Here is a 54910-nt window from a genome sequence, read left to right on the forward strand (position 1 = left end):
AAAATAATTTTGCTAAATTATATTTCTGTCTCACTCCCATTTTTTGTCTTCTAATTTCTCTTAAATTGTGTGTTGCTTTGGTATTGATTACTTGAAACCTCTAGTATTAATGGTATCCTTTGTTTTAATTCACTAACGTGAGAGATAATTCCTACCATTCTCCCCGACGATCTTAAATTGATGAGTGTATCAAGTGCTGTTTCCAACGTTTCTTGATCTAATGTGCCGAACCCTTCATCAATAAACATTGATTCTAAAGTAATACCTCCTGATTCTTGTTGCACGATTTCGCTTAATCCTAAAGCTAAAGCAAGAGAAGCTTGAAATGTTTCTCCGCCGGATAAAGAACTGATATGTCTAGATTTGTTAGAATGAAAATCAAATACATCAATCTCTAAACCGCTAAACCCTTGAGAAACTGCTTCTCTCCTAACTAATTGGTATCTATTACCACTCATTTGTAATAGTCTTTGATTAGCTTGGAAGATAATTTTCTCTAAATAATAAATCAGTACATAGTTCTCTAAAGTTAATTTGCGGCTATTTTTACCAGAAAGTATTTCAGTTAACAGAAATATCTCTTGTTGTTCTTTTAATTCATCATTGAGAATCGAAATAAGTTCTTTGATTTGTTTGATATTCTTAAGATTAGTTTCATTTTTATAATCTATCGTTGCAATTTCTGAATTAATCTCATCTAGTTCTTGTTTTTTATTAATCAATTGAGCTTCAATATCTTCTATATTTGACAATTCTTTGCCGTTAACAAGTTTTTCCAAGCGTTTTATTTCAAATTCATAGTTTTGATATTCAATATTATACTTATTTATCTTTTCTTCAATCGTTTGCTTTTGATTACTTAACTCAATTGTCTCTTCTATTTGTTCATAAGTTTCAAAGCCAATACGCTTCATTTCTTTTTCAATATTATTTTCAAGTTCTGTTTTTTCATTGTTTCTTTTTTCTAAATTATTATTAAAGTTCTCCACATTATTTAATTCAATGGTTAAATTACTTTTATTTTCAGTCAATTGATTTTTAATGTCTTCTAAATGAGTATTGAACGAATGTAATTCTTCTTTTCTCTTTTCATAGTAGTCTTTAAATGTACTAACCTTTTCAAATTCTGTACTAGCTTCAAAATCATTGAGTCTAATATTAATTTGTTCAAGTTGAGCTTTCTTATTATTTATCTCTAAATCTAATTCGTGACGACTTTTATCAAGATCTTTTTCTTTCTCATTAATCGATTCTAAAAATTTATTTTCTTCTTGTTGTTTACTTTTAACATCTTCTATGTGTGCTAACTTAGTTTTGAGTGTCTCTATATCTTGTGTTTCTTGAACCTGAAAATCTAACTCACTTTCTCTATTTTTTAATTCTTCTCTTCTACTTTCTAATCGAATTAATGTTTCTTTTAGTGTGGTTTTATTATTTTCAAGTTTTTCTATCTGTTCTTTCTTTTTAGCAATTGACTCAAAATCAATATGTTCACCTAAAGATTGAATTTCATTACCACAAATTGGACAAGTGTCACCTATAGAAAGAGCTGATTTGATTTCTTTAATAAATGTTTGTTTATCATTAAGATCAACATTTGTAGCATCCACTTTAGCGATTAAAGACTTAATATTACTATATTTCTCATTCACTTCTTTAATTTTTTCATTGTTTTCCTGTCTGTCTTGTTGAATTTTCTTAAATTGGTTTTCTTTTTCTATATATTTATCTATATCCTCTATTGATTTTTTAAGTTCAACTATTTGTTGAGAATATTGATCTATTATTTCATAGTCTCTCGTCTTCCCATTAGATTGATTTAATAAATTTTCTTTTTCAGCTTTAAAATGTTTATGCTTTTCTTCAAGTTTGCCTATTTCTTCAATTAATTCCGGTTTTCGGTTATAACTTTTTATGAAGGTATCGGCATTATTATAAAAATTAGCATTCAATTTAAGATAATCATTAATTTTTTCAAATTCTTTTTCTTTAGGCTGTAGAGTATTAAATTCATTTTCTAGATTTCTAATCTTCTTTTTAAAATTTTCCGCCTTAATCTCAGCTTTTTCTATCGCTAATTTTAATTCTTCGATTTCACTATTCACTACTTGTTCTCTCTTAAAAGAAGTGATTAGAATATTTGATTCATTTATTTTATTTAGTTCAACCTTTAGTTCTTTTATTTTGTCTTGTTCTTTCTTTAAATTTTCAAATTGTTCTTTTTGTTGGTTTAAAGCTTCAATATTTTGCTTCAACTCTTTATTTAAATTATATTTATTAGATATTTCTTCTACTTCTTTATTAACTGATGTCTTCTTATCTTTATAATCTGATAATAACTGTTTACCATATTCAATAAAATCTGATGTCTTTTGAATAATTTTATCAGTTTGAGAGCTATCTATTTCTTTTAACTTTGATAAATTATCATTTTCATACGTAGCGAGACTGTTCCATAAATGATTGATTTGATTATATCTGTTTTCTATTTGAAGTTTTTCATTTTTAACACTATCCATTAAATAACTTCTTATTTCCTCAAAACGTTCACTATTAAATAACGTTCTAAGAATAGATTGCTTATCTTTACTATTTGATTGAAGAAATTTTTTAAATTCACCTTGAGGTAATATAAAGAGTTGACGGAATTGCTCAGCATTCACTCCCATTAATTGAACAATAAATTGATTTCCAGCATTCACTCTACTTTCTTTTAATTCATATTGATGATCAATTTGTTCATAAATATCAAGTTTTGCGTGCGTCTTTGTGGTGTTTCCTTCCTTTATAAAAGGTGCTTCTCTATGAACTTTAAAAATCTGATTATGAAGTTTAAACTCATAAGTCACGCTCATAGGTGATTTACCATCAGCAAAATGACTTCTTAAGTCATCTTCTTTTCTATTTTCAGTAGAAGCTTTACCGAATAAAGCATATACAATGGCATCAAAAATCATAGTTTTACCAGAGCCTGTTTTACCACTAATTAAAAATAGCTGATTATTTTCAATTTGGCTAAAGTCTATTGTCTCATTAAGGAAAGGACCAAAGTTATTTAATTGGAGTTTGATTGGTTTCATAATTTAGACTTCCTTTCCCATAATTTGATTTAAAATATCTGCAACTTTTTTTGACTGGTTTTCACTCATAGTCTCATTCGTCATCGTTTCATAAAAATTTTTAATAATCGATTGGTCGTCTTGTTTTTTTATCTCTATATTTCTATATTCTTCATTAATTTCAAAAGTTTGATTAGTTAGCGCTAATGTATTTGGATATATTTGCTTTAATTTCATCATAGGATCATTGATGTGAGACATATTCGAGAGTTTAAAATGTATATAATTATCTTTATTTTTGATTGGTAAACGCTCTTGAATGATATCATCATAATCTCCTTCTATGACTTCTAACTCACGTAAAGGTTTTATTGGTACAAATGTATCTTCAATATCCTGCTTCTCTTTAATACGAACAATTCGGTAACCTTTCGCTTGATTAATTTCAGAAAATGAATATTGTAACAATGAACCACTATACTTAATCGTATTATCATTAATACTAAAAGGATGATGTAGATGACCAAGCATAACGTAATCAAATTGTTTAAAAGATTGTTTCTCTACCGATTCAACAGTTCCTATAGTTAGAGGTCTTTCGGATTCAGAAGTTTTACCACCTTGAATAGTTAAATGACCAATAAGAATGTTAACTTTGTTACGATCTATACTTTGAGTCATATATTCTAAACAGCTATTCAAAGCTTCTTGATGCGTTGATATGTCCTTATCTTTGAAAAAGTCTTGTACTTCACTCACAGTAGCAAATGGTAATGTGAAAAATTGAATACCATTAATCTCAATAGGCTTATGAATATCTTCTAATTTCGTCCTTATGTATAAATGATTGCTTTCAAACCACGATGCACCATAATTCAATCTTTCTTTTCCATCATGGTTTCCACTAATAATTATGATAGGTAAGTGAAGTTTGATATTCAATTCCGCAATTGTATCTTCAAGTAAACCCATTGTCTCCTTACTAGGATAAGATGTATCGTACAAGTCACCTGCAATAACTATAACGTCAGGTTTCTCCACTTTCATTTGATTTACAAACTGAGTTAACACGTATTTTTGATCTTCTAACAGTTGTTTACCATTTAATATTTTCCCAAGATGCCAATCAGCCGTATGTATGATTTTCATATTCATCCTCCTAATAAGAACGTTTGTTCGTATTTTTATTGTATAATCTTTTTATCATACTTTCAAGTAAAAAAAGCCACTTATCAAATCTGATGACAAGTGGCTTTTCCTCATTATTTAACTAATGATTTTTTTAATTTTTTATACTTATAAAACATTGCTAATCTCCAAGGTACAATCATACAAAATGCTAATAAGAAAAACATACCAGCAATTTCTCCAGGATCAATTTCATTACTAATAAAAATTTTGATGACTGTTCTTATGATTAATAAAGAAATTAAGATAACAGGAAAAGCTTTAGAGCGTTTCATATAGATTTCGCTACCTTTTACTTCAAATCTAGATGTCCAAATTAAAACCGTAGAGAAGAGTACGCCTAAAATTAGCGATTCCAACATTTCCATTCCAGTTAGTCTGAAATATGGAATTATATACATTAAAGCTCCTGTCGCCATAAAAAATGGAGGTAAAATGATTTTCTTTTCATTAACAGGAAACTTTTGAGCTTTCATTCTGATTACAATTACTACTGCACCCATTAAAAACGCGACTACAATAGAAAATATTAGATAAGCCAATTTGACACCTTCTTATGACATAAACTTAATACTCTTAATTCGTCACATGATAGTATATCACTATCACTATATCAATGACTACTTTAAACTTTCTAAAAAATTAAAAAGTTGAATAATTTAATTTGTAAAAATTGCTTATGGAAACGCTAGTATTGAGAGAAGCTTGTATAAGTGCTCTTTCAATTCTGACATCTACCACCATGCGTTAAATGCGACTGAAAAATTAAATGATGTCCCCAACTTCTTAGAAAAAGTAAAAAATCGGACGTCACAATGCTATATACACTGCAACGTCCGTCATAGTAAATTTTATTTACCTTTCATGTTTTGATCCATGTTTTTATTCATCATTGTCATCATCTGATTAATTTTCTTTTGTGATGGTTTTTGACCCATTTGCATCATCATCATACGTAGCATTTCTTCATTGATAGGTGGGTTTTTTTTGAGGTAATCCATCATATATTTTCTTGCTAGGAAGAAACCACCGATTAATCCTATGATAAGTGCTAAAATGATTAAAATTATTGCTAACCAAGTTGCCATTGTTTCACCCACTTTCTTTATCCTACTGAATTTTACTAAATTCACTTAGTTATTTCAAGAGCTTCTTTAAGACTCGTATATTCTATTCCAAAAGTTATGATAACAAATTACAGTTTTACAACACAATACAATCATCAATAATAAAATAAAAAGGTTACTAACTAATAAACTTTAGCTAGTAACCCAAATATAATATTGTTTATTTTACAATTCTAAGTATTTATTTACTTAAAATGTACGAATTTGATTTAAAATATTTTCTTTAGTGAAGCCATATTTTTCAACGACTAAATCTCCTGGAGCACTTGCGCCAAAGCCATCAATACCGATAACTTTACCTTCAGTACCTACATATTTATGCCAACCAAGTGGAGAAGCCATTTCTATAGCCACACGTTTAGTAATAGAAGCTGGTATAACTGATTCTTTATATTCATCAGATTGTTGTTCAAATGCAAACCAGTTTGGCATAGATACGACTCTAACACCTTTCCCTTGTTTGTCTAAGTCTTTGGCAGCTTCTACTGCTAAACTTACTTCTGAACCAGATGCTAATAATAAGTATTCAGGTTCTTTTTCAGTTTCAAATACTACATATGCACCTTTACGAACTCCTGCTTCAACAGTTTCTTCTGCAATATCTAATGTAGGAAGATTTTGACGAGTTAATACTAAAGAAGTTGGCGTATTTTCAGATTCAAGTGCAACTTCCCATGCAACACGTGTTTCATTACCATCAGCAGGACGAATAACGTTCATATTAGGAATTGCGCGTAAACCAGCTAATTGTTCAATAGGTTCATGAGTTGGGCCATCTTCACCTACTGCAATTGAATCATGAGTGAATATAAATGTTGAATTAAGTCCCATGATAGCTGACAATCTTAAGGCAGGTTTCAGATAGTCACTGAATACAAAGAACGTTGCTCCATATGGATGTAAACCACCATGAGCAGCCATACCATTTACTGCTGCACCCATGGCAAATTCACGCACACCAAACCATATGTTTTTACCTTCAGGTGTTTCTTTGTCATAATCTTTGGCTTCTTTAACATTTGATTTATTTGAACCTGCTAAATCCGCAGAGCCACCGAAGAATGATGGTACAGTTTGACTAAGTTTTTGAATAATCTCTCCAGAATCTGCTCTAGAAGCTCCTTTATGATCTAAATCATATTTTGGTAATTCTTTTTCGTAATTTTGAGGTAATTTACCACTAATAGCTAACTTAAATTCTTCAGCTAATTCAGGGTATTCTTTACTGTAGTCCTCTAATTTAGCTTTCCAAGCATCTTCATTTTCATTTGCACGTTTTAGCATTGTAGTTTGGAAAATTTCATATACTTCATCTGGCACGTTGAAACGTTTTTCAGGATCTAAACCATACGCTTCAAAAGTAAGTTTTCTTTCATCTTCTCCTAATGGTGCACCGTGAACACCATTTGAACCAGCTTTATTAGGTGAACCAAAGCCAATTACAGTTTTCACTTCGATAATTGTTGGACCTTGTTGTGATTTAGCTTTATTAATAGCATTATCTATTTCTTCCAAGTCATTGCCATCTTTCACTAAGATGTAATTCCAACCATATGCTTCAAATCTAGATTTTGTGTTTTCAGAGAAAGATTTATTTAAATCTCCGTCTAAAGAAATATCATTAGAATCATATAACACAATTAACTTATCTAACTGATTATGACCAGCAAATGACGCTGCTTCATGTGAAATTCCTTCCATTAAATCTCCATCTGAAGCTAACACATAAGTATAATGATTAACCATATCATAATTGTCTTTGTTGAATTTACCAGCCAAGTGATTTTCAGCTAGAGCCATTCCGACTGACATTGCAAAACCTTGTCCAAGAGGGCCAGTTGTAACTTCTACGCCATCTGTATGTCTGAATTCTGGGTGACCTGGCGTCTTAGAACCCCATTGTCTAAATTGTTTAAGTTCTTCTAATTCTAGACTGCCAGATACGTGTAATAAACTATATAGTAAAGCAGACCCGTGACCTGCTGATAAGATAAATCTATCTCTATTAAAATAATCTTTAGATTGAGGATTAAAATTCAGATGACGTGTCCATAATGTATATGCCATAGGAGCTGCTCCCATAGGTAAACCAGGGTGTCCTGAATTTGCTTTCTCGATAGCATCTATACTAAGCGCTCGTATCGTATCGATAGCTAATTGGTCTTTTTCATTAAACATCGTTGTGTCTTCCCTTCTTCAAATAATATCTATATTTAATTATAACTTATTTTAAATTAAAATGATAAAGAAAAATCAGATAAATTCACTCACATCATATGATGAATAAACAATATCAATTCATTTAATCTTTCCCTTTATTTTCTCTTTCGGCCTGAATTTTCTTAAGTTTTTCAGGTGTTACATCATTACCTTCAGGGTCTATTACTTTAGTATTTTCGATTTGTTGTTTGAATCCCTTTCTAAATGAATCTAAATATTGTTTTCTTAGCTTTGATTGTTCTTTAGCCTCTGCTTCAGTTAAACCTTCTTCCTTCTTTTTCTTAGCTAATTCATTAATTCTGTCTATATTCAAATCTTCCTTAGACATATATTGCAACTCCTTTTTAATCAAATTACTTATTAAAGATGCTTATTTAATATTTTACGATGAGTTTCTATAAATATTATAGAAGTAAATTCTTGAATCGAATATATCAAAAAAATGAGCATAACCAAATCGTTACGCTCATTTCATCCATCTTAATTCATTCTTTTATAATAGCTTTAATTAACTAATGCGAACACTGAAGTATCATTTTGTTCGCTATTTTGTTTATATTCAACTTTATCATTAGTTTTATTATTATCTTTTTGATGAATTTCATGATCCGTCATTTCGTACGTTTGTTCTGAATGGGCACTTTGATTCACACTTAAAAAGAATGTTAGAAATACCATGCAAGAGACGAGTACTACAGCTATATATATTAAAAACTTTTGTTTTGTATTAGTTAACATCAATCTCACTCCTAGAACGTTTGTTTGTATATTTAATTTACCAGAACGAATGTTCTCTGTCAACAACAAAACGAACAAACGTTTGTTTTTATTGTAGATTAATGCTATAATCAAATTAAATAAAATTAGGGAGTGCCTATATATGAGAGAACTAACTAAACGACAAAGTGAGATTTATGATTACATTAAACATATTGTTCAAACAAAGGGTTATCCACCTAGTGTTAGAGAAATTGGTGAAGCAGTTGGCTTGGCATCTAGTTCCACAGTACATGGACATTTATCAAGACTAGAAGAAAAGGGCTATATTAGAAGAGACCCTACAAAACCAAGAGCCATTGAGATAGTTAGCGAACAATTAGATGAAGTAAATGTAGAAGAAACCATTCACGTTCCGGTAATTGGTAAAGTTACAGCGGGTGTGCCAATCACAGCAGTAGAAAATATTGAAGAATATTTCCCATTACCAGAACATTTAACGTCAACGCATAACAGTGATATCTTTATTTTAAATGTAGTCGGCGACAGTATGATTGAAGCTGGAATTCTAGATGGCGATAAAGTGATTGTACGAAGCCAAACGATTGCTGAGAATGGTGATATCATTGTTGCAATGACAGAAGATGAAGAAGCTACAGTAAAACGTTTTTATAAAGAAAAGAATCGTTATCGTTTACAACCTGAAAATAGTACTATGGAACCTATTTATTTAGATAATGTCATAGTAATTGGAAAAGTTATTGGATTATACAGAGAAATGTAGTGATTAATTACTATTCTCTCTAATAAGACCTCCTTTATCATATATAACTCATATAACATGTAAAAAGACTAGGTAGTTCATTTATCGAACTACCTAGTCTTTTGTTTAGAATCTTTTTTTAAAATATCTTTGACTTTATCCAATACGTCGGGTTGTTTTTCATTTTTAGTTGTCATATATATCTACATCCTTACAACATACAAATACCCCTATATCTTTTAGATAAACGTTTATCCGGTATAATCTTCGGTCCAAAATGGTTGTTTATCTTCATTAAAGTCAACACCTAAACCTAAATTCTTATAATGCGTATTGAGTATATTCTTTCTATGACCTAAGGAATTCATGAGTCCCTCGTGAGCATATATACTACTTACTTGCCCGTAGGCAAGGTTTTCTCCAGCCGAATTAAATTCTATATGGTCCCTTTTCAATCTATCAAATGGAGAGTTCCCTTGTTTGTCAGTATGATCGAAAAAGTGATCTTCAGACATATTGACACTGTGCTTTCTAGCAGTATTAGAAATTGCGTTTGAATATTTCAAAGTATTTAATCCATGTTGTTTACGTTCTGAATTAACTAAATCAAAATCTTGTAATTCAAAACTCTTTTCAAGTGATTTAGAAGGAGCTCCATACTGATTCCGTAAACGATTCTCCATATTTTCACTTACTTGCAACAATGAGGTTACCCCATTACTTTCATGTTTATCATAGAACACCGTCGTGTATACATGATCTTTGTGGAACACATCGTACTCTTTATTTTTAACTTCGAAACGATATCTCCCTTTATTAATATATTGAATGGGATTTCCTAACCGAGATCTAACAGTTTCTTTAGGTGTTGCATATTTTATCTTTGATTTTGAAGAAATTAAGTTCTGATTTGTATACATCGCATTAACTCGATTTTTAATATAGCTAATCATAATAAAGTTATTATAATCTTTGTCGTAATACGTATACCAATTTGTTCCATACTCATTGGAAGTCACACGCTTTTGATGACCTAATTTATTTTCAACATCTTTTTTAGTCATATTCATTTGAATATTGTTAATTGCAAATTCTTGTTTATTTGGTATAGCTAAAGCATTTTCACTACTGTTTGTATCATCATTTAACCAAATGTCTACTTGGTGTCGAACCTCATTTTGAAAATGAACCAAAGGCGCTATTTCTTTAATCGGAGTGAATATAACAACACATAATAAAACTACAAAAAATAATAGAAACCTTTTAATTATTTCCATCTACTACTTCATATTAGTCTCTATCACCATTAAAAATAGAGTTTCTCACAATGACATAGTCAACAGTTCTTAGTGATTTCAAGTCTTTACCACCTGCATATGAAATTGAACTTTGTAAATCTTGTTGCATCTCAGTTAAAGTATCTTTAAGTGAACCTTTATGTTCTACAAACATCTTTTTACCTTCAACATTTTTATGTTCACCTTTTTGGAATTCTGAAGCACTACCAAAATACTCTTTATATTTTTTACCTTCAAGTTCAACTGTTTCACCTGGAGACTCTTCGTGTGCCGCAAATAGTGAACCAATCATTACCATTGATGCTCCAAATCGAATGGATTTGGCAATATCACCATGTGTTCTTAATCCACCGTCAGCTATAATAGGTTTTCGCGCTGCTTTACTGCAAATATTAAGTGCAGCTAATTGCCAACCACCTGTACCAAATCCTGTTTTAATTTTAGTGATACAAACACGTCCTGGCCCAATACCTACTTTCGTGGCATCAGCACCAGCATTCTCAAGCTCTCTAACGCCTTCAGGTGTGCCAACATTACCAGCAATCACAAAGCTTTCTGGTAAATATGTTTTGATATGTTTAATCATATTAATTACAGAGTCTGAGTGACCATGTGCAATATCAATTGTAATATATTCAGGAACTAGAGATTCTGAAGCGAGTTCTTCTACAAATTTAAATTCATTATCTTTCACGCCAACAGAAATTGAAGCAAATAGCCCTTCATTTTGCATCTTTTTAATGAAAGGAATACGTGCTTTCTCATCGAAACGATGCATAATGTAGAAATAGTCATTTTTAGCAAACCATTGAGCTAATTCTTCATTCATTACAGTTTGCATATTTGCAGGTACCACAGGTAATTTAAAAGAACGTGGTCCGAACTTTATAGAAGTATCACATTCTGAACGACTATTAACGATACATTTATTTGGTATTAATTGTATATCTTCATAATCAAAAATCTTCATTTTTTCTTTTTCCCCTTACAATAGAAAATTTTAAATAGGATTAATTTATTAAAACCGAATAATCTCATTAAAAATACTTATATTATTCAGTTATTTATATCCTTATTAACTGTACATTGTTTTTCGACTATTGTAAATGGACTAAAGACTTATATTAAAATTACCAGCTTGATTTTTTAACGCCAGGAATTTGACCTTTATGTGCATGTTCTCTAAAAGCAATTCTAGACATTTCAAATTTACGTAAAACGCCTCTTGGTCTACCAGTGACTTTACATCTTCTAGTAAGTCTTGTAGGAGAAGAATCTCTTGGGAGTTTTCTTAAAGCTTCGTAATCACCTTTTGCTTTTAATTCTTTACGCAACTCATAATATTTTTCTACAAGTTCTTGTCTTTTTTGTTCTTTTACTACTTTAGATTTCTTAGCCATTAAAATAACCTCTTTTCTATAAATCGTAATTATTACGTTTTATAGAATAACATAAATTCTCATTTATACAAGTAAAAAATTTCTTTTAACAATCATCATACATGTCTACTAATTTACCCGTCTGTCATTAAAAACTATTTAAGCAACAAAAAAAGTCTCTTCCATAAATTACAGAAGAGACTATCAATTTCAAATTGTCGTATTTGAAAGATAAGAAAATTATTTAGTTTCACGATGTAACGTATATTTATTTAATCTAGGGCAGTATTTTTTCATTTCAATACGTTCTGGATTATTACGTTTATTTTTAGTAGTAATATAGTTACGATCGCCACATTCAGTGCAAGCTAATGTAATATTTACGCGCACGTTAAACACCCTTTCTAATGTTGTTAGGAATTCTTACGATTTAAAATTCTACCATATTATATGAAGGTGTGCAATCTAATCATTTCAAATTAATTATTTAAAATTTTCATAAGTTTCGTCTTTTTCAGTTTCTAAATCAATTTGGTTGATATCGATGTCTAATGCTTTAGCTACACCTTTACCATATTCTGGATCAGCTTTATAACAATGACGTATATGACGAATTTTCACATCTTCAGTCACCCCGTCCATCGCATTTGCAGTATTAGTAAAGATACGTTCTTTCGCATCATCTGATTGTAAACGGAATAACTTACCTGGTTGTTCAAAATAATTATCATCATCTTGACGGAAGTTATATTCATAACCATCGCCATCAGTTGGGAATGGCGGTTTCTTGAATTCAGGTTGTGAATCATAAACACCTTGGTTATTAGGATAATAGTGCGGCCCTCCACCTTGGTTATCATCTAAGAAACGCATTTGACCATCACGACTAAATGGGCATAAGTTCTCTACGCCAACAGCTTTAGGTTGATTAACAGGAATTTGCCAGTGGTTAACTCCTAATCTATAACGTTGTGCGTCACCGTATGAGAATAATCGACCTTGTAACACTTTATCAGGTGAAAAGTCTAATCCAGGTACAATATTTGTAGGTGCAAATGCGGCTTGTTCTACATCCATAAAATAGTTCTCAGGATTGCGGTTTAATTCAAACTCTCCGACTTCTATTAATGGATAATCACCTTTGTACCATACTTTAGTTAAATCAAATGGATTGTCTGGATGATTTTTAGCTTGTTCTTCTGTCATAACTTGGATATACATTTTCCATTTAGGATAATCCCCTTTTTCAATGGCATTGTATAAATCTCTTTGAGAAGAATCTCTATCCATTCCCACGATTTCAGCCGCTTCTTCATCAGTATAGTTTTCAATACCTTGTTGCGTTCTAAAATGGTATTTTACCCAAACGCGTTCACCTTCGTCATTATACATTGAATACGTATGGGAACCGAATCCATGCATATTACGGAACCCTTTAGGCATACCACGATCTGACATTAAGATTGTAACTTGGTGTAATGATTCAGGGACCCCTGTCCAGAAATCCCAGTTGTTTTGAGGACTTCTCATATTTGTTCGAGGATCACGCTTCACAGCACGGTTTAAACTAATAAATAATTTTGGGTCTCTAAAGAAGAATACAGGTGTATTATTTCCTACTAAATCCCAGTTACCATCTTCAGTGTAGAATTTTAAAGCAAATCCTCTAATATCACGTTCTAAATCTGCAGCCCCTCTTTCACCAGATACTGTTGAGAAACGTGCAAACATTTCAGTTTGTTTTCCAACTTCAGAAAAGATTTTAGCGTTCGTATATTTTGTTATATCATTTGTCACTGTGAAAGTACCGAAAGCCCCAGAACCTTTTGCATGCATACGACGTTCTGGAATAACCTCGCGATCAAAATGTGACATTTGTTCTAAATAATAAATGTCTTGCATCAATAAAGGACCACGCGGACCAGCTGTCATACTATTTTCTCTATCTGATACTGGTGCACCAAATAAGCCCGTTAATTTCCCATCTTGTTTTGACATTATAAGTTCCCCCTCTTATTACTTTTTATAATAATTACAATGTAATATACATTGTAATTAAACCCGTTTTAATAAGCAATTAAACACAAATTCACTACGTATTAGAATTTTCACAGAAATTTTAAATATTTTTTCACTTTAAAGTGCTAAAAAGTTATTGAATACTCTAACTAAAAAGATTAAAATGGTGGATATATTTAATTAGATGGGAGACACCATATGGAAGATAACAATATGAAACGAAGTCTCAATTCGAGACATATATCTATGATTGCAATTGGTGGCGCTATCGGTACAGGTCTATTTGTAGCAACCGGCAGTGTAATTTCACAAGCTGGGCCTGGCGGTGCAATATTAGCCTACATACTTATTGGAGTTATGCTTTACTTTTTAATGTCATCTATTGGTGAATTAGCGACATTTCACCCAGTTTCAGGTTCTTTTAGTTCCTATTCTACCCGTTTCGTTGACCCTTCTTTAGGTTTTACTATGGGTTGGCTTTATTGGGGAATGTGGTCGCTTGTAACAAGCGTGGACGTCATTGTAGCTTCAAATGTTTTACAATTCTGGGATGTATTTAAAGTATTAAGTCCTTTAACTTGGAGTTTGATATTCCTAACATTCATTTTCTTAATCAATATATTTTCAGTAAAAGCCTTTGGTGAAACTGAATTCTGGCTATCACTTATTAAAGTCATTACGATTATTGTTTTTATAATATTTGGTATATTAATGATTTTCGGTATATTAGGTGGCCATTCTTATGGTTTTGAAAATTATACTAAAGGACAAGCACCATTTGTTGGAGGTATATCAGGAATATTGAGTGTGTTACTTGTAGCCGGATTCTCTGTTGGAGGTACCGAAGTTGTTGCAGTAACTGCTGGAGAGTCTAATAATCCTCAGAAATCTATGCCTAAAGCGATTAAACAAGTTTTCTGGAGAATTCTCTTATTCTATGTTTTATCTATCGCAGTTATCGCGGCAATTATTCCATATACAGATCCTTTGTTACTTAATAAACACGAATCTGTTTCTCAAAGTCCGTTTACAATCGTATTTGATAGAATTGGTATTGCGTTTGCGGCATCAGTAATTAATGCGGTCATTTTAACTTCACTATTATCAGCGGCGAACTCTGGTATCTATACAACGAGTAGAATGCTATTTTCATTAAGTGCAAATGGTCAAGCTCCTAAATTTTTCGGTAAGTTAAACGACAAAACTAAATTACCAATGCGTGCGTTAGTTACAACTTATGTATTAATTGTGCTTGTCATTATATACGCAAATTTTAATGCTAACGCAGTGTTTAATCTTCTTAATATCATTGGTTCAATGGTTATAGTTGTATGGGGATCAAGTATATGGTCTCAAATTAGATTACGTAGAGCTATTAAGCGCCAAGGTAAGAATCCAAATGAATTACTGCCTTATAAAGCACCATTTTATCCAGTTGGTCCAATTATAGTGATTATTACATTGTTATTTTTACTATTAGGTAACTCGTTCGGAAGTATTATTTCAGGCGATTTCTTAAGCGTATTAAGAAACTTTACGCCGATCATCATACTTGCAATTATTTATTTTGTTCATAAAGTTATTAAACGTACACACTTTGTTAAATTAGAGGCGATGGACTTAACACCACACAATTATAAAGATTAATTTTTAAAAGCGATGATTCATTTTTGAATCATCGTTTTTTTATTACAATATTCAAATTTTCTTATTCAAATTTTTGAAAACAAACTTTTCTAGCGCTAACTTTCAATATTTTATGTTTATAAGTAATCATGTATAATATAAGTAATAAAACGGTTTAGAGGTGGATAACATGGTTGGACAAACTAACTTATTTGATGATGTTATGAAACAGGATGAACGCTTTGTTATCGTCGTACAAGCACTAGAAGAAAAAAACGGTAAGTTATTGAAACGTACATTAAGAGAATATCCTAGTTTAGAACATAATCAAATGAACGATTTATTTACGCATCTAAAAGAAGTATTCTTAGATGAACCTTTTGAAGAAAACCAATCAGCCTTTAGCATTACTGTATATACAAACCTAGATTATGCTGCTGATCAAGTTTATGCTCATGTGAAACGATATAAAGGTAAACATGATTGGACGCACACAGCTAAATAAAAATAAAAAAACAGACTTAGGTTATTTGATAAAAGTGTACCCTTTGGGTTAGAATTTCAGTCTAACTTTTAAGGTTCAGAGCACTTCTTTTCAAACTTTACCTAAGTCTTATTTATATTTTAAAGCAATGTCTTTAATAAATGTGGAATTCCATTCGAATTATTATCTAATGTAACTTCATCAGCTAGAGCTTTCAGTTCATCACTTGCATTACCCATAGCAACTGAATAACCAGCAACTTCAAACATAGATTGGTCATTCAAACTATCACCAAATGCAATCACTTCTTCTAAACCTATATTCATTTTATTACAGAGCGCTTTGATTGCATTCCCTTTCGACACATCTTTCGCCATGAACTCTAAGAAGAATGGCTTACTAGTTGTAACATCAATGTCTTCGTTGAAGAAACCATTTAAATCAATACGTGCTTCAGTGATATTACCTACATAATCGACACCCATAACTTTTGGGACATCATGTTTAATGTAAGTCTTAATGTCATCAACGCGTTTCATTGGCAAGCCAGTTAATTCAGATTCAATATTCATATACTCATGATCACTATCATGAATAATATAGCCATTATCATAGGTTAAAACTAAAAATCCTCTATCTCTACAGTAATCAACAATTAAATCAAAGTTTTCCTTAGAAACTGTTTTGCTCACTTCAACTTCTTCGTCAAACATTCTGATCGTTTTCCCACCATTATAACTAATAATAAAACTTTCATTGTGGTTTAACTTTAAATCTTTAGCTACTGGAATCATACCTTCTGTAGGACGGCCAGAAGCTAAAACGACACTGTATCCTTTTTCTTGAATATCAATTAAATAGGATTTAGTTTCAGGTGAAACTTGATTCTCACCATTCATTAGTGTGTCATCCATGTCTAATACTATCATTTTATATTTACTCATATAGCAATAGAACTCCTTCCATGACATAGTCAAAACTCTTTCTTAACTATATTTTACAACAGTTTAAGACTTTTGGTACACTACTTCATCTATCACGCCTACTTCGTTAATTGTAACGAGTTCAGATATGCAATTTGTCACTTTATCGCGCAATGTTCTTACTAATTCTCCACTATATTCTCTAGGACTCAATGTTAAAATTGTAGGACCTGCTCCACTTATGACAGTAGCATATGCATCGTGTTCTCTTGATATTTGTCGTACCTGTTCAAACTCCGGAATAAGATGCTGTCTATATGGCTCATGAAAACCATCTTGTTCCATCATTTTACCTGCCAATTTATATTTATGTTGAATTAACGCACATATCATTGTATTACTTATAGCACTATTTTGTACCGCAGCCTTATGTGAAAAAGTTTCTGGCAATGCATTTCTAGAGTCTTCCGTTTTTAGTTCATAAGGTGGAATTGTTATAATAATGTCAACTTTTGGTACATCAATGCGTGCCACATCTGTAACTTTAGTATCAGGATTGTAATAACCAGATATAAGTCCACCGTAAATCGTAGGCGCCACATTATCAGGATGACCTTCAATTTCTGTCGCCAACTGTAATAACTCATATTGCGACAATTGAATATTCCCAAAGTAATTAGCGATATATAAAGCGCCCACTAGCGCTGAAGCAGAAGAACCAAGTCCTCTAGCTAGTGGGATATCACTTCTCATTTCAATTTGTAAACATGGCAAAGTTACATTAAATTTTTGAGCAACTTCTTGTGCTACTTTATATATATAATTACTTTCATCTTTTGGAAGGGACTCTAATTCTGGACTATAATATAAAAATTCCCAATCTCTACCTTCTATTCTTCTAATAGACATATAGAGATATTTATCTAATGCCATTCCAATAGAATCGAAACCTACACCTAAATTAGCAGTTGATGCCGGAATTTTAAGTTTTAAAACTTCTTCCATATCAAATTGCCCCTTTAATATAACTAATAATACTATCCTTATCATTTGGTAACGGTTGAATTGGATTGTCTAATAATGAGATGGCTGTATCAGGGTCTTTTAAGCCATTACCAGTGAGTACAGCTACGACTTTCTTACCTTTAGGTAGCTTACCTTTTCTATGAAGCTTGATTAAGCCTGCAATAGATGCATTACTTGCTGGTTCACTAAATACCCCTTCATTTGTCGTCATTAATTGATATGCTTCTAAAATTTCTTCATCAGTTACACTATCAATTAACCCATTTGATTCGTCTAGAGCTTTGACTGCTTTTTGCCAGCTTGCTGGGTTACCAATTCGAATAGCTGTTGCAATTGTTTCAGGGTTTTTCACAACTTTGTTTTGAACAATTGGAGAAGCACCTTCTGCTTGGAATCCAAATAGTTGTGGTAATTGCGTTTTTTTCTTATCGTGATATTCAACGAATCCTTTCCAGTAAGCAGTGATATTTCCAGCGTTACCTACTGGAATTGCTAAAACATCAGGAGCTTCACCATCAAGTTGTTCGACTACCTCGAATGCACCTGTTTTTTGACCTTCTATTCTAAAAGGATTGACTGAGTTCACCAGTTCAATTTCTTTGTTTTCTGCAGCAATTTCTTTCACTATTTCTAAAGCTTCATCGAAATTACCCTCAATTGAAACAATTTCAGCACCATACATTACTGCTTGCGATAACTTTCCTAAAGCGATTTTACCTTCTGGAATCACTACAATTGCTTTTAAACCAGCACGTGCTGCATAAGCTGCTGCTGAAGCAGAAGTATTTCCCGTAGAAGCACAAATAACTACTTTCTTGCCTTGTTCTTTTGCCTTAGTTACCGCCATTACCATTCCACGATCTTTAAAAGAACCAGTAGGATTTGCACCTTCATATTTCACATATAATTCGATATCTAATTTTTTTGAAAGTTTTTCACAATAAATGAGCGGTGTACTACCTTCATTTAGTGTAAGTTGTGGTGTTTCCTCATTGACTGGTAAATATTCGCTAAATTCTTTAACTAAACCTTGCCATCTTTTCATATTTATTAAACTCCTTCTACAGGATAAATTTTTTCAACATTGAATCCTGCTTTATTTAACACTTTCTCTGGAGATTGATCTAGACCAATAACGATAATTGCTACTGTTTGATCATCTCGTTCAACAATCTGTAATGATTTATGGAATGGTAATTGTGCTTTAATTTCATTTTCCAGTTTATCTATAGCTAAGTTGTTACGTTGCAATACTATGTAATAATTTAACTTCTCTTTAATTGCTACAGGTTCTTCACCATCCATCATTTCCCTTGTTTCATCCGTTTTTAATTCAAAATGTGGTGGTAAAGTGTGAAGATTTGATTCAAAGAATAATGCTACATTGAGTAAGTCACTTACTACAGCACTACCTGTAGCTAAACTACCAGCACCTTTACCATAAAACATTGTATCTCCAACGGCATCTCCAATTACATAAATAGCATTATATTCATTCTCAACAGATGCAAGTTGATGTGTTTTGTGAATGAGTGTAGGTTCGACAGATGCGTTAACACGTCCATTTTCATAAGTCCCTTTACCAATTAATTTAATTTTATATCCTAAGTCATTAGCTGCATTAATATCTGATAAAGTTGTGCCGCTAATACCTGTTAATTTAACGTCATTCAATTTAATCACTTGGTTAAATGATAGATAAGATGTGATGACTACTTTCCTAGCTGCATCTACACCTTCTACGTCATCAGTAGGGTCCGCTTCGGCAAAACCTAAACGCTGTGCTTCGTCTAATGCTTCTTCAAATGATGTTTGCTCACGTGTCATTTTAGAGAGAATAAAATTAGAAGTTCCGTTAAGAATACCCATAAATTTAGAAATATTGTTAGCATTTAATCCATTATTAATAGCATTAACAATAGGAATTCCACCTGCGACACTAGCTTCAAATTTTAATGCTACATGATTTTGTTCTGCTAAATCTTCTAAAAGTTTTAAATGAACTGCCAACAAGTCTTTATTCGCGGTGATGACATGCTTTTTCCTTTTTAATGCTGTTCTTAACCAGTCTACGGTTGGTTCTATACCTCCCATCACCTCAACTACAATATCAATTGATTCATCTTCTAATATCTCATTAATATCTTCTGTTAGATGATATTGACTAATATTTAACGGACGCTTTTTAGATGTATCACGCACTAAAATATGCTTAATGACGATATCCTTATTGATGGTGTCTTTAATTTGTTGCCTATTCTCCTCAATGATTTTTACAACACCTGATCCGACAGTTCCCAAACCAAGTAATGCAATATTCAATTCTCTCATATATCATACCTCCGTTTGTGCTTTCGAGAAAAACAATTGTACTGTTGAAAAATACTAGATAATGGTTTAGTATAAAATCATTCTTAATTTTTGTAAAGTTCTTAATATTGAAAATACAAATCTATAGTACCATGCTTAATCAGAAAACTGAATAGAATTTTCTGATTTTTTAGAAAGGTTGATAACTCATGAAAGTTGCAAAATTCGGAGGTAGCTCTGTCTCCAATGCCAAACAAATTAAAAAAGTATTAAAAATTGTAAACGAAGATCCTGAACGAAAGATTATCATTGTCTCTGCGCCAGGTAAAAGAAGTAAAGATGATATTAAAACAACTGATTTACTCATCCGTTTATATGAAAAGGTATTAAACGGAATTAATTATCAGGATAAGAAGAAAGAAATTATTCAACGATACGCTGATATTGTTGAAGATTTAAAAATGGACGATGAGATATTAACCACTATTGATGAAACGTTAGAACTTTACATTAGTCAACTTTCAGATAAACCTTCTCGTCTTTACGATGCTTTAGTCTCTTGTGGTGAAGATTTTAATGCGCAATTAATTGCTAATTATAATAACAATCAAGGGATACCAACACGTTATATTTCTCCTAAAGAAGCCGGTTTAATAGTGACTGATTTACCACAACAAGCTCAAATTTTAGATTCTTCATATGAAAATATCTATAAATTACGTGATTATAAAGAAAAACTTATTATTCCAGGTTTCTTCGGTATTTCTAAACAAAATGACATTGTTACATTTCCTCGAGGAGGTTCTGACATTACAGGTGCAATTATTGCTAGAGGTGTGAAAGCCTCTATTTATGAAAACTTTACTGACGTTTCTGGTATTTTCAAAGCAAATCCTACAATTATTGATCAACCAGAATTAATTGAAGAAATTACTTATAGAGAAATGCGAGAACTGTCATACGCAGGATTTGGAGTGTTTCATGACGAAGCTTTGCAACCGCTCTATAAAGACCGAATTCCAGTTGTTATTAAGAATACGAATCGCCCAAATGATAAAGGAACATATATCAGACATGACAGAGAAATTAATTCAGACAATGTTATTAGTGGTATTAGCTGTGACAAAGGATTTACAGTCATTAACATTAAAAAATATCTAATGAATAGACAAGTTGGCTTTACAAGAAAGATTTTAGAAGTATTAGAACAATTTAATATTTCATTTGACCATATGCCATCAGGAATCGACAATATCAGTATTATTATGCGGAGCAATCAACTTAAAGGAAAAGAAAGCCAAGTGTTAAATGAAATACGTAAACGTTGTGAGGTTGATGAGTTGAGTGTCGATCATGATTTAGCAATACTGATGATTGTCGGAGAAGGAATGAACCAAGTTGTTGGTACTGCAAGTAAAATCACTCATGCACTTTCAGAATCCAATATTAATTTAAAGATGATTAACCAAGGTGCCTCTGAAATCTCAATGATGTTCGGTATTCGTGAAGAAGATGCAGAGAAGGCTGTGCTTTCTACTTATGAATTTTGCTATCACGGTGTCTGTTTAAAAAATTTATGTTCTTAAAATAAAAAAAGATTTCTACAAAACATATACTACTTCACTCTATAATCTAAAAAGTGTGTATGTCGTAGAAATCTTTTTATGATGTCTTTCTATTATTAATAACCGCTTCTTCAATACGCTTTTCCCCTACTACTAATTTCAAGATATAAAATTGGTAGTAACTCAATGCATCTATAACTGCTTTATAATTTGAAAATTGATGATACTCTTGATTATCCATCAAATCATACATTAAAACTATTTCTGGTTTAATATAATCTACGTTCCAATTTAATGAATGAAAATATATATTATTCTTCGGCAAACGAATACTACTATCTAACCTAAAAATCCACTCATCATTAACCACATCGTAAACAAAAATATTAAGTACGATACTGTTATCTTTAAGTATCTCAACGTGTGCAACTTCTGATAGCGAAGGTCTCTCAGTTTGATGTAGAGAATGGCCTTTCCCATAATATTGTATTGAAAAGTCTTTAGGGATCACTTTAATAATTTCAATTAATTTTTTACGTTCCACACATATATCAACTTTGGATGGCAGTTTAAACTCATCATTTAAAAATAATTGCATAGCAACAACACCATGAAATTTAAATGAGTGCGAGGACGTTTGCATCAAAATTTGAACAAGGTCATTTACAGCATTTCGCTCTTCTAATTTCATTCAACCACCTCCTAAGCAAGCGCTTTCATAATTTTAATTATACATTTGAAGTACTTAATAATCAAACGCAGATTTGTGAACATTTAGTAAATTAAAATTAAACTATTTGTAAAAAGTAAAAATTGAATCTTTATCACATATCATAAAGATTTGAATAAACAATTATTTGTATTCTGAGAACAATTTTATAATTCTTAAAATTTTGTAAACATTTGTCGTACTCACTATTTAATTAATCATATTCTCTTCTCATTTTTATTGAACTCAAATTTTAAGACGTTTATAATTTATTTTGGCAATTAGAATTTAAAATTTAAAGATTCGGGTGAATATTTATGTCTGTAACGGTCATTTTATCTGTAATTATCATTATTTTAGTAATAGCTCTATTCCTAAATCAAAGATACATGAAAGATAGAGTTGAGACGGAAGAATATGCTAGAAATCAATTAATTGCAAAAAATTCTATATTAAGCGAGGAAAATTTATCATTAAAGAATCAAATGTTGAGTTCAAATAATGATGTTGGCCATCACGCTTTTAAAAATGCGAAACGTGAATTACAAAAGATTTTAGATCGTTTTATAGAACAGGGTCGACTAAAATCATATACAATTATACCTACAAGTAATTTAGCTATTAAACATCCATTATTTGAATATGCGCGTTCCTTTGATTTCATAATTATTACAGAAGTGGGTCTGATTAATGTAGATGTTAAAAATTGGAATCAAAAAACATTCTATCACTTTGATGTACCAGACAAACACGCTGAAGAAGGAAGCAATCAATATAACACTGATAAAGTAGTAGGTCATTACATCAGTAGTAGATATCACAGCCAATTTAACACAACTCGTAGTGGTGTTTACACATTCACTGAAATTCTTCAAGATAATCGCGTGATATATGAATTCTATGACCATGATCCGTATCAACAAGCTGCAAACAATGCTAAGGCATTGAAAGATCAGATTGAAAAGGATTACCAGTTTAAAATACAAAGTATCGGTGTGATTTACTTCAGTGATGGAAGTGTAAATATCATTGAAGGTTCTGACGAAAGTGATAAATATGTAGATACAGTCTCTACGCGTTCTTCACTTGAAAAAGTCATAGACGAAGCTGTGCAACTTTCTAAACATCCACTTAACGATAATCAAATTGAAGAAATATCTAACAGTTTCAAACAACATATGAATAACTAAATAAAGTTGCATTCTTAAATCCTAAATAATGAAGTACAATAGTTAAGCCTAGAAGCATTCGTTTGAAATGTTCTAGGCTTTTTCAATTAACTTAACTCCATAAGTTCACTTTATTCTGTTTTGCCTTGTTTTGAGCTTTAATCAATACATCTCGATATTTACCGTTTGGTGAGTAATATTTTTCTCTAGCTAAACCTTTTTCAACCAATTCTTCATTGAACATCCTTTTATCGCTTATCCATACATATGCTAAAGTTCGTCCATATCTATCATTTTTTTCTTTATCATACTCTAAATAAACATTCTGATGCGTTAAAGCTTTCTTCGTATAATTTGAAGCCTCTTTCCCATAAGGTTGAACAGGCGTATTGGGTTTAACGGTTTCAGGGGTATCCATACCTATCATTCTTACCTTGATTTCTTTGCCATCTTTATTTGCTACAAAAGTATCCCCATCCACTACTCGTTCGACATACACTTTGTCTTTACCTTTTAAATCAGTACTTTGGTTCTGTTGATTTGTTCCAATTTTACTAAAAGGACCGGAATGATTGATCAATTGGAACATTATTACAATTATCGCAATGAGTGCTAGAACAATCAGCGATAATGATTTTTTCGATTTCATAGTTGTCACCTTACTTCACTTTATATACTGATTAATGTTAATTAAAAATACTTTCACAGTCAATATTGATAAAATAAAAAATATTGATTGAAAACGCTTGTTATAAACTTATTTTTTCAAATGAGAAGTGCATGGTATAATACAATACGTTAGGAGTGAAATAGATGGATTCATCTAATGAAAGTAAAATATCTTTAATCGCAATTATCGTAGCAATTATTGTTGGCGTTATATTACAAATCGTCTTTAAGTTACCGATTATAGTAAGTGTGGTTGTCGCAATATTACTAGGTATCTTAGTCGGTTTTATCGTGTACCTTATTCAATCTACGCTCTATAAAAGAAAAAAATAGAATTTCAAATTAATTAAATATCCCGAAAATAAACACCTTCAAAAGATTATTCAAACTATCTTTTGAAGGCGTTTTTAACTTTTTTAGCATTTTCCCTATTATATTCTTGAAATCAAGAGTAAGTAATCTCAATAGTGGTATAGTTACATCATACTAAAGTGGCCACTTTACAACTTATTCAAATAGGAAAAACAACATAAAAAAAATTCTTGATTGCGTGATTGATACAAATTCAGCAATTTATACAGTAAAAACGACAGGCGGTAATGTGTTTCATCATACGTTAAGTACTGATACACCCACTAAAAAAGTAATAGAAATTCTAACTCTTTTATCAGATCATATAGATAAATCGAATCAAACCAAGCTTAAAATATAAATAATCAAATTTAAATATATATTTTAATGAACTATATCCAACCTTTCGCCGTAGCTTTTTTCCAAGCATCAAACCGATTGTCAGAATATAATTTATCGATAATTGTACTGGTGTAATTTCGAACTGTGCCATCAGAAAGATATAATTTTTCAGCAATTTCTTTGCTACTTAAACCATTTCCTATTTCCCTCAGAACGACTTGTTCTTTATGTGTCAATGGATTGGATTCTTTAAATAGAGAGGTCATTAATGATGTACTGTACTCTTTTTCACCATTCATTACGTTATTAATCGTACGGACCAAGTCTTCTACTGAACGTTCTTTAAGTACATAGGCATCCACGCCATTGGCGACAGCTTTCTCAAAATAACCTGGTCGCTTAAACGTCGTCACAATAATCACTTTGTATTTAATCCTTTAGCCCTTATTTGTGCTAAAATTTCTAATCCTGTCATGCCAGGTATCTCAATATCTAAAATAGCCACATCTGGTTCTTCATTTTCAATAAATTGAAGTGCTTCCTTGCCGTTTTCAACATCTTTCAAAACCTTCATTTCCTCATTTAACTCAATGAGCTGAACCATCGCTTTTCTAAGCATAAGTTGATCTTCTGCAATAATTAGTGAAATCACATTAATTCACCCCTTGGTATCGTCACGACCACGGTTGTTCCATTTTCAGATTTAACAGCCACCTTGCCATTTAAATATTCAGCTCGTTCTTTAATACTTCTTAAATGACATGCTTCTTTATCTTTTATGCCAACGCCGTTATCTTGTACGATTAATTTAATTTGCTGATGTTCTTCAACCAGTTGCCCTATGACTTCTGTAGCATGGGCGTGTTTAATCACATTATTAATTGCCTCTTTTAATATCATGGATAATATTGACTGCTTAGCAGGGTTTAATGACTTTGCTGCGCCTTTATTTTTGAAAATAAACTTCAAATTCGCATCACGTAAAATCGTCTCTACCGAAGACACTTCCTCCTCGAAAGATTGTACCTTTAAATCATCAACAATTGAACGAACTTTATTAAGCGTTTCTCTAGAAAGTTGATTGATAGCCATCATTTCTTTCTTCGCGGATTCTTTATCAGTATCTATGAGTTTCGCAGCTAATTCAGACTTTAAAGTCAAACTTGCAAAGACATGTCCCAGTGTATCATGTAAATCTTGACCAATACGATTACGTTCTTGTTCCGCAATTAACACATTAATATAGCGGTTCTTTTCTTCAAGCTCTTTTCGAACTTTGCGATCCTTTCTAACTTGAAAATTTCCAAACATAATCATTAAAATGACGACATAATATATAATCATCATATAAACTTGATCATGATGCATAATATAAATAAACAAAACACAAATAATCATTGTGATGATATAGCTTATAAATTCTTTTGATTTCAATCCCACATCGAAAATGAAGGGCAATGCAAAGGCACTATAAAAGAAAAACATACTTAGTAATGGTTCATAAGCATAAACGAAATACATAATACATACATAATGGATAAGCAGTAAGATATATAGATGATTTTTATTCAACTTAGTGTGCAGCAGAACGAGCATTAAATATGAAACCGTAAAAATGGATAAAGCGATAAAATATATCGACTTATTAAATATATGTTCAGAATCAAATAAACCAAAAATCGGAAATATTAAATAAACTAGTGAAGAAATTTCTCCCATTCTAACTCCGAAACTACGTTTTACGTTCATCTATGACACATCTTTCTTTTTATTAATCAATAAAGCAATACTCAAAAAAATTATACTATAAAGAATTAAAAAGCCAAATGACGTAAAGTTAATACCTTTATCCTTCCCTAGATCTAGTGCTATTTGTTTTAAATGATACGTTGGCATCTTTTTCGAAATGGCTTGTAACCAATCGGGAAAAGTATTGACTGGAAACCATAAGCCACCTACAATGGCCATCGCTATATTGAGTAAATTTGCAACACTACTTGCCTTCTGAATATCATTAAATTGAGCTATAACTAACCCAAATGTTAAGAATAAACTCGCTCCTATCCATAAAACAACACTTGATAATATCCAATTTGTGAAGTCCATATTCACATTTTTATAAAAATGAGCAACCATAAAAATAATAATAATTGCCACTAAAAATTGGCACATCGTCTTTAAAACTTTAGCTAAGTAATAATGAACAGGTTTCAAAGGCGTAGACATTAAATGTTTATACCAACCATTGTTTCTTTCTTCTATCATATCTAAAGGGAACGACATCATACAAAAATTCATCAAACTAAACACTGTCATACTATACATATATTCTTTATAAAATGGTTTTTTAGCTTCCTCTGGTAAATCTAATAATGAGGTAAATAATAAGTAAAATGCGACAGGTAGGAAAATAGACATAAATAGATATAATTTTTTCCTAAACATGATTTTAATTTCTGTCTTTAAAAATGTATCTAACATTCGGTCATCACTCCTTTTTGATTCTCAATACCTGAAAACATGATTTCCAATAATGACATTTTATGAATTTCTATTTTGTTTAAATCGAACTTATACTCTATTAATTTCAGGATGACTGGTTCAACTTGATTCGTTTTTATCTCATAATGATTTTTTAACTTTTTAATATTGAACGCATTCTTTAGGTCACTTAATAATCCATCATCAATAACTGGAAGTACGATGATTGAGTTATTTTGAGTGTTTTTAATATGTTCAGGAGAATCGTCGAGTTGAATTTGACCCTGATCAAGAAGAACTACTTGGTCGGCCATTCTTTCGACTTCTTCAATGTAATGAGAAGTATAAAGAATAGTGACATGCGCTTGCTTAAGCTTTTCTATGATACTCCAGAAATGTTCTCTAGTTTCAATATCCATTCCTGACGTTGGCTCATCAAGTATTAAAAATTCAGGTTGTCCTACTAATGTTAAGGCGAAATCTAGTATCCTCTTCTGACCTCCAGACAACTGACTCGCCATTTGATTCATATGCTTGTCATTAAATTGAGTAATATTGATAAATTGTGAAAGCGTAATAGGATTTTTATAAAATGATTGATGCAAGTGAAACAATTCCTTTACTTTGAAAAATTTAGGAAAATTCGTTTTTTGATATAACACACCCATATGATTTGTATCAATCATTTTCGATTCATCAACAATATGCCCTACATCACTCTGTATGTTGCCAATCAGGATATCGATAAGTGTTGTTTTCCCTGCTCCATTTTTCCCTATTAAAGCCGTACACGTATTTTCTTTCAACTCAAGACTGATATCATTAAGAACTTTGTTGTTATTAAAGGACTTTGCTAAGTTTTGTAACTTTATCACCACATGTCACACCTTTGCTATAAGATAATTCTAATTTAGCATTGAGTCGTTATGATATTTAGTTCATTTTGTCACGATTTGTATATGACATTTGTCATGAAAATTCTGTTAAGTTTACATAATATTTCTATGTGCAATAAAAAATTCCCGCTTATAGAAAGCAGGAATTCTAAGTATTTTATAAAATTGGAGAAACTAATTTAGCTAAATCTTCCTTAAATTTAATTGATAACGGACGTTGATCATATTTTTCTTTAGTAAGTAATTTAGATTTTTTAATATCTTCTTCAAAAGCTTGTCGCAATTGTTGTGCAATCTCCTTATCATAGACGAATGCATTGATTTCAAAGTTCAACTCGAAACTTCTAAAGTCCATATTCGCACTACCTATTGAAGATACTTCATCATCAATCATAAGAATTTTTGAATGAATGAAACCATTCTGATAGGTATAAACATTCACGCCACTATCTAATAAATCTGCCGCATTTGAAAATGTAGCCCAATAAACAAATGGATGGTCAGGTTTACATGGAATCATTAAATTAACTTCAACACCACTATTTGCAGCCATTTTCAGCGCATTAATATAAGATTGATCCGGTATAAAATACGGACTTTGAAGATAAATTGACTTTCTAGCGCTCATAATCATTTTCGTATAACCGTATTCAATTTGATGTAAGTCGAACGCAGGCCCACTTGAGGCAATTTGTAATGCTTTGTCACCTTTGTCGCCTGTCTTTTTAGGGAAATACTTTTGATCATATTCAAACTGTGGACGATGTGCTTGAGAGTTCCAATCTAAAATAAATCTTAATTGTAACGCATCCACACTATCACCTTGAACACGTAAATGTGTATCTCTCCAATAGCCAAGCTTACCTAATCCTAAATAATCGTCACCGATATTGAATCCGCCAATATAACCTATTTGGCCATCAATAATAATGATCTTTCTGTGATTTCGGTTATTCATTCGAAAATTGACAAGTGGAAATTTTGATGCAAAGAATGCTTCAACTTCCCCACCTAAAGATTTGAATTGCTTAAATTTAGCCATATTGACTTTTTTAGAACCAACATCATCATATAATAATTTAACTTCTAAACCTTCTTTAAGTTTAGTTTCAAGCGCATCTATAATCTTTTTCCCTAAACCATCAAGTTCGAAAGTGTAATACTCTAAATGAATGTAGTCCTTCGCATTATAGATATCTTCTATTACTTTGTCATAGAGTTTATGACCATCTGTAAATAAGTCAATTTTATTATTTTCAGTTAGAAAAGCATCTTGTTTCATTAATAACATACGAATTAAATCGTGATGTTTCTCAACTTGGTCATTCGTAGATTCAAAATTTAATTTTTCGAAACTATCAGCTTGAGCTTTTACTAAATCTTGAAAGGCATCTAACTCTTTACCATTATTTTTTTCCATTTTCTTTTTAGAAACGGTTCTGCCTAAGAATAGATATAGAATGAAACCGATAATCGGTAGTATGAAGAGAACAAATAACCAGGCCCAAGTGGAACTTGCACTTCTTCGATCCTTCTCTAGAAAAATAATGACAAACGCAAGTACTAGATTAATAATAAATCCGAGTACTAATATGATTGTTAATATAGTACCTAAATATCCAAAATCCATGAAATTGTACTCCTATATGTATTTCCACTCAAAATGATTCAAGTGGATAATTTAATTTTACTACTCTTGAGTAACTAATGTTAACACAGCGTTATAGTCTTCTTCTATATTTGGAAACTTACGTTCCTCGACTTGCTTTATCGAAATATTTAATAATTTGTATGAACTCCCATCGTCAGAACGAAGGAAATCGTTAACACTTTTTTCTAATCTTTCTAAAGAATCTTCAGTAAATGTTTTAAATTTAATTTGTTGCATAAGGTTCATTCCCCTTTCTCTATGTTGATTAAATGATAGAACTTTTCATACAAAAATTCAATTATTATTAAGACAAACAGAAGTGATGAAATGAACTTTAATAGGTTGTACGGAATATATTTGAATTTAAGGTATTATGATGTATAATAACAACATTCGATTGAATATTCTGAATTATCTATCTTTTACTATAATTTATTAGTTTATATTTTCTTGATAACTACCTCTTATTTATAAAGAATTTATTTTCTAATAAAAGTAAGAGCATGAAGATTAGTTGGAAAATATTGCAATATGGATTTAACTTAGGAGGGAAAGTTAATGATTTCATTTGAAAATGACTACCTAGAAGGTGCACATGAACAAGTCTTAAAACGATTAGTTGAAACAAACAGAATTCAAGCTGCTGGATACGGATTTGATGACTTCTCAGCACAAGCAGCTGACAAAATTAGAGAAACAATACAATGTCCTGATGCAACGATCAGATTTTTAGTTGGCGGAACTCAGACGAACCAAGTTGTCATCAATTCAATGTTAAAAAGTTATGAAGGTGTTATTTCAGCAGATACTGGACATGTCGCTGTTCATGAAGGCGGCGCAATTGAATTTAGTGGGCACAAAGTGTTAGCTATACCATCAAGTGAAGGTAAAATATCTGCCGAGGGTGTTGAAGCGTACTTAGATACTTTCTATAGTGATTTTAAAAGAGAGCACATGGTCTTTCCAGGAATGGTTTATATTTCACACCCAACTGAATATGGAACATTGTATACCAAAGATGAATTGAAAAGTTTGGCAAAGGTTTGCAAAAAACACGAGATTCCTTTATTTATGGATGGCGCAAGACTCGGTTATGGTTTAATGAGCGAGAATACCGATGTCACAATAAAAGACGTCGCAAATTACTGTGACATCTTTTACATAGGTGGTACTAAAATTGGTGCATTATGTGGTGAAGCCATTGTATTTACTAAAAACAATGAACCTAAGAATTTCACAACAATTATTAAACATCATGGTGCGTTATTAGCTAAAGGTCGTTTAACTGGCATACAATTTTTAGAGTTATTTACAGATGATTTATATTTTAAAATTAGTAAACATGCCATCGATATGGCTAAGAAAGTTAAAAAAGGATTTTTAGATAAAGGATATCAGTTATATTTTGACTCCCCTACGAATCAGCAATTCTTTGTGATAAGTAACGATAAAATTAAAGAATTAGAACAAAAAGTTAAATTTGCAATTTGGGAGAAGTATGACGATAATCACCGCGTTGTAAGATTTGCGACAAGCTGGGCAACTACCGAAGAAAATGTAGAAGAGTTATTGAAGTTAATTTAATATATCGTTTTTAAATTTGAAGCTATTATATCGAATGGAAGTTTGTGTTAAAAAGATTTCGTCTATTCTTAGTTTACTTTGAACGTAAAATATAGTAATAAAAGGTAAACGTCTTAAATATTATAAGAATTCGACGAAATCTTTTTTATTATAGTCGTTTTCTATTTCATTATCTATTTTCAATAAATATATAAAGTGAAGTCATAATTGCAATTCCATTTAAAAATTCTAATTTTTCTTAAGTTGTAGTTTCTCTGATTTTAATTTCCATAGTAGTACCTTTCTAAGTGAATTATTTTTATTAATTTGATAAATACAATCTTAGTTACTTATTCTTGTTATTACTTGTTGATATGCTTCAAGTACTTGAGGATATAGATAAATCACCCTAGATCCAATGCGACGAGTTATTTTCACTATTTCTGGTTCACAGACTATTTTATTTTGAAGTGTTGATTTACTAAGTCCTGTTATCATTACCAAATCTTTAATATCTACCGAAGCATATTGTCTTTTATAATTTTGTAGTATTTTTTCTAATTTATCTTCAACTAATTTATGCATAAATTGATCATCTATATGAATAGTTATATTACTCATGCTGTATCACTCCAATGTTGTAATTTTAATTAAATATTTTATATTATCAATTTTTCAATTGATAAAATCAATAACACTTATAAACACAGATGTTACTTTAACAATCACATTATCTATTGCTGTCATGCTTTGACTAATACATCAACAATTTGATCATCAAAATTTTGCACACCAAATTCATTAAGCATTGTACGCGTTTCATTCTTCATTTGAGATAAAGCTTTTTCTGCTTTTAGTTCTTCATTTTCTTTTAACAGCTTTTCCAACTCATATTGATTCTTTTGATCTTTATTCATCTTGGCTAGTTTTTCAGCTTCCTGAATTGCATCTTTCATACGTTCTTCAGATTTTCTTCTTTCTCTAGCTAGACGGTCTTTAATCATTTGAGACACTTCATCTTGAGAGAATGTTTTCTCATTTTGTTGTGCTTGTTCATCATTATTTTCTAAATTCGTATTGCTCTTTGTTTCTTCAGTAATATTACTTTGATTGTTTTCCATGAGATATACCTCCGTTTATAGTCTGTCGACTGCTTATTCCATACTTGCTTTTATAACGTCATCAGCACGTTTTGGACATAAAAAATAACCTTTCGTAGAAGGTTAAAAAAGTGTATAAAAATAGCACCACTTTCTATTTATAGGGGTAGAAAGGATGCTATTAAGATATTAATTTTATACTTTTTATTTCTGATTCATCAATTGAATATATTCCTATATCTGTTTCTAAATCCATATCATAATTTCCCGTATCAGTTTCTAACGGATTTTCATAGTCGGTAACTTTACCTATTAATACTTTTTGACTTATTAAAACAACCATTACCTTATGTCCATAAGCATCTCTTATATGCAATATTATCACCTACTTTTTAATATACGGTATAACATGTGTACCAGTTTTGAATAATGTACTTTTCCTATACTTGTTTCAATATATTTATTATTTATATATGATTTACCAATTAGTAATTTAAAATCGATAATTTCCTTACGGTTAAACTTTTCATTTAATAGTAATAATTTCCCAGTAGTGGCTTTTACTTTAACTAATTTATTTAATTCCTCATTAGAAATAGTTGTATAACTAGGTAATTTATCTCCATTTATTTTAGCTATTTCAACGCTTTGCTTAAATAGCTCATGTTCTTTATTATGTCTATTTTGCTTTTCGTAATTTATATCTAATTTTATTTTACCACTGCTTATCAGTTCATGCATTTCTTTTTTTGCTTTTTCTTGTAATTTTTCTTTTTCTAGTTTTTTATCCTCAACCTGGTACTTACCTTTACGCTCAGCAAAAATTTATCCCGCCAATTTCCCACATGTGGTACTGTAGTACTTCTACACCAAGGGTGCATAGGTGGAGCATTAATACCAGGTACCATGTCTTTAACTTTAAATACTTTTCCATTTAATGAGTGACAAATTTTAGATGTTTTCTTATCTATTTTGGCCACGTATTTATACTCGCCATCTTCACCTAAATCTTTAAGATAAGTTAGCTTCTGTGATTCAGCCTGAACACGTGCTGATTCAGTAACTAACAATCTACTTGCATTATAAGTAGTAGTGTTAGTTAGTTTCTTAAAATCCTTTATATATTCATTGGGATGTCTCCCTCTAAGAAATACATTACTCGTTGTTCTTTCCACTTCTTTTTGAACTACAGCCATATCTTGCCATAATCTTGTAGACCATTTCACACCTTTAAAGTTACTGTTAACAACCGCTTTTACTTCAGTTTCATCAATTTTCACATGTTCACCAAGTATATGTGCTTGTCTTTCAACTTCTCTATCAACTGCATCAACTAACTTATTTTCTATTTTATCTTGAATATCTAAAGTGGAGTCTTTGACTATCAAATCTAATTGCTGCTTTAATAGTTTTTCTCTAGATACTTTCATAGACAAGTTATAAAGCTTAAGTGCGTTGTTTGCCTCATCGCTAAAATCTTTACGTTTCACATATTTAGTAACTAAATATGCAAATCAAGCGGTCAATCAAATTTCATTCTTTTGATACTGAATAATAGAATCTTACTTCAATGTTTTTAATTATTTAATTTTTATTACTGTTTTTTTATTGAGTCTGATAATAACTAGTGTAGTAATGAGTGCTAAGGCAATATGAGTAATTCTATTATCCAAAAAGATATTTAACCAAAATAATAAAACTAAAATTATAGCGAGTCTTTTCATTACCTTTAACTACTAAAAATAATATTTTATTCACATATAAAATCTCTTTCAAAATAGCTTCACTCTATCCATACTTTAATATGATTTATTTTTCAAAATGTAACTGACTAAAAGGATATCTTTTCACAATGCAAAAAAAGAGCCAAGACAATTGTGTCTCAGCTCTTACCCCTATTGTGTTTCCCCTGTTTTGTTTAGCGCTTTAGTATTGTTTCATGTACTGCTCGCGTTCCCATTCAGAAACTTGAGTTCTGTAGTAATCCCATTCAATGGATTTAGAGTTAATAAATTGATTGTAAATGTGATTACCTAAAGCGTTTTTGATTGAAGTATTTTCGCGCATTGCTTTTAATGCAGTATATAATGTTGAAGGTAAGTCTTGGATGCCAACTGCCTCACGTTCTTCACGATTCATTTCGTAAATATTTTGGTTTACTGGTTTTGGTACTTCTAATTTGTTTTTAATTCCGTCTAATCCAGCTTCTAAGATAGCTGCTAAAGCCATATAAGGGTTAGCTGCTGGGTCAACTGAACGTACTTCGATACGAGTTGATAAACCTCTTGAAGAAGGTACACGTACTAATGGAGAACGGTTTTTACCACTCCATGCAATGTAACATGGTGCTTCGTAACCTGGTACTAAACGTTTGTATGAGTTTACTAATGGGTTACATACTGCAGTGAATCCACGTGCATTTTTAAGCACACCTGCTGTAAATTGGTAAGCCGTATCAGTTAATTGCATTTCACCATCTGGATCGTAGAATGCATTTTCTTTTCCTTTGAATAATGAAACATTAAAGTGCATTCCGCTTCCGTTAACACCGAGTAACGGTTTTGGCATAAATGTCGCATGTAAGTTATGCTTACGTGCGATTGTTTTAACAACAAGTTTAAATGTTTGAATGTTATCACAAGCTGTAACAGCATCAGCATATTTAAAGTCAATTTCATGTTGTCCAGGTGCAACTTCGTGGTGACTTGCTTCGATATCGAATCCCATATCTTCTAATTCTAATACGATGTCGCGACGGCAATTCTCACCTAAGTCTGTTGGTGCTAAGTCGAAGTAACCTCCATCGTCATTTAATTCTAATGTAGGTTCACCTTTTTCATCTAATTTGAATAAGAAGAATTCTGGTTCAGGCCCTAAGTTGAAGTCTGTGAAGCCCATATCTTCCATTTCTTTTAAGACACGTTTTAAGTTAGCACGAGGGTCACCTTCAAATGGTGTACCATCTGTTTTAAATACGTCACAGATTAAACGCGCAACTTTACCTTGACCTGCTGTCCATGGGAAAATCACCCAAGTATCTAAATCTGGTTGTAAGTACATATCAGATTCTTCAATACGTACGAAACCTTCGATAGATGAACCATCGAACATCATTTCATTGTCTAAAACTTTTTCTAATTGGCTTACAGGAACTTCAACGTTTTTAATTGTTCCTAAAATATCAGTGAATTGTAATCTTAAATATCTTACGTTTTCCTCTTCAGCAAACTTACGAATATCGTCTTTTGTAAAACTACGTTTTGGCATGGTTTGTATCCTCCAAATTTTATTTAATAAATCTTGATAAGTCACCACGATTTATTGGTAATGTTTCGCTACGCGGTTTCTGCGTTGCATCTACAATCATTCTTTTTCTAGTCTCTTGTTCATCTGTAGTTAAGTGATCTTGGTCATCAAATATGATTTGTTTAATACCTTTGATATTAAATCCTTTCTCAATTAAACTCTTAATTTCTAAAAGGCGGTCCAAATCATTCATTGAAAATAACCTTTTGTTTCCTTGAGTTCTTTCTGGTGTAATGAGTTCATGTGTTTCATAATAACGAATTTGTCTTGGACTTAATTCAGTTAGTTTGCTCACAACACTCATAGAGAATACGGCCATGTTTCGTCTGATGGAATCGTTAGACTGCACTTGTACCTCTCCTCTACTTTTGAACTTGACACTAATTTAGCATAGATTTACTTATAATACAAAAGTATGTCAGGTTTTCTCACATAAATACTTGAAACCTTATCATATCAACATTTCAAACCAATGTTTCAATTGAAAAATGAGTTAAATTCCAAACAACATCTTATAATTTCTAAATTAATTTTATAATTTTCTGACAAAAACTTCAAATAAATACAAAACTCTCTAAATGTCTTATCATCTAGAGAGTTAAAGTCCTACTTTATATTAAATTTTGCTCATTTAATTGAATGACTGCACGAGTTACAGCTAATTTAACATGTTCATATGTTAAACCACCTTGAACATAAGCTTCATAAGGAGGTCGTATCGGTCCGTCTGCAGATAATTCAATGGATGAACCTTGTACAAAAGTCCCTGCTGCCATAATTACATCATCTTCATACCCTGGCATATAACTTGGCTCAGGACTAAAATGTGCATTAATAGGCGAAGCATGTTGAATACTTTGACAGAAAGATATCATTTGTTCTTTCGTATCAAATTGTACAGTTTGTATTAAATCTGTACGCTTCACATCATATTTAGGTGTCGTTTTCATATTTAATTTTTCAAGAAGGAGGCTAGTAAATAAAGCACCTTTCAAACTCTGGCTCACTACATGCGGTGCCAAGAAAAATCCTTGATACATCTCTTGTAAGGAATTTAAAGACGCACCCGCTTCTTTACCAATACCTGGCGCAGTTAAACGATAGCCACAACGCTCAATTAAATCCTTACGTCCTGCAATATAACCACCGATTTTAGCAAGACCACCACCGGGATTCTTAATTAGCGAACCGGCAATTAAGTCAGCACCAACTTCGATCGGTTCTTTATCTTCAACAAATTCTCCATAACAATTATCAACGAAAATAATAACATCTGGATATTTGGCTTTAACTGCTTCGATTGCTTCTTGAATTTCATCTATTGGAATTGATGGACGTTGATCATACCCCTTAGAACGTTGAATGGCTACAACTTTAGTTTTCTCATTAATTGCTTCAAGTACATTGGGTATATCAATTTTGCCATTATTTAATTTCACTTCATTATAATGAACACCATGTTCTTTTAAACTTTCAATTCCATTGCCATTTACACCAATGACTTCTAACAACGTGTCATAAGGGCTTCCGGTGATATATAATAATTCATCATCATATTTCAAGTTACTTTGAAGCGCTAATGTAATTGCATGTGTACCTGAAATGATTTGAGGTCTTACTAGCGCATCTTCAGCTTTAAATGTATGTGCGTAAATCTCTTCTAAATGGTCCCTTCCAAAGTCATCATATCCATATCCCGTGGATCCTTGAAGATCACTTTCTGTCGCTTTGACATGATGAAAGGCGTTAAGTACTTTTTCTTGATTGATTAAGGCATTATTTTCAATTTCTTTGAAATATGGTGCCAAGGTCATCTCAACCTCTTCAATCAATTGAGTCATTTCTTTCATATTTTTTCTTCCTTTATCATTTTTTGTAGCCTTTAACGCTATACGTTTCATTCTCCTCATTAAAATACAGCTCACTCACTAATGTATGCTGCTTTAAGAAATATAATCTGTCCGCATTAACGCTATCCACAGTTTCTTCATAATATTCTAAATTGCGTTTAATCTCATCGATCATTAGTGATTTCACTTTTTCTTTATCGTTTTCATCTCTGCTTGATACAAAGACATGTGGAGATTTAGAAACAGGTGCTTCTGTATCTTCACCACATAAATCCTTTTTATTGAAAATTACAGCTTGAGGAATTTGATCCATATCTAAATCATTAATTAGCTGATTAACTGTATCATATTGTGAGCGATATTCAGGATGACTCGCATCGACAACATGTAATAATAGGTCAGCACCTTTCGCTTCTTCAAGTGTTGATTTAAATGCTGCTACTAATGTCGTTGGAAGTTTCTGAATAAATCCTACAGTATCTGAAATAATCAGATTAAATCCTTCATTAATTTGAATTTGGCGTGTTTTAGGATCTAATGTTGCAAATAATAAGTTCCTTTCATATGTTTCCTCATTAGCTAGGACATTGAACCATGAGGGTTTACCAGCGTTTGTATAACCAACTAAAGCAATTTGGAAAACTTGATTCTGCTCACGCTTATTTCTATATCTTTCACGATGTTCAACTACAGTTTGTAATTGATGTTTAATTTCATTCATACGCGTTCTAATATGACGACGATCCATTTCTAATTTCGTTTCACCGGGACCTCTTGTACCTATGCCGCCACCTAAACGAGAAAGGCTCTTACCATGCCCTTGTAATCTTGGTAAAAGATAATCAAGTTGAGCCAATTCAACCTGTAATTTACCTTCTCTACTTCGTGCTCTTAAAGCAAATATTTCTAAAATTAATTGGGTTCTATCGATGATTTTAATGCCCAAATTATCATTTAATGTTTTAGATTGTGCAGTTGTCAATTCATCATTCGTCACAACAAGATCTATATCATGAAATTCGATAAAAGCTTTAATTTCTTCAATTTTACCTTTACCTACATAATATTTATGATCAAATTGTTCTCTGTTTTGAGTGATTTGACCTTTAACATTTAATTGGCAAGTTTGAGATAAAGCTTCTAACTCTTCCATCGTTGAATCAAAATTAAATTGATTATCCGTTTGAGCATGTACACCGACTAATACAGCAGTTTCTAATCTCTTCTTTGTATCATGAGTTGATTGCTGTGCCATGATATACATCTCCTCTATAAAAAGTTACTCAAAACATTCTATCATAGACTTTGAACAAAGACTATAGAGTCAAATTATGTTAAATTTGAAGTATATCGAAAGGGTGATAAATATGGAAACGATTTATGATTTTGTAGTGCAAAAAAATAACGGTGAAAATTATAAATTAGAACAATATAAAGGCGATGTAATGCTCATCGTTAATACTGCTAGTGAATGTGGTTTCACCCCACAATTTGAAGGTTTACAAAAATTGTATGATGAATACAAAGATAAAGGTTTCGTTATTTTAGGTTTCCCTTGTAATCAATTTGGTGGTCAAGAACCTGGGTCAGGAGAAGAAGCAGCTCAAAATTGTAAAATCAATTATGGCGTAACCTTCCCTATCCACGAAAAAGTAGACGTAAAAGGTGAGAATCAACATCCATTATTCCGCTATCTCACTGACGCAGCAAAAGGTATGTTAAATGAAAAAATTAAATGGAATTTTACTAAATTCTTAGTCGACCGTGAAGGTAACGTTGTTAAACGTTTCTCTCCACAGAAAAAACCTGATCAAATTAAAAGTGAAATTGAAAAATTATTATAATCAGACTGTAGATTAACACTTCTACTCATTATCGCGTTATGTACATTTAGCTCATTTAAAAGTAATTTCTATTTGTGTATAACGATTATAGAAAATATATTAAATTTCAATAAAATAGAAAAATGCTTCATGTAATGTATGACTAACGAAATCAATCGTAGATTTCAAGCTATACATTGCATGAAGCATATTTTTTATTACAAACATTTCCTTGGTTTGTTCTAAAGTGCTAGGCGTGTTATACCATTATCTTCAATACTTAAATGTAATTCACTGATAAACTTCATGAATCATACACTTCCGCTTATCAATGAAAATGCAAAATTAATGCACTTTGATTACAACTCTTATTCTTCACTTTTTTCTTCAGCTGATTCTTCAGATTCATTATCAACTGTAAAAGTGCTGATCGCATGTTTGTAAATCAGATGTTGTTTGCCTTGAGAAACTAAACTTACAACATATTTGTCAAAGTCTTCAATAACACCTTTCATTTGAAAGCCATTTAAAAAGAATACAGTGACTTCAGTTTTTTCTGCTTTAAAGTTCTCTAGTGCTTGATCTTGGATGTTTTCGTTTGCAATCATGTCTAGAACTCCTTTTATTTATTTGGGTTGTAATCTCATCTAACATCATCTGAAGTGACATCGTTTCTTTATTTAACCAGTGAACATTCATTTTATTCTTAAACCAAGTCAGTTGGCGTTTAGCATATTGTCGTGAATGCTGTTTGAGTTTCTCAACAGCGTCATCCATGTTCATGTTGCCTTTGACTACAGGTACAAGTTCTTTATAACCAATCGCTTGCATGCTTTGGCTTGTTTCAAATCCTTGTTCCACGAGTTGTTGCACTTCTTTAAATAATCCGTGACCCAACATAATATCGACACGTTTATTTATTTTAAAATATAATGTTTCGCGCGACATTTCAATCCCTATTAATAATGTATCATAATTTTCAGTAAATTGTTGCACTTTCTTTCGAGAACTTAAAAGTTTTTTTGTTTTTAAATAATATTCTATCGCTCGCAATACTCTTTTTCGGTTATTAGGATGTATATTCTCTGCTGATTCACTATCAAACGAAGCTAAATAATGATGTAGCTCCTCATTGTTATATTGTTCGAGTTCTGCAAATTGCGCATGAACAATTTGCATTTTTTCAGGGGAGACTGTTTCATCTTCGAAAGCATAGTTGTAAAGCAATGATTGTATGTAAAGGCCTGTGCCTCCAGCGATGATAGGTAATTTCCCTCTATTGATAATATCTTCAATACAAGCTTCTGCTCTTTTTTTAAATTCATACGCTGAAAATGATTCATCAGGCTCTAATATATCTATCATGTGATGTGGAATGCCTTCCATTTCATCTTGAGTCACTTTAGCAGTTCCAATATCCATTTGTTTATACACTTGCATGGAATCTCCACTAATCACTTCACCATTGAATTTTTTAGCAATTTCAATGCTTAATTCAGTTTTACCTGAGGCAGTTGGACCTACAATTACAACAAGAAATGGCTTGTTTTGATTCGTCATTTCATTATTCACTCGCTTTATTTTTCTTTAAAATTTGTTTTTCTATCCATTCAAACATATGTTGCCAAGTCATTTGATAATCATCTTCAAATAAAATTTCATGTCTTTTATTTTTATATAACTGCACAGTGACATGATTTATACCTGATTTCTTATACAATTTACCCAATTGTCGAATGCCCTTTCCATAATCACCAAATGGATCTTCTTTACCTGAAATGAGTAAGATAGGCAAATGTTTGTTTAATTTCTCAAGAGATTTACGTTCTGTTGTCAGCATCATATACTTCACTGTTTGATAAATGAGCTGATTCGACACTCTGAATCCACAATATTCGTCTTGGACAAATTTATCTACTTCATCGCGCTTTGTTGAAATCCAATCACTCTCAGTTTCAGGATTCTCGATACGCTTGTTAAATGATTTATTGACTAAATTATTTACCCATTTCACACGTCGACGCTTACCTAATATTACCGTAATAAGTTTTAAGGCGAATGTTGCCGGAATACCTTTCCACTTCGGAAACATTCCTGTACCAGTTAAGATTAATCCATTCGCAAATTCTGGATATCTAACTACAAATAATCTTGCTATGATAGAACCCATAGAATGTCCTAATACAATATACGGAATTGTAAGTTGTGTGCCGTAAAGTGTTTCCACTATTTCATAGGCATCATCAACAATCTGAGACATATTTTCAAAGTGGCCTCGCTCTACCTCATCAATATCCTTACCATGTCCACGGTGATTATGTCTCAACACATCATATCCCTGTAAATTTAGGGCATAAACTAATTCGTCATAACGGTCCATATGTTCAGCCATTCCATGAAAAAGATGAACAATTCCTATGGTACTTTTCTTAGCCTTATCCACTTTAACCTCAATCATTGTCCCATCTTCAACAGTGATTTTAAACTGACTTTGACTCATAACATATGCCCCCTAACCTTCCTAATTCACTTTAATTCAATATTAGCTTAAAACTATTTTATAAATAATATACCGTGTGAGTGATATGTAATCAAATCGTATGCATAGCGTTTCTTCGGTCATTTTACTTTTATTTTCGGAAAATAAATTAAATAAAAATTAAAAAACTACTTGCAGAAAAATGGAATATCCAAAAATCTACAAGTAGTTAGATTTAAATCTCAATTGATACTCATAAATAATATCATTTATTCTTTAACAGCTGGTTGGTCGTTACCTGTGCGAGCTTGGTCAATCGCTTCTTCAACTTCTTTAGTGTAAGTTTCTTTCTGAGCGTCAGTATAGTTCAACATATCAGCCATGACATTAATTACTGCATCTTTATAATCTAAAACATCTTGAATATTGAAATATAATTTACCTGAACGACGTACTAAGAAATCTGTAGGTTTATAAACCATTTCTTGTTGGATACCATAAACTAATTCTACATAAATTTCTAATGGTAAATTACTTTCATGATATTGTGCAGTTTGTGCAATATTGAATAAATGATCTACGTTTGAACCATATTTACTAGCTAAGCGACGCGCAACATCTTCATCGATGCCGAAGCCTTTTGCTGCATCAACTTTTTGGTCGACGAAGTGTTTAAAGTTTTTACTTCCGCCTACATCACCGCCAGAAATTTTAAGATACTTAGTTGCACATGGTTCAAATTTAAGACCGTATTCTTGTTTCAAGCGTTTCGCTAATAGGTCAACAATATCCAATGCCATGTGACGGTAACCAGTTAATTTACCACCAGCAATTGTTAATAGACCTGATTCACCTTCCCAAACTTCATCTTTTCGTGAAATTTCAGATGGGTCTTTACCTTCTTCTAGGATTAATGGACGGACACCTGCCCAAGTAGATTCAATATCTTCATCTTTAACATCAACACTTGGGAACATATAATTAATTGCATCGATGAGATAGTCTCTGTCCTCTTGAGTAGTTAATGGTGTTGCTTTCTCATTGTCGTAGAACGTATCAGTTGTACCTACATATGCTTTACCTTCACGAGGAATAGCGAAAATCATACGACCATCTTTTTCAGTATCGAAATAAACAGCTTGGCCTAATGGGAATTTAGATTGATCGATAACAACGTGTACACCTTTAGTTAAACGTAGTTGTTTATTATTACGAGCGTAGTCACCACTTCTAACTTCATCTACCCATGGACCAGAAGCATTGATGACTTTTTTAGCTTTAATACCATAAGTTTCGCCGTCAATCATATCTAGCACTTCAATACCATTTACTTTTTTATTTGAATCATAAGTGAAATGTTCAGAACGTGTATAGTTAATGATTTCAGCGCCTTTTTCGGCAGCTTTTTTCATAACTTCAATAGTTAAACGTGCATCATCAGTACGGTATTCAACGTAGTAACCGCCACCTTTTAAGCCATCTTGTTTTACTAATGGTTCTTTATTTAAAGTATCTTGTCTAGATAACATTTTTTTACGTTCAGATTTTTTAACGCCCGCTAATCTATCATACATTGTTAAACCGATTGCAGTTGAGAATTTACCAAATGTACCACCTTTGTGCATTGGTAAAAGCATCCACTCTGGTGTTGTTACGTGTGGACCATTTTCGTAAACAATGGCACGTTCTTTACCAGTTTCAGCTACAACGCCAACTTGTAATTGTTTCAAATATCTTAATCCACCGTGTACAAGTTTAGTTGATCTTGAACTTGTACCTTGAGCGAAGTCTTGCATTTCTACTAAAGCTACTTTCATACCACGGTTACTAGCATCTAAGGCAATACCTGCACCTGTAATACCACCGCCGACGATAACAACGTCATATTCGTTTTCTCTTAAATTCTTTTTAATATGATCCCTTTTCAATGTAGATAATGCCATTATCTAACGCCTCCTAAAAATAAATAAAAAACGAGACACCTATCCCACAAAAACATTTAATTGTTTTGTACGAACAGATCTCTCGTTTCTCGATTTTCTTATTAACTTAAATTCAGTATAACACACTTAAGAAAATCAAGTCCATTTAATGCTCACGCTTACTTCAAAATTTTTGCTTAATCTTCTAGTTTGAATACTTGTGTTGCTTCTACAGCTTTTTTCCAGCCTTTGTATAACTTAGTACGTTGTTCTTCTTCCATTTTTGGTTCAAACTCGGTTTCAAGTTTCCAACGTTCTCTGATATCTTCTTTATTATCCCAGAATCCTACTGCTAATCCTGCTAAATAAGCAGCACCTAATGCTGTAGTCTCTTGAATTTCTGGTCTTTCAACTGCTGAATTTACGATATCAGCTTGGAATTGCATTAAGAAGTTATTTTTAACTGCGCCACCATCGACACGTAAGTTTTGAACTTCAATACCTGAGTCTTTAGACATTGCTTCCATAACATCACGAGTTTGATAACATAGTGATTCTAACGTTGCACGGATGAAATGTTCTTTTTCAGTACCACGTGTTAAACCAAAGAAAGCGCCTCTTGCATCTGAATCCCAATATGGCGTACCTAAACCAACAAATGCTGGAACCATATAAACACCTTCAGTTGAATCTACACGTGAAGCATAATTTTCGGTTTGAGGTGCAGAATTGATCATTCTTAAACCATCACGCAACCATTGAATTGCTGAGCCTGAAACGAAGATTGAACCTTCAAGCGCATAATTGACTTTGCCATCAAGACCATATGCAATTGTTGTCAATAAACCACTTTCAGATTTAACCGCTTCTTCACCAGTATTCATTAACATGAATCCACCAGTACCGTAAGTGTTTTTCACGTCACCTCGGTCGAAACAAGCTTGACCAAATAATGCTGCTTGTTGGTCACCTGCAATACCTGCAATAGGAACTTCTTGTCCAAAGAAGTGATAATCAATAGTTTTGGCGTAAATTTCACTAGATTCTTTAACTTCTGGAAGCATTTGTTTTGGAACATCTAAAATTTCTAATAGTTCATCGTCCCATTTTAAATCATGAATATTAAACATTAATGTACGACTTGCATTTGTATAATCAGTAATATGTGCTTCTTTACCAGATAATTTCCATACTAACCAAGAATCAATTGTTCCAAATAATAAATCGCCATTTTCAGCTTTTTCTCTTGCACCGTCAACATGGTCAAGAATCCACTTCACTTTAGTACCTGCAAAATATGGATCTAACAATAGACCAGTTTTGTCTCTAAATGTTTCTTCGTATCCTTGGTCTTTCAATTCTGTACAAATATCTTGTGTTTGACGAGATTGCCATACAATTGCATGATAAATCGGACGTCCTGTATTCTTATCCCAAACAACAGTCGTTTCACGTTGATTTGTAATACCAATCCCTTCAATTTGGTTAGCTTGAATGTCATTTTCATTCATTACTTCAGCCATCACTGACAGCACAGAAGTCCAAATTTCATTTGCATCATGTTCTACCCAACCTGATTGTGGAAAATGTTGTTTAAACTCACGTTGAGAAACACCTTTAATTTCTCCATCTTTGTTGAAAAGAATCGCACGTGAACTTGTAGTTCCCTGATCGATTGATAAAATATATTTTTCCATAGGTTTTGACTCCTTTTGATGTAATTAATAATAAGTAATAAAGTAAAGTTGGTATTTAAAATTTCATTAATAAAGTATCAACCATTACATCTATACACAAAATTGAGGTAATTTAATCCCGATATTTTAAAATTATCCTTCAATTATCCCTATCAATTAGTAAATAGATTCGATGTCACCTTTTTTAGAGGATTTATTAATAATTAATCCTAATACTAAAGTAATAACAACTAAGACGATTCCAACTGCACAACTCACGTTAAATGTTTGTTTATAAAACACTTCGTAAACGACAGCGCCCAGCATACCACCAGCAATTGGACCTAATACAGGCACAATAGCGTATGACCAGTTAGAATGACCTTTACCTGCGATAGGTAAAATAGCATGTGCAATACGAGGACCTAAATCTCGAGCAGGGTTAATCGCATAACCTGTAGGTCCCCCTAAACTTAAACCAATTGCTACAATTAAAGCACCTACAATAAGTGGATTTAATCCATCAGCAATTTTATTAACACCGATGAATAATATACCTAAAGTTAGAGCCATTGTACCAATAATTTCACTTAAGAAGTTGGCAAAATAGTTTTTAATTCCAGGTGCTGTAGAGAACACGCCTAATTTGACTTCTGGTTCTTCAGTAGCTTTCCAATGTGGTAAATACATTAACCATACAAGTGCACCACCGACGATACCACCTAACATTTGGCAAACAATATAACCAGGAACTTGTGCCCAACTGAATCCGCCATCCATTGCAAGTGCAATTGTAACAGCTGGATTTAAATGTGCGCCAGAGAATTTACCTACGGCATATACGCCCATTGATACGGCTAGACCCCAACCTGCAGCGATTACAATCCAATCTGCATTGTTGCCAGCACTTCTTTTCAAATTAACGTTTGCACAAACGCCACCTCCGAAAAGAATTAAAATTGCAGTACCTAAAAATTCTGCTAAATATGCATTCATATCATTTCCTCCCAAAAAACAGAGAGACCCCTACGTTAGCGATATTAAGCTTGTAGAAATCTCCCAGTCTCTGTTCTATTATTAACTTTTAAACTTGATATAATTTTACTATCGACTTGTAAGCGTTGTCAATGACTTTGTAAAAAAATTGTCATAATTAGTATTTAGAATTATAAATATAGCTAGTGTTTATTTATATCATAATAACTAAATTTTTGAGCAATTTATATTTTTGATTTTAAATTTTAAAGTAAAAAAAGAATGTGCGATATTTAAAATGAGTAGATCCTTTCAAATATCACACACTCTCACCTTTTTGGTTATTATCATTTACCAAAGTTTTTGATAGCTTGTGGTTACATATTTCGCACCACTTGAAACGGCTTCCTGTACTTCATTTTCATCATTAATTAAACCGCCTGCAATTACCGGTGTTGAAGTTTCTTTTTGAATTTGGTTCACTGCTTTACTTGCAATACCAGGTAACACTTCTACGAAATCAGGCTCAACTTTCTTGATTAATTCAATACTTCTCGTTAACGCCTGACTATCTATAATAAATACTCTAAAGATTGTTAAGGTATTTAGAGATTTGGCTTTTCTAATTACCTTTGTTTTAGTTGAAACAATGCCTTTGGGCTTATATTGTTGAATGATATATTCACACGCAAATTCATCATGACTTAAACCTTTTATTAAATCGATATGAATATAGCATGCTATACCTTGACGTTTTAATAGTTCCATTATACTTTTCAAATGCCCAATGTGCATATCTAATAATACACAAGCTTTATAATCTGTCTTTGTTAATCTTTCAAGATCTCTCATATTTCTGATCGCTGGCAAAATATTTTCTTTCAAGATAGCAGCTCCTCTACATCACTCGTTTAAATAGTTTTTCGAGTTCATAATTTGAAAAATTGATAATAATCGGTCTGCCATGAGGACAAGTAAATGGATCTTCAGCTTCTCTAAGTTGATCAATTAAATCTGACATTTCATTATTTTTCAAGTAATGATTTGCTTTAATAGACTTTTTACAAGACATCATGATTGCAACTTCTTCTCGTATTTTTTTAACGTCTACTTTTTTATGTTCTAATACTAAATTAATCATATCTTTAATAATTTCTTCAGCATCGCCTTTAGGGAACCAGACAGGATAACTATTTACAATATAATCATGTCCGCCAAAGTGTTCTAGATGTACACCAACTCTATCTAATTCGTCTTGATATTGATCGATAATCATTTGCTCATCTTTTGAAAAATGGAACGTAAGCGGAATCAATAAATTTTGGACTTCATTGGTAACTTCGCCAATTTTCTCTCTAAAGTATTCGTACTTAATTCTTTCTTGCGCTGCATGTTGGTCAATCATAAACATTCCATTTTCGTTTTGAGCAATGATATATGTGCCATGTACTTGTCCAACAACTTCCATATAAGGAACACGGCGATGAGGCGATTTACTTATAGTGCCTTTAATATCATCTACTTTTGCTGATGATGAATCTAATTCATTATATTGATCATTTTCAATTTCATTTAGAATATCTTTTTGATTTTGGAAGTAATTATCTTCACTCGTACGTTGTATATAGTGAGAGGAATCAGAATTAGAATTTTCTACATCAATCGTCGAATTGTCATATTCATATTTTTGGCCCGAATCTTCATTTACTACCGAATTATCGCTATCCGAACGATATCCATTTTCAGAAGATTGATATGATGAAGCTGATTGATTAGACGCATTAGAATTATTTCTTTTTTCAAAATCCATTTTCTGCTGTTCAAATGATTCAAGAACTTTATTCTTTTTAGGTGAACGGTCTAAATCATTTTGAGGAATTAATATTCTGTCTTTAAACGCCTCTCTGATTTTTTCTACTATTAGAGCAAATAGCTGTTCTTCTTTAGATAAACGTACTTCAAGTTTAGTAGGATGTACATTGACATCCACTAATATAGGATCCATTTGAATATTAATGTAGCAAATCGGATATCTCCCAATTGTCAGTAACGTATGGTAACCCTCGATAATAGCTTTATTTAGCAAGAAATTTTTAATGTACCGACCATTGATAAAAATTGAAATATAATGCTTATTACTTCTTGAATGTTCAGGTTTAGCTACGAAACCTTCAAGATGATAGTCGCTTGTGTCTCCTGAAATGTGAACTAAGTCTTTAGCAACTTTCATACCGTAAATTTCTGCCATCACTTCATTTGTACGACCTGATCCATTCGTACTAATTAAGGTTTTACCATCTGATACTAAAGAAATTCTAATATCAGGATGACTCATCGCCATTCTATTTACTATATCTGTAATCTTTCCTAATTCGGTATATAGACTTTTAATGTATTTCAGACGTGCTGGCGTATTATAGAATAAAGATTCTACTAGAATATCTGTTCCTTTTTTAGCTTTAGCAGGCTTACTGTTAATAATTTCTCCATTCTCTGCATATACTTCGAAGCCATTTTCATTATCAGTACACGTTTTCAATGTAACTTTAGCCACTGAAGAAATACTTGCTAAAGCTTCGCCACGAAATCCTAATGTTCTGATATGAAATAAATCATCATCAGCATCTATTTTACTAGTTGCATGTCGATGGAAAACTAAGCCTAAATCATCTTGTTCAATACCAGTCCCATTATCTACTACTCTAATTGAAGCAACACCTGATTGTTCCACTTCAACATTAATTTCAGTAGATTCAGCATCTATGGCATTTTCTAACAATTCTTTAACTACAGAACTTGGTCTTTCCACGACTTCTCCAGCTGCGATTTTATTAGCCAAAGAGGTTTGTAATTCTTTTATTTTTCCCATTGTTTACACCTACCTCTATCTTAATTGTTTCTGTAAATCACTTAATTTCACAAGTGCTTCTATAGGCGTCATATTGGATAAGTTTAAATTTTTAATTTCTAATTCAATTTCACTTTGTTGATCGTTATTTTCAAATAAATCAAATGAGGCTTGTTCAAAATCATTTTTAGAATTTATTGTTTTTTCAGTATTAATAGAATTATTACTTTCATTAGTAGAAAGACGACCTTCATGATTATCTTGAGATAATTCATTAGGCATGATTTGATCTGAAGGTTTTTGTTCAAATTCATCGAGTATAATTTGAGCTCTATTAATCACTTCTTCTGGTAAATCAGCAAGTTTGGCAACTTGAATACCGTAACTGTCATCGACCGCACCATCTTTAACTTTATGCAAGAAAATGAGTTCTCCCTTATATTCGTTAGCAGCCACGTGCACGTTCTTTAAACATGGAAGCATTTGATCTAAGGTGGTCAATTCATGATAATGCGTTGAAAATAGTGTTTTAGCATGAGAAGTTTGAGCGACGTATTCAATCATGGCTTGAGCTAGAGCTAGCCCATCATATGTAGATGTTCCTCTACCAATCTCATCAAAAATAATTAGACTATTCTCAGTAGCATAAGTTAAAGCCTTTTGCGCCTCTAACATTTCTACCATGAAGGTACTTTTACCTGATACTAAATCATCTGCAGCACCAATCCTAGTGAAGATTTGATCAAATACAGGTAATACAGCAGAATCACATGGTACATAGGCACCCATTTGAGCCATGATACTAATAATAGCAACCTGTCTCATATACGTAGATTTTCCAGACATATTTGGCCCTGTAATAAGATAAATGAATGTGTCATTGTCTAGATTGCAATCATTTGGCACATAATCATTATGATCCATCACGCGCTCTACAACCGGATGTCTAGAGTTTTCTAATTTTAATGTTTTATCATCACTAAACGAAGGTCGTACATAATTATATTTTTGAGCAATTTCTGCGAAACTTTGCAAACAATCTAATTCAGAAATAATTTTTGCTTGTTTTTGTAATCTCTCAGTATACGTTTTAATATGGTCTCTTAATTTAACAAATAATTGATATTCTAATTCAATTGCTTTATCTTCTGCTCCTAAAATAATGTCTTCTTTTTCTTTAAGTTCATCCGTTATAAATCGTTCGGCGTTGGACAATGTTTGTTTGCGATTATAACCAAATTCACTAGGTTCAAACCCTTGTAGATTTGCACGAGTAATTTCAATAAAGTATCCAAAAACTTTATTAAAACTAATTTTTAAAGACTTAATTCCTGTTCGAGCACGTTCTTTCGCTTGTAACTCTGCTAACCAAGTTTTACCATTCTTAGAAGCTTCTAAATACTCATCTAATTGCTCATTAAATCCAGTCTTAAATAGACCACCATCTTTGACTGAAATAGGTGGTTCTTCAACTAAACTTTCCTCTAAAAGTTCTAAAAGATCATCAAGGGGTTCTAAATCACTAAATTGTGATGTAGTCTGAGCATCTAATTCGTTGAGCAATGCTTTAATATTAGGAATTTCTGAAATCGAATGTTTGAGTTGTATCAAGTCTCTTGCATTCACATTACCATAACTAACTCTGCCGACTAATCGTTCAATGTCATAAACTTGATTTAAATAATTGCGTAGCGTATCTCTCTCAATAAAACGATTGATAAATTCCTCTACGATGTTCAATCTTTCGTTAATTTGATTTTTGTTAATTAAAGGTCGATCAACCCATTGCTTCAGTCGTCTTGCACCCATTGGCGTTTTTGTTTCATCCATTAACCAAAGTAATGTACCTTTTTTCGATTTAAGTCTAATGCTTTCAGTTAGCTCTAAATTACGCTTAGCATAGAAATCCATTTTCATAAAATCAATTGCTGCGTATTCAGCTACTTCTTCAATATGTGATAAATCTCTTTTTTGAGTATGATGTATATAATCTAACAGTAATTGTGTGGACTTGAACATTTGATTATGAGTTAACTGGTTAGTGTTATACTGCATTTCTGAAATATTCTCACGCACTGTAACTGTTTCAGTTGTCATGCTTATTTGACGTTTTAATTCTTCTGGCAATTCTTCATTTACAACTATTTCATTAGGATTAATTGTCGTAATTTCATTCAGTAATGTTGCTTCATCTTGAAAATGAGTAGCCTTAAGTTCTCCGGTAGAAACATCACAATAACTTAATGCATACACTTCATCTTTAACAAAACTTAAAATATAATTGTTTTGCTTTTCGTCCACGCCGCCTTGTTCCATCACTGTACCCGGCGTGACAATTCTAACAACTTCTCTTTTTACCATGCCTTTAGTCTGTTTAGGGTCTTCCATTTGTTCACATATTGCAACTTTATAACCATTGTTGATTAATGTCTCAATATAGCTATCAGCTGAATGATAAGGTACGCCACACATAGGGATAGGATTTTCCTTTTTAGCATCTCTCTTTGTTAAAGTAATTTCAAGAACTCTTGAAGCTTCTTTCGCATCTTCAAAGAACATTTCATAGAAATCGCCGAGTCTAAAAAATAATAAACAATCGTCATATTCAGATTTTATTTTTAAATATTGTTGCATCATTGGTGTTACATTAGCCATTTCTATTTTCACAACCCTTATTTATAAATATTTTTCTAATTTTAATATTTTTTACATACGCTTTTAACTCATACATTTTAACATATATAAATACAACTCGCTTAACCAAAAAAGTGTATAAAAAAGTACGCTTTAACATGAGACAAAATTGTTTTAACCCCAATATTTAACCCCTCACTAATAAAGCGTACCTGTAAATAAATCATTTCTTATTAAATTTATCCAATAGACCACGTCTTTTCAAAACAATAAGTAATATATAACTTATTAAAGAACCTATAACACTTGAAACTATAAATGCTATCATTAATGGTCTAACTAAAAAGTTATCAAAATTCATAAACCATGCTAAAGGAATACACATTAAACTTCCTATTACTCCGGTTCCCAATACTTCCCCCACAGCTGCCATAAAGATATGTTTTCTATACATATAAAATAAACTAGAAAGGAATACCCCAATCATGCTTCCCGGGAATGCAAACACACTACCTGTGCCAAAACTCACTCTGAAAATTGAGGAAATAAATGCTTGAGCTAAGCCATACCATGGTCCAACAAAGACTGCACATAATACATTAATAAAATGTTGAACGGGTGCTGCTTTAATCGGTCCTAATGGTATTACGATAAGACTACTAAGTACTATATTAATAGCTATCAAAATTGCGGTTATAGTCAATTTCCTTACTTTCATAGCATTTACTCCTCATTTAGAATTTACTCTTTATGTTCTCGTTCATTATGTTCATTAAGTCGGTCTTCCATTGTTTTAATCATCATCTGCAGCAAATCATTGGCATCATATTGTGCTGACCTGAATTCTTCAACTATTGGCAATTGATTAATTTCATTTTCGATATGATGAATTTGATTCTCTGATTGCTGAAATGCGTTATCTTTACCATAATTTTGAAAATTAACGGATTGTTTTTGTTGCTTTTTAAGATTTTTCATCTTATTTTCAATTGTTTTATTATTATGGATTTGCTTTTCAATAGTTTGGTAATCTTTAACAATCTCCAAATTATTAATTCGATTTGCAAGGGTATCAGCATGTTTTAAGATATCCTCTTTTGAATACATACTATTGAACCACCATCTCACTTTGATGTTCTCCAACAAAAGTTCCATTTAATGAGTACTGTTTGGCTTCATCAATTTTCACATCAACAAGTTTTCCAATCATTTCTTTTGGAGCTTTAAAGTTTACTAGTTTATTCTTAGCAGTGTATCCAGCTAATACAGTATCATCTTTTTTACTTGAACCTTCACATAGTACTGTGACAATTTCACCTTCATATTGGCTCATTGCTTTTTGAGAGTACTCTCCAACTTTTTTATTTAATCTTTGTAGACGTTCCTTTTTAACTTCAGTTGGAACGTTATCTTTCATTTTTGCAGCTGGTGTACCGTCTCTTTGTGAATACAGATAAGTATATGCATGTTCAAATTCAACTTCATCATATAGTGATAATGTTTCTTCAAATTGTTCTTCTGTTTCATTTGGATAACCTACGATGATATCTGTGGTTAGAGCAATATCAGGAATAGCATTTTTTATTCTACTTACTAAGTCAAGATAACTTTCTCTAGTATATTTGCGTCCCATAATTTTTAAAACAGCGTTATTACCAGATTGAACTGGCAAGTGAATATGCGGAACGATATTACCACCATTAGCAATGACTTCAATCATACGATCTGTAAAGTCCCAAGGATGGCTTGTAGTAAAACGTACTCTAGGAATATCAATTTTAGAGATGTCCTCTAATAAGTCACCCAAACCATAATCTAATCCTTCAATATCTTTACCATAAGAGTTAACGTTTTGTCCTAGTAAAGTGATTTCTTGATAACCTTCCCTAGCTAATTCTCTCACTTCATTAATAATATCTTCAGGACGACGACTACGTTCCTTACCTCTTGTAAATGGAACGATACAATATGTACAGAATTTATCGCAACCATACATGATATTCACCCAAGCTTTGATGCTACCTTCACGTACTTTAGGTAAGTTTTCAATTACATCGCCCTCTTTAGACCACACTTCAACTACCATAGCTTTTGATAGATAAGCTTCTTCTAAAATTTCAGGCAAATGATGAATATTATGTGTACCAAAAATCATATCTACATTTTGATAAGATTTCAAAATCTTATTCACTACGGATTCTTCTTGAGACATACAACCACAAACGCCAATTAGACACTCAGGACGTTCTTTTTTAAGATGTTTTAAATTCCCAATCTCACTAAACACTTTGTTTTCAGCATTTTCACGAATCGCACAAGTATTAATTAAAATAACGTCAGCTTGATTAATATCTGAAGTCGCACTATAACCTAAAGCTTTCAATATCCCCGCCATGACTTCGGTATCATGTGCATTCATTTGGCAACCATACGTTTTAATTAAAAATGTTCGTCCGTTACCCATACCTTTATATTTTTCATCAATGTGGAAATCTCTATTATATTGTACTTCTTGTTTCCCACGTTTCTTTGCTTCTTTCAAACTTGGCGGTTGATACACTTGTTCAAAGTATTTGCTATAGTCTTTTTCAGCTTTGCGATCACGTTCAGCTAAAATATTTATCGTACCAGCTTTTCTTTGTTCTTCATTCACTTTGAAAAATCCTTTCTATATGCCCATAATCATTATTTCATTATATTAAATTTAAGATTAAAGTGCAAAAAGACGCTGACATATGCTTTTGAAAAATTTTATAAAAAAA

General features: G+C 31.9%; 50 protein-coding genes and 3 pseudogenes. 8 read left to right on the forward strand and 45 right to left on the reverse strand.

Annotation, left to right across the window (positions count from 1 at the left end; translation table 11 throughout):
* Window positions 1-50: 50 nt before the first annotated feature.
* From sbcC to sosA, 7 genes are all read right to left on the reverse strand, one after another.
* Window positions 51-3080: an exonuclease subunit SbcC gene (gene sbcC, locus HMPREF3264_RS06865; protein ID WP_070872656.1), complete on the reverse strand. Its 3030-nt coding sequence runs from the start codon at window positions 3078-3080 to the stop codon at window positions 51-53.
* 3 nt (window positions 3081-3083) lie between these two features.
* The gene (gene sbcD / locus HMPREF3264_RS06870) at window positions 3084-4208 is read right to left on the reverse strand and encodes an exonuclease subunit SbcD (RefSeq protein WP_070872658.1); all 1125 of its coding nucleotides are present in this window, start codon (window positions 4206-4208) and stop codon (window positions 3084-3086) included.
* A gap of 113 nt (window positions 4209-4321) precedes the next feature.
* Complete coding sequence (locus HMPREF3264_RS06875; protein WP_037541428.1) at window positions 4322-4789, reverse strand: CcdC family protein; 468 nt, start codon at window positions 4787-4789, stop codon at window positions 4322-4324.
* Between the two features lie 309 nt (window positions 4790-5098).
* On the reverse strand, window positions 5099-5335 hold the full coding sequence (locus HMPREF3264_RS06880) for a YneF family protein (RefSeq protein ID WP_037541427.1): 237 nt from the start codon (window positions 5333-5335) through the stop codon (window positions 5099-5101).
* Between the two features lie 228 nt (window positions 5336-5563).
* On the reverse strand, window positions 5564-7552 hold the full coding sequence (gene tkt, locus HMPREF3264_RS06885; protein ID WP_070872668.1) for a transketolase: 1989 nt from the start codon (window positions 7550-7552) through the stop codon (window positions 5564-5566).
* 124 nt (window positions 7553-7676) lie between these two features.
* Window positions 7677-7922 (reverse strand): DUF896 domain-containing protein, encoded by a 246-nt coding sequence (locus HMPREF3264_RS06890; RefSeq protein ID WP_070831497.1) that lies wholly within the window; start codon window positions 7920-7922, stop codon window positions 7677-7679.
* A gap of 176 nt (window positions 7923-8098) precedes the next feature.
* A complete protein-coding gene (gene sosA / locus HMPREF3264_RS06895) occupies window positions 8099-8332 on the reverse strand; it encodes a DNA damage-induced cell division inhibitor SosA (protein WP_002442716.1) in 234 nt (77 codons plus the stop codon).
* 142 nt (window positions 8333-8474) lie between these two features.
* Here sosA and lexA point away from each other — a divergent pair, with 142 nt between their 5' ends.
* Entirely contained in the window at window positions 8475-9095 is a 621-nt protein-coding gene (gene lexA, locus HMPREF3264_RS06900) for a transcriptional repressor LexA (protein WP_070872670.1), read from the forward strand.
* Between the two features lie 230 nt (window positions 9096-9325).
* On the opposite strand, the gene HMPREF3264_RS06905 is transcribed toward lexA, so the two are convergent.
* The 5 genes from HMPREF3264_RS06905 to HMPREF3264_RS06925 form a co-directional block, all read right to left on the reverse strand.
* Complete coding sequence (locus HMPREF3264_RS06905) at window positions 9326-10351, reverse strand: CAP domain-containing protein (protein WP_070872672.1); 1026 nt, start codon at window positions 10349-10351, stop codon at window positions 9326-9328.
* Between the two features lie 13 nt (window positions 10352-10364).
* Window positions 10365-11342 (reverse strand): GMP reductase, encoded by a 978-nt coding sequence (guaC, locus tag HMPREF3264_RS06910; RefSeq protein WP_002442711.1) that lies wholly within the window; start codon window positions 11340-11342, stop codon window positions 10365-10367.
* 160 nt (window positions 11343-11502) lie between these two features.
* Window positions 11503-11772: a 30S ribosomal protein S14 gene (rpsN, locus tag HMPREF3264_RS06915; RefSeq protein WP_002442709.1), complete on the reverse strand. Its 270-nt coding sequence runs from the start codon at window positions 11770-11772 to the stop codon at window positions 11503-11505.
* A 219-nt stretch (window positions 11773-11991) separates the two neighbouring features.
* Window positions 11992-12141 (reverse strand): 50S ribosomal protein L33, encoded by a 150-nt coding sequence (rpmG, locus tag HMPREF3264_RS06920; protein ID WP_001831295.1) that lies wholly within the window; start codon window positions 12139-12141, stop codon window positions 11992-11994.
* Between the two features lie 93 nt (window positions 12142-12234).
* Window positions 12235-13749 carry a catalase gene (locus tag HMPREF3264_RS06925; protein ID WP_002442707.1) on the reverse strand — a complete coding sequence of 505 codons (1515 nt, stop codon included), beginning with the start codon at window positions 13747-13749 and terminating at the stop codon, window positions 12235-12237.
* A 219-nt stretch (window positions 13750-13968) separates the two neighbouring features.
* Between HMPREF3264_RS06925 and HMPREF3264_RS06930 the strand changes: the two genes are divergently transcribed.
* Window positions 13969-15417: an amino acid permease gene (locus HMPREF3264_RS06930; RefSeq protein WP_070872673.1), complete on the forward strand. Its 1449-nt coding sequence runs from the start codon at window positions 13969-13971 to the stop codon at window positions 15415-15417.
* Window positions 15418-15586: 169 nt separating this feature from the next.
* Window positions 15587-15901: a hypothetical protein gene (locus tag HMPREF3264_RS06935; RefSeq protein ID WP_002442704.1), complete on the forward strand. Its 315-nt coding sequence runs from the start codon at window positions 15587-15589 to the stop codon at window positions 15899-15901.
* A gap of 119 nt (window positions 15902-16020) precedes the next feature.
* Here the strand turns inward: HMPREF3264_RS06935 and HMPREF3264_RS06940 are convergent, their stop codons facing one another.
* From HMPREF3264_RS06940 to HMPREF3264_RS06955, 4 genes are all read right to left on the reverse strand, one after another.
* A complete protein-coding gene (locus HMPREF3264_RS06940) occupies window positions 16021-16824 on the reverse strand; it encodes a Cof-type HAD-IIB family hydrolase (protein WP_002442702.1) in 804 nt (267 codons plus the stop codon).
* A gap of 63 nt (window positions 16825-16887) precedes the next feature.
* Window positions 16888-17808, reverse strand: a complete 921-nt coding sequence (thrB, locus tag HMPREF3264_RS06945; RefSeq protein ID WP_044466275.1) for a homoserine kinase — start codon at window positions 17806-17808, stop codon at window positions 16888-16890.
* 1 nt (window position 17809) lies between these two features.
* Window positions 17810-18874 (reverse strand): threonine synthase, encoded by a 1065-nt coding sequence (gene thrC, locus HMPREF3264_RS06950; protein ID WP_002442698.1) that lies wholly within the window; start codon window positions 18872-18874, stop codon window positions 17810-17812.
* Between the two features lie 5 nt (window positions 18875-18879).
* Window positions 18880-20160 (reverse strand): homoserine dehydrogenase, encoded by a 1281-nt coding sequence (locus HMPREF3264_RS06955; protein ID WP_070831510.1) that lies wholly within the window; start codon window positions 20158-20160, stop codon window positions 18880-18882.
* Window positions 20161-20348: 188 nt separating this feature from the next.
* On the opposite strand from HMPREF3264_RS06955, the gene HMPREF3264_RS06960 reads away from it, so the two are divergent.
* Window positions 20349-21725: an aspartate kinase gene (locus HMPREF3264_RS06960; RefSeq protein ID WP_070872675.1), complete on the forward strand. Its 1377-nt coding sequence runs from the start codon at window positions 20349-20351 to the stop codon at window positions 21723-21725.
* A gap of 76 nt (window positions 21726-21801) precedes the next feature.
* On the opposite strand, the gene HMPREF3264_RS06965 is transcribed toward HMPREF3264_RS06960, so the two are convergent.
* Window positions 21802-22395 (reverse strand): hypothetical protein, encoded by a 594-nt coding sequence (locus HMPREF3264_RS06965; protein WP_070872677.1) that lies wholly within the window; start codon window positions 22393-22395, stop codon window positions 21802-21804.
* A 335-nt stretch (window positions 22396-22730) separates the two neighbouring features.
* Between HMPREF3264_RS06965 and HMPREF3264_RS06970 the strand changes: the two genes are divergently transcribed.
* Entirely contained in the window at window positions 22731-23603 is an 873-nt protein-coding gene (locus HMPREF3264_RS06970) for an NERD domain-containing protein (protein WP_070872679.1), read from the forward strand.
* A 91-nt stretch (window positions 23604-23694) separates the two neighbouring features.
* On the opposite strand, the gene HMPREF3264_RS06975 is transcribed toward HMPREF3264_RS06970, so the two are convergent.
* On the reverse strand, window positions 23695-24231 hold the full coding sequence (locus HMPREF3264_RS06975) for a thermonuclease NucI (protein ID WP_002442688.1): 537 nt from the start codon (window positions 24229-24231) through the stop codon (window positions 23695-23697).
* A gap of 164 nt (window positions 24232-24395) precedes the next feature.
* Here HMPREF3264_RS06975 and HMPREF3264_RS06980 point away from each other — a divergent pair, with 164 nt between their 5' ends.
* On the forward strand, window positions 24396-24584 hold the full coding sequence (locus tag HMPREF3264_RS06980; RefSeq protein ID WP_070872681.1) for a hypothetical protein: 189 nt from the start codon (window positions 24396-24398) through the stop codon (window positions 24582-24584).
* Window positions 24585-24994: 410 nt separating this feature from the next.
* Here HMPREF3264_RS06980 and HMPREF3264_RS06985 read toward each other — a convergent pair.
* The 6 genes and pseudogenes from HMPREF3264_RS06985 to HMPREF3264_RS07010 all read right to left on the reverse strand — a co-directional run bounded on the left by HMPREF3264_RS06985 (window position 24995) and on the right by HMPREF3264_RS07010 (window position 30209).
* Window positions 24995-25596: pseudogene (locus tag HMPREF3264_RS06985) on the reverse strand (response regulator).
* Complete coding sequence (locus HMPREF3264_RS06990) at window positions 25593-26693, reverse strand: sensor histidine kinase (RefSeq protein WP_070872683.1); 1101 nt, start codon at window positions 26691-26693, stop codon at window positions 25593-25595. The pseudogene HMPREF3264_RS06985 and the gene HMPREF3264_RS06990 overlap by 4 nt, the downstream one beginning before the upstream one ends.
* Window positions 26694-27425: an ABC transporter permease gene (locus tag HMPREF3264_RS06995; protein WP_070872685.1), complete on the reverse strand. Its 732-nt coding sequence runs from the start codon at window positions 27423-27425 to the stop codon at window positions 26694-26696.
* Window positions 27419-28300, reverse strand: coding sequence for an ABC transporter ATP-binding protein (locus tag HMPREF3264_RS07000; protein ID WP_070872686.1), 882 nt, complete (start codon window positions 28298-28300; stop codon window positions 27419-27421). The genes HMPREF3264_RS06995 and HMPREF3264_RS07000 overlap by 7 nt, the downstream gene beginning before the upstream one ends.
* A 178-nt stretch (window positions 28301-28478) precedes the next feature.
* Window positions 28479-29951: a cardiolipin synthase gene (cls, locus tag HMPREF3264_RS07005; protein ID WP_070872688.1), complete on the reverse strand. Its 1473-nt coding sequence runs from the start codon at window positions 29949-29951 to the stop codon at window positions 28479-28481.
* A gap of 60 nt (window positions 29952-30011) precedes the next feature.
* Window positions 30012-30209 carry a hypothetical protein gene (locus tag HMPREF3264_RS07010; protein WP_037541424.1) on the reverse strand — a complete coding sequence of 66 codons (198 nt, stop codon included), beginning with the start codon at window positions 30207-30209 and terminating at the stop codon, window positions 30012-30014.
* 321 nt (window positions 30210-30530) lie between these two features.
* On the opposite strand from HMPREF3264_RS07010, the gene HMPREF3264_RS07015 reads away from it, so the two are divergent.
* A complete protein-coding gene (locus HMPREF3264_RS07015; RefSeq protein ID WP_002442670.1) occupies window positions 30531-31556 on the forward strand; it encodes a threonine aldolase family protein in 1026 nt (341 codons plus the stop codon).
* Between the two features lie 321 nt (window positions 31557-31877).
* Here the strand turns inward: HMPREF3264_RS07015 and HMPREF3264_RS07020 are convergent, their stop codons facing one another.
* The 9 genes and pseudogenes from HMPREF3264_RS07020 to hflX all read right to left on the reverse strand — a co-directional run bounded on the left by HMPREF3264_RS07020 (window position 31878) and on the right by hflX (window position 39046).
* Window positions 31878-32156 (reverse strand): hypothetical protein, encoded by a 279-nt coding sequence (locus tag HMPREF3264_RS07020; RefSeq protein ID WP_002442668.1) that lies wholly within the window; start codon window positions 32154-32156, stop codon window positions 31878-31880.
* 122 nt (window positions 32157-32278) lie between these two features.
* Window positions 32279-32656, reverse strand: coding sequence for a capsid assembly scaffolding protein Gp46 family protein (locus HMPREF3264_RS07025; protein ID WP_070872690.1), 378 nt, complete (start codon window positions 32654-32656; stop codon window positions 32279-32281).
* Window positions 32644-32749 (reverse strand): annotated as a pseudogene (locus tag HMPREF3264_RS12945) (hypothetical protein); the annotation flags it as partial. The gene HMPREF3264_RS07025 and the pseudogene HMPREF3264_RS12945, both read right to left, overlap by 13 nt.
* Window positions 32750-32816: 67 nt before the next feature.
* Window positions 32817-33011, reverse strand: coding sequence for a hypothetical protein (locus tag HMPREF3264_RS07030; protein WP_070872692.1), 195 nt, complete (start codon window positions 33009-33011; stop codon window positions 32817-32819).
* 9 nt (window positions 33012-33020) lie between these two features.
* Window positions 33021-34131 (reverse strand): annotated as a pseudogene (locus tag HMPREF3264_RS12950) (minor capsid protein); the annotation flags it as partial.
* Between the two features lie 430 nt (window positions 34132-34561).
* Window positions 34562-35902, reverse strand: a complete 1341-nt coding sequence (glnA, locus tag HMPREF3264_RS07045; protein ID WP_070872694.1) for a type I glutamate--ammonia ligase — start codon at window positions 35900-35902, stop codon at window positions 34562-34564.
* Window positions 35903-35921: 19 nt separating this feature from the next.
* Window positions 35922-36290, reverse strand: coding sequence for a MerR family transcriptional regulator (locus HMPREF3264_RS07050; protein ID WP_161792476.1), 369 nt, complete (start codon window positions 36288-36290; stop codon window positions 35922-35924).
* 262 nt (window positions 36291-36552) lie between these two features.
* The gene (locus tag HMPREF3264_RS07055) at window positions 36553-37791 is read right to left on the reverse strand and encodes a methionine gamma-lyase family protein (protein WP_070873267.1); all 1239 of its coding nucleotides are present in this window, start codon (window positions 37789-37791) and stop codon (window positions 36553-36555) included.
* Window positions 37792-37807: 16 nt separating this feature from the next.
* A complete protein-coding gene (gene hflX, locus HMPREF3264_RS07060) occupies window positions 37808-39046 on the reverse strand; it encodes a GTPase HflX (protein WP_070872696.1) in 1239 nt (412 codons plus the stop codon).
* A 112-nt stretch (window positions 39047-39158) separates the two neighbouring features.
* On the opposite strand from hflX, the gene HMPREF3264_RS07065 reads away from it, so the two are divergent.
* Window positions 39159-39635: a glutathione peroxidase gene (locus HMPREF3264_RS07065; RefSeq protein WP_037541421.1), complete on the forward strand. Its 477-nt coding sequence runs from the start codon at window positions 39159-39161 to the stop codon at window positions 39633-39635.
* Window positions 39636-39982: 347 nt separating this feature from the next.
* Here the strand turns inward: HMPREF3264_RS07065 and hfq are convergent, their stop codons facing one another.
* The 12 genes from hfq to miaB form a co-directional block, all read right to left on the reverse strand.
* Window positions 39983-40222: an RNA chaperone Hfq gene (gene hfq, locus HMPREF3264_RS07070; RefSeq protein ID WP_002442642.1), complete on the reverse strand. Its 240-nt coding sequence runs from the start codon at window positions 40220-40222 to the stop codon at window positions 39983-39985.
* The gene (miaA, locus tag HMPREF3264_RS07075) at window positions 40176-41174 is read right to left on the reverse strand and encodes a tRNA (adenosine(37)-N6)-dimethylallyltransferase MiaA (protein ID WP_070872698.1); all 999 of its coding nucleotides are present in this window, start codon (window positions 41172-41174) and stop codon (window positions 40176-40178) included. The genes hfq and miaA overlap by 47 nt, the downstream gene beginning before the upstream one ends.
* Before the next feature lie 4 nt (window positions 41175-41178).
* The gene (locus tag HMPREF3264_RS07080) at window positions 41179-42114 is read right to left on the reverse strand and encodes an alpha/beta hydrolase (protein WP_070872699.1); all 936 of its coding nucleotides are present in this window, start codon (window positions 42112-42114) and stop codon (window positions 41179-41181) included.
* A gap of 248 nt (window positions 42115-42362) precedes the next feature.
* Entirely contained in the window at window positions 42363-44036 is a 1674-nt protein-coding gene (locus HMPREF3264_RS07085) for a glycerol-3-phosphate dehydrogenase/oxidase (protein ID WP_002442634.1), read from the reverse strand.
* A 176-nt stretch (window positions 44037-44212) separates the two neighbouring features.
* Window positions 44213-45712: a glycerol kinase GlpK gene (glpK, locus tag HMPREF3264_RS07090; protein ID WP_002442632.1), complete on the reverse strand. Its 1500-nt coding sequence runs from the start codon at window positions 45710-45712 to the stop codon at window positions 44213-44215.
* Between the two features lie 156 nt (window positions 45713-45868).
* Window positions 45869-46687, reverse strand: a complete 819-nt coding sequence (locus tag HMPREF3264_RS07095) for an MIP/aquaporin family protein (protein ID WP_037541420.1) — start codon at window positions 46685-46687, stop codon at window positions 45869-45871.
* Between the two features lie 330 nt (window positions 46688-47017).
* Entirely contained in the window at window positions 47018-47551 is a 534-nt protein-coding gene (locus tag HMPREF3264_RS07100; protein ID WP_037541419.1) for a glycerol-3-phosphate responsive antiterminator, read from the reverse strand.
* 13 nt (window positions 47552-47564) lie between these two features.
* On the reverse strand, window positions 47565-49535 hold the full coding sequence (gene mutL, locus HMPREF3264_RS07105; RefSeq protein ID WP_070872700.1) for a DNA mismatch repair endonuclease MutL: 1971 nt from the start codon (window positions 49533-49535) through the stop codon (window positions 47565-47567).
* 15 nt (window positions 49536-49550) lie between these two features.
* The gene (mutS, locus tag HMPREF3264_RS07110; protein ID WP_070872701.1) at window positions 49551-52169 is read right to left on the reverse strand and encodes a DNA mismatch repair protein MutS; all 2619 of its coding nucleotides are present in this window, start codon (window positions 52167-52169) and stop codon (window positions 49551-49553) included.
* A gap of 202 nt (window positions 52170-52371) precedes the next feature.
* A complete protein-coding gene (thiW, locus tag HMPREF3264_RS07115) occupies window positions 52372-52866 on the reverse strand; it encodes an energy coupling factor transporter S component ThiW (RefSeq protein WP_002442623.1) in 495 nt (164 codons plus the stop codon).
* Window positions 52867-52889: 23 nt separating this feature from the next.
* Window positions 52890-53255 carry a YlbF/YmcA family competence regulator gene (locus HMPREF3264_RS07120; RefSeq protein WP_070872702.1) on the reverse strand — a complete coding sequence of 122 codons (366 nt, stop codon included), beginning with the start codon at window positions 53253-53255 and terminating at the stop codon, window positions 52890-52892.
* Window position 53256: 1 nt separating this feature from the next.
* The gene (gene miaB / locus HMPREF3264_RS07125) at window positions 53257-54801 is read right to left on the reverse strand and encodes a tRNA (N6-isopentenyl adenosine(37)-C2)-methylthiotransferase MiaB (RefSeq protein ID WP_002442620.1); all 1545 of its coding nucleotides are present in this window, start codon (window positions 54799-54801) and stop codon (window positions 53257-53259) included.
* Window positions 54802-54910: the final 109 nt, after the last annotated feature.

It is taken from the genome of Staphylococcus sp. HMSC62A08, from assembly GCF_001839105.1.
GTDB classification, from domain to species: Bacteria; Bacillota; Bacilli; order Staphylococcales; family Staphylococcaceae; genus Staphylococcus; species Staphylococcus caprae.

Bases quoted from the DNA above. Each gene is read 5' to 3' on its own strand.
- sbcC (WP_070872656.1), bottom strand. From the start codon at position 3,080: ATGAAACCAATCAAACTCCAATTAAATAACTTTGGTCCTTTCCTTAAT.
- sbcD (WP_070872658.1), bottom strand. From the start codon at position 4,208: ATGAAAATCATACATACGGCTGATTGGCATCTTGGGAAAATATTAAAT.
- HMPREF3264_RS06880 (WP_037541427.1), bottom strand. From the start codon at position 5,335: ATGGCAACTTGGTTAGCAATAATTTTAATCATTTTAGCACTTATCATA.
- tkt (WP_070872668.1), bottom strand. From the start codon at position 7,552: ATGTTTAATGAAAAAGACCAATTAGCTATCGATACGATACGAGCGCTT.
- HMPREF3264_RS06890 (WP_070831497.1), bottom strand. From the start codon at position 7,922: ATGTCTAAGGAAGATTTGAATATAGACAGAATTAATGAATTAGCTAAG.
- sosA (WP_002442716.1), bottom strand. From the start codon at position 8,332: ATGTTAACTAATACAAAACAAAAGTTTTTAATATATATAGCTGTAGTA.
- lexA (WP_070872670.1), top strand. From the start codon at position 8,475: ATGAGAGAACTAACTAAACGACAAAGTGAGATTTATGATTACATTAAA.
- HMPREF3264_RS06905 (WP_070872672.1), bottom strand. From the start codon at position 10,351: ATGGAAATAATTAAAAGGTTTCTATTATTTTTTGTAGTTTTATTATGT.
- guaC (WP_002442711.1), bottom strand. From the start codon at position 11,342: ATGAAGATTTTTGATTATGAAGATATACAATTAATACCAAATAAATGT.
- rpsN (WP_002442709.1), bottom strand. From the start codon at position 11,772: ATGGCTAAGAAATCTAAAGTAGTAAAAGAACAAAAAAGACAAGAACTT.
- HMPREF3264_RS06925 (WP_002442707.1), bottom strand. From the start codon at position 13,749: ATGTCAAAACAAGATGGGAAATTAACGGGCTTATTTGGTGCACCAGTA.
- HMPREF3264_RS06930 (WP_070872673.1), top strand. From the start codon at position 13,969: ATGGAAGATAACAATATGAAACGAAGTCTCAATTCGAGACATATATCT.
- HMPREF3264_RS06935 (WP_002442704.1), top strand. From the start codon at position 15,587: ATGGTTGGACAAACTAACTTATTTGATGATGTTATGAAACAGGATGAA.
- HMPREF3264_RS06940 (WP_002442702.1), bottom strand. From the start codon at position 16,824: ATGAGTAAATATAAAATGATAGTATTAGACATGGATGACACACTAATG.
- thrB (WP_044466275.1), bottom strand. From the start codon at position 17,808: ATGGAAGAAGTTTTAAAACTTAAAATTCCGGCATCAACTGCTAATTTA.
- thrC (WP_002442698.1), bottom strand. From the start codon at position 18,874: ATGAAAAGATGGCAAGGTTTAGTTAAAGAATTTAGCGAATATTTACCA.
- HMPREF3264_RS06955 (WP_070831510.1), bottom strand. From the start codon at position 20,160: ATGAGAGAATTGAATATTGCATTACTTGGTTTGGGAACTGTCGGATCA.
- HMPREF3264_RS06960 (WP_070872675.1), top strand. From the start codon at position 20,349: ATGAAAGTTGCAAAATTCGGAGGTAGCTCTGTCTCCAATGCCAAACAA.
- HMPREF3264_RS06965 (WP_070872677.1), bottom strand. From the start codon at position 22,395: ATGAAATTAGAAGAGCGAAATGCTGTAAATGACCTTGTTCAAATTTTG.
- HMPREF3264_RS06970 (WP_070872679.1), top strand. From the start codon at position 22,731: ATGTCTGTAACGGTCATTTTATCTGTAATTATCATTATTTTAGTAATA.
- HMPREF3264_RS06975 (WP_002442688.1), bottom strand. From the start codon at position 24,231: ATGAAATCGAAAAAATCATTATCGCTGATTGTTCTAGCACTCATTGCG.
- HMPREF3264_RS06980 (WP_070872681.1), top strand. From the start codon at position 24,396: ATGGATTCATCTAATGAAAGTAAAATATCTTTAATCGCAATTATCGTA.
- HMPREF3264_RS06990 (WP_070872683.1), bottom strand. From the start codon at position 26,693: ATGAACGTAAAACGTAGTTTCGGAGTTAGAATGGGAGAAATTTCTTCA.
- HMPREF3264_RS06995 (WP_070872685.1), bottom strand. From the start codon at position 27,425: ATGTTAGATACATTTTTAAAGACAGAAATTAAAATCATGTTTAGGAAA.
- cls (WP_070872688.1), bottom strand. From the start codon at position 29,951: ATGGATTTTGGATATTTAGGTACTATATTAACAATCATATTAGTACTC.
- HMPREF3264_RS07010 (WP_037541424.1), bottom strand. From the start codon at position 30,209: ATGCAACAAATTAAATTTAAAACATTTACTGAAGATTCTTTAGAAAGA.
- HMPREF3264_RS07015 (WP_002442670.1), top strand. From the start codon at position 30,531: ATGATTTCATTTGAAAATGACTACCTAGAAGGTGCACATGAACAAGTC.
- HMPREF3264_RS07020 (WP_002442668.1), bottom strand. From the start codon at position 32,156: ATGAGTAATATAACTATTCATATAGATGATCAATTTATGCATAAATTA.
- HMPREF3264_RS07025 (WP_070872690.1), bottom strand. From the start codon at position 32,656: ATGGAAAACAATCAAAGTAATATTACTGAAGAAACAAAGAGCAATACG.
- glnA (WP_070872694.1), bottom strand. From the start codon at position 35,902: ATGCCAAAACGTAGTTTTACAAAAGACGATATTCGTAAGTTTGCTGAA.
- HMPREF3264_RS07055 (WP_070873267.1), bottom strand. From the start codon at position 37,791: ATGAAAGAAATGACTCAATTGATTGAAGAGGTTGAGATGACCTTGGCA.
- hflX (WP_070872696.1), bottom strand. From the start codon at position 39,046: ATGGCACAGCAATCAACTCATGATACAAAGAAGAGATTAGAAACTGCT.
- HMPREF3264_RS07065 (WP_037541421.1), top strand. From the start codon at position 39,159: ATGGAAACGATTTATGATTTTGTAGTGCAAAAAAATAACGGTGAAAAT.
- hfq (WP_002442642.1), bottom strand. From the start codon at position 40,222: ATGATTGCAAACGAAAACATCCAAGATCAAGCACTAGAGAACTTTAAA.
- miaA (WP_070872698.1), bottom strand. From the start codon at position 41,174: ATGACGAATCAAAACAAGCCATTTCTTGTTGTAATTGTAGGTCCAACT.
- HMPREF3264_RS07080 (WP_070872699.1), bottom strand. From the start codon at position 42,114: ATGAGTCAAAGTCAGTTTAAAATCACTGTTGAAGATGGGACAATGATT.
- HMPREF3264_RS07085 (WP_002442634.1), bottom strand. From the start codon at position 44,036: ATGGCATTATCTACATTGAAAAGGGATCATATTAAAAAGAATTTAAGA.
- glpK (WP_002442632.1), bottom strand. From the start codon at position 45,712: ATGGAAAAATATATTTTATCAATCGATCAGGGAACTACAAGTTCACGT.
- HMPREF3264_RS07095 (WP_037541420.1), bottom strand. From the start codon at position 46,687: ATGAATGCATATTTAGCAGAATTTTTAGGTACTGCAATTTTAATTCTT.
- mutL (WP_070872700.1), bottom strand. From the start codon at position 49,535: ATGGGAAAAATAAAAGAATTACAAACCTCTTTGGCTAATAAAATCGCA.
- mutS (WP_070872701.1), bottom strand. From the start codon at position 52,169: ATGGCTAATGTAACACCAATGATGCAACAATATTTAAAAATAAAATCT.
- thiW (WP_002442623.1), bottom strand. From the start codon at position 52,866: ATGAAAGTAAGGAAATTGACTATAACCGCAATTTTGATAGCTATTAAT.
- HMPREF3264_RS07120 (WP_070872702.1), bottom strand. From the start codon at position 53,255: ATGTATTCAAAAGAGGATATCTTAAAACATGCTGATACCCTTGCAAAT.